We start from the raw sequence: 56,613 nt of genomic DNA, 5'->3' as shown, positions 1-56,613 counted from the left end.
TACAGATCGAACGGCGGCGGACATGCACAGTACAAGTACAGTGACACTCCCTGTATCGCCCAGGCCGCGAGCCCGCACCTCGTCCGCAGTGACGCAGCGGCTTCTTCCAGCTTGTTACGCGTCTCATTCCTTCGGGGCGGCGCTTTCAGTGGGTTCGGGGCTGCCGACTTCGTTCGACGGCTTTTTCTTCGCACGTCCGCTCCCCTCCTTCCCGCCCGTCGTCCTGGGAGCAGGAGGTGCCTCGCTCTTGCTGAACGTCACTTCGCCGCTTTCCTTGTCATAGCTGACTTCAACGCTGTCGCCCGACTTCAGGGCGTCACTGAGAATCTCCTTCGCGAGCTGCGTTTCCAGTTCCTGGCGAATCTGGCGCTTCAGCTCGCGTGCACCGAACTCCGGCCGATAGCCGGCCTCGGCAAGATGATCGATAACCGGTTCGCCTATCTTGAGCGTAATGTCCTGCGCGGCGGCGGTGCGCACCACCCGTTCGAGCTGGATCTGCACGATCGAGCGGATGTTGTCGCGCGAAAGCCCGTGGAAGACGATGATCTCGTCGATCCGGTTCAGGAATTCGGGGCGGAAGTGACCCTTGAGGACGCCCATCAATTCCTCGCGAATCGCTTTCTCGGCCAGACGATTCGCCTCGGGCTTTTCGAGGTTATCCATGATGATCGATGCGCCGAGGTTGCTCGTTGCAATGATGATCGTGTTGCTGAAGTCCACCACGCGGCCCTTGCCGTCGGTCAGCCGCCCGTCGTCGAACACCTGCAGCAGCACGTTGTTGACGTCGGGGTGGGCCTTCTCGATCTCGTCGAGCAGGATCACGCTATATGGCCGCCGCCGGACGCGCTCGGTGAGTTGCCCGCCCTCGTCGTAACCGACGTAACCCGGAGGAGCGCCGATCAGCCGCGCGACCGCGTGACGCTCCATGTATTCGGACATGTCGATACGGATGACCGCCTGCTCATCGCCGAACACCGTTTCTGCCAGCGCCTTCGCGAGTTCGGTCTTGCCGACGCCGGTGGGCCCGAGGAACAGGAACGTCGCGATCGGCCGGTTCGCCTGGCCGAGGCCCGCGCGTGACAGACGCACCGCATCGCTCACGGCAATCACCGCGTCGTCCTGGCCGATCACGCGTTCGCGCAGCTTCTTCTCCATATCCAGCAGCTTCTGGCGCTCTTCCTGCGTGAGCTCCGTGACCGGAATGCCGGTAAGACGCGACACCACCTCGGCGATCGACTGCACGGTCACTTCGAGCGTTTCCGAGCCGGTCTTGCGCTGCCATGCCTCGACCTGCTCGTCGAGTTTCTCCTGCTTCTCGCCAATACGTTGCTCGAACGCTTTCGCCTCGTCGAAGCGCTTGCGCGACGATGCATAGTCCTGCTCGCGCCTGAGCTGGGCGATTTCGGCTTCGAGTTCCTGGATGGCCGCCGGACGCGAGGTCGCGCCGATGCGCACGCGTGCCGCCGCCTGGTCAATCAGGTCGATGGCCTTGTCGGGCAAAAAGCGCGATGTAATGTAGCGATCCGAGAGTTCGGCGGCGGCAACGAACGCCTCGTCGGCAAACGTCACCTGGTGGTGCGCCTCGAGCTTGTCGCGCAGGCCGCGCAGGATGACGATGGTCTGCTCGACCGTCGGCTCCGGCACCAGCACTGGCTGAAAGCGCCGCTCGAGCGCCGCGTCCTTTTCGATGTACTTCTGATATTCGTTGAGGGTCGTCGCGCCGATCAGGCTGAGCTCGCCACGCGCGAGCGCAGGCTTGAGCACGTTCGCGATATCCAGGCCGCCTTCTCCCCCGCCTTGTCCCGCGCCCACGATCGTGTGCAGCTCGTCGATGAAGAGGATCAGTTCGTCCTGCTTCGCCGTGACCTCGTCGATCAGCTGCTTTGCGCGCTCCTCGAATTCGCCGCGATACTTCGCGCCCGCCACCATCGAGTTGATGTTGACTTCGACGAGCCGCTTGCCGCGCAGCACTTCAGGCACGTCGCCGTTGATGATGCGCTGCGCCAGCCCTTCGACGATCGCGGTCTTGCCGACACCTGGCTCGCCGATCAGCACGGGATTGTTCTTCTTGCGCCGCGCGAGCACCTCGATCGTGCTCTCGATCTCCTGCGCGCGACCGAGCACCGGGTCGAGCTTGCCCTGACGCGCCATGACCGTGAGATCGCGCCCAAACTTGTCGAGCGTGGGCGTGCCGGTCGGCGTATCGACGCGGCCGTCCTCCGCACCTTTACCCACGACTTTCACGACCTTCTGCCGCAACGCCTCCGGCGTCACGCCGTACTTCTTTAGCAGTGTGCCCGCGATACTGTCCGGCACGGCCGAAAGCCCGATGAGCAGATGCTCCGGGCCAACGTATGAATGCCCCAGATCGCGAGACGCCTGGAACGCGTATTGAAACGCCTTTTTCAGGCGCGGCGAGATGGTCATCTTCTCGATCGGCGCATCGGGATCGGCGGTTCCCGTTTGCGCATGCTGGTCGATATATCCCTTGATGTCTTGCGGCGAGAGCTTGAGTTCCTTCAGGAGCGCCGCGCACACGTCGGTGTCGGCGAGTACGTAAAGCAGATGCTCGGTGTCGAGTTCGTTGCGGCGAAGCTCGTGCGCCTTCTCCGCGGCACGCTGCAGCAGTTCAAGTGTCTGTTCGCTGAACGCGTCGGTTGCATCGACCGATTCACGCGGCAATTCGGCGGCGAAACCTGCTTGTTCGTCTTCATCCGCGGCTTCGCCCCCCATGCCGCCGAAGAAGCGCGACAGGCCGCCTCCCAGCAGGGAATCGAACGGATTGACCATGCTTTGGTGCCGCATCAACTGCCGATAGTCGTAGTCGCAGATCGATAAAGACTTCCGCTCGCCGTTCTGCACAACGGTCACACGAGCGACAGCGGGACGGGCGTTACAGATTTCGCAAAGGGCGGGCATCGTGGAGTCACCTTTATCGGTTAAAGCATCTGGCCTTCTTTCAAAGGTTACAGAATGCATTCGCGTGATTTGCGAATACTCCAGACCCGCCGCCCGTGACTGCTTATGCAGAAGCGGACCGGTGACGAAGCACACGCATCATCTTCGTCGCTACGCGTAGCGCCAGAGCATGATGGGCATCGCGAACCCTGCGTCAAGTGTCACGCACCCAACTCCTGGAATGCGTGGCCATTAGCCTCGAGCCCCTTCATGAGTTCTGGCGTCAGATCGCTTTGCCGCACCTGCCCCTCGAATTGCCAGTCGCTTTTGTCAACGAGATCGGGCAGGCCCGCCCCCTTGCGCACATAGAGCCCGAGTGTCGGTTTTTTCAGGTTGATGTAGAAATCGAATTCCTGCATTTCCAGCCCCTCATGCACATTGGGTGACATAACACCTTCCGCCTGGCGCTTCCCATGTGCATCCGCTCAGACGACGAATGTCGCTCTATCGAAGACGTCAAATCCTGCCTGAAAGTCTACGAACAAGTCATGGTTATGTGAACGGCGATTTCTCCGATGTTAGCTATCGGCAAAATACACCCGGCCGTTCGTCGTTTCGTCTGAATATCCTGCTGTCGGGGTGATGGAATTGCTGCATCATGGCTTCGTGGGAAACGCACGCGCACCGGATGCGGACCGCGTGTCGATCGTGAAGGCGTGAAAGGAGAAAACGATGCCAGCATGCACTGTTTCTTACGGCGAGTTTGAGATCGTCGTGCGACCTGAGCCTAACGAGTTCGGCGCCTGGATCGCAAGTGTGACTGTGAGCCGCGGCGCGGGTGCGGTCGTCCATACCTGTCCGATGACTATTCAACCGGAGTGGCTAACTGAAGAGGAGGCGACTAGAGACGGGATTGAATGGGGGCGTCGGTTCATCGATCGTGAGTTCAACACGCCGCGGTCTCACTCGTGGGTTGCCGGACGATCTCATGCAGAACACTGGTTCCGTGATGCCGAGGAATCGCGCAGATCCGGATCCAGTACCCAGGTCTCGCGGCGGCAATAAAATATCGTCTCCGAGCCGGGTTGTTGAGTATGGCACTGAAGATGAAGGCAACCGGTCAGTGTCGCCGCATGTGTGCCTCGAGTTCTTGAACATTGAGCGTCGACAGGTCCTCGCCAATTTGTTCGAATATCAATCGACGTGCCTCCTCGCTCAGATCCGCTTTGACCATGCCCAAAAATTCTGGCTCGACGACGAGTCTCGGTCGATCATAGAGTTGATGGAGTCGGCCTTGTTCCAGATAGTCGGAAACGCGCTTCGCAAATTTCTCGCGGTCTTTCTCCGTTAGCATCGTGCCGGTACAGGCATCGTTGACGAGGTACGAACGACTTCCATTGAAGATAGCAGTTCGGGCCAAATGCGCCATGGCCGATTTGCCGATTTATAGTATCGGCCTGAAGTTCGTCACGAAGCCGCTTTGGCATTTCATTATCATCGCCGCATTGCTCGCCTCGACCGCCATGTTGTCGCGCAAGACACGGGCGAACGCCCCCGTACTGTCCAGGAGCGACTCTGCCGCCCAGCCGCGGGGTGATAGCGCAGATGCGGCTCATATCGGACCTGCGACGCCACCCGCCAGATATCCCGTTCTGCCATGCCGGCTCCGTCGCGCCCCTGGGGCCGACGTTCGCTACGCCATCGTCGCAGCGGGTGGGCTTTTCCCATCCAGTCGCCTCCCCTACTTCATCACCAGAAGGGGGAGCGCCGAATGGTCAACGCGTCACCAGACGCGAGTCTCACATTCTTCACGCAGATGCCCGACGAATGCCTGTTGTATTGCCGTGCCTAACCAGTCGGTACGCACAGTAAATCCAACGGCTCTGCGTGCTTCGGGCATCTCCAGTTCCAGCGCGACCATCTCGCTACCCGGGTAAGCCTCGCGAATCTGCGAGCGCGATAACAGCGTAATGCAGTCGCTTTCGATCAGCATCGCCATCATCATCGCAAGCGAACTCGTTTCGACCACCAGCGGCGGCTTGACCGGCAAGCGGGCGAAGATCGAATCGATCACCGAGCGACGCGGCACATTGCGCTGTGGCACGACCCAGTCGTAATCGGCAAGGTCATGGGCCGCGATGGTTTTCTGTCTGGCCAGTCGATGTCCCTTGCGGACGGCCACCACATAAGGGTCGGCGAACAGCTCCATCTCCTGCACGGCCCCCGTGAGGCGGGGCTCGCGCAGCCCACCGATGATGATATCGATCGTACCGGAACGTAATTCGCGCAGGAGACGCGCATGGGAGCCTTCGTCGACGGTGATGCGCGCGGCGGGATAACGCTCGCGCAGGCGCTGAATGGCACGCGCGACGAGGCGTGGCGGCAGCAACGGCAAGACGCCGATCGCCACTTTTCCGATGAGTTGCCCGCGGGCGTACGCCAGATCTTCACTTGCCTGCGCGATCTCGTGAAGCGCCAGACTCAGGCAACGCGCGAATTCGATGCCTGCGGGGTTTGCCGACACACTATGCACACGCCGCCGGTAAAGCGACACACCGACATTTTGCTCGATCTGTCGCGCCGCCCGATGCACTGCGGGCTGTGAAATGCCCAGTAACTGGGCGGCCTCGGCCGCCGATCCCGTATTCGCTATCGCGATGTGGCAGCGCACCTGCGTGTCGGTCAGATGCAGACAGATTTTGCTTGCGTTCGCCGCTCCGGGGGTGGAATGCCCGACCACATTCGCTACGGCCCGCTCCATCTGGTCAAGCATGCGACGAACACGACGTTGCAGGATCACGCCCTCCGCCGTCAGTTCGCTTCCGCCGAAGCCACGCTCGAACAGCTGACCGCCGAAGCTCGCTTCCAGCTTGCTGATGGCAAGGCTCACCGCAGGCTGCGTACGCCCCGCGCGGACCGCTGCCTGGCCGATTCCGCCAGCCTCGCACACCGCGTCGAACAGGAACAGACGCCTTAATCGCGTCAGGTCATCACCCGATGACGTATGCCCGCCTACACCCATCGATCCTCCAGAACCGCCATGTGAAAACCCTTAGCTTAACTAGAATTTATGCCTCATGGTTCACTTCATATTGAGGACTTCGACTACATCGCACTTACAGTAACGCCCATTCCATCGAAAAGTTTCCAGTCAGGAGCAGCTTCATGTCCGTCGTCATCGACACGCACACTCACGCAATTTCCCCGGATAAACAACGCTATCCGCTCGCACCGGTCGGCGGCCATCAGTCGGAATGGTCGGCGAAGCGCCCTGTCAGCTTTGAAGGACTGCTTGCGTCGATGGACGAAGCCGGCATCGACCGCGCAGTGGTCGTGCAAGCCTCGACGGTGTACGGCAACGATAATAGTTATGTGGTCGAAGCGGTGCGCAGCCATTCTGATCGCTTCGCGGGCGTATTCTCGATCGACGTGCTGGCAGGCGACGCCATCACGCAGATGCAGCGCTGGCTGGACGCGGGCCTCTCCGGGCTGCGCCTTTTCACGACCGGCAGCACGATGCCTGGCCAGGCTGGCTGGCTCGACGACGAGCGCTCTTTCCCGGTGTGGGAATACGCGCAGCGCCACAACGTGTCGATCTGCCTGCAGATGACCTCGCAAGGCATTCCCGCGCTCCTGAACATGCTCGCGCGCTTTCCTGACATCCGGGTGCTGCTCGATCACCTCGCACGTCCCGAACTCGCTGGCGGCCCGCCGTACGAAGCAGCCGCACCGCTCTTCAGCCTCGCGTCGCATCAGGGCGTGTATCTGAAGCTCACGAACCGCACAATCGCCGAAGCCGCTCGCGGTGCCTCGACGCCCACCGCGTTCTTTCCGCGCGTACTCGACGCGTTCGGCGCACATCGCATTGCGTGGGGTTCGAATTTCCCGGCTGCTGAAGGCGCACTGCCGCAACTGCTCGCCGATGCCCGCGAAAGCCTGTCGATGCTGCCCGTCGATGCACGCGAAGCGATCTTCGGCGGTACTGCGCGCACGGTTTATCCAGCGCTCGCCGCTTGATACACCCACCTCGAACGAAACAGGAAAACCCGATTGTGAGCATCTCCACGCAACCGCTGCGCCTGAAGACCGCGCTGAAAACCTATCCGCACACACAGGCGCTGAAAACCGGTGAGCTGACCGACCCCGCCGTCGAACTCGTGTTCGAAGACATCGAGCCGATTCATCGCGCGTTCGCGCCGATGGCACGCCGTCAGGCGTACGACGTCAGCGAAATGGCAATCGTCACGTATCTGCAGGCGAAAGCCTACGGCAAACCGGTCGTGCTGTTGCCGACGGTCGTGGCCGCGCGCTTTCAGCAAGGCTGCATTATTTATAATGCCGCGCGCGGCAAACTCGACGTCGGCAGTCTCGCGGGCAGGAAAGTCGGCGTGCGCGCCTACTCGCAGACCACCGGCATGTGGGTGCGCGCCATTCTGGGGCAAACCTGCGGCGTGCCGCTCGAACAGATCGAATGGGTGACGATCGAAGGTGCGCATCTGGAAGAGTATGCCGATCCGTCTTTCGTGCATCGTGCCGAACCCGGCAAGCAACTGTTGCCGATGCTCCGCGCGGGCGATCTCGACGCCGTCATCCTCGGCAACGATTTGCCGGACGAGGTGGGACTCGAACCGCTGATCGACGATGCGGCCGCCGCCGACCGTGAATGGTACGCGCTTCATCGTTACGTGCCGATCAATCACGTCGTGGTGGTGACGAAAGCGCTGGCCGGCTCGAACCCACAAGCCGTGCGTGCGGTGTACGACCTGCTGTGCCGTGGCAAGGCAACGGTCGCCGCGGAGAACACCGGCAAACCGGACGGGCTGCTGTCCGGTTATGACGCACTGCGCGGGCCGCTTGAAGAAACCCTTGCGTTCTGCGAGCAGCAGCAACTGCTGCCGCGCAAGCTGACTGTCGACGAAATCTTCGCCGACAGCCTCGACATTCTCGGCGACGCTGCACGTTAATACCGCGTTCGTCCGTTTCACGATACTTAAGCGAACCCGAGTTCGCCGCCGCTTGACAAGGAGACATCATGAGCATGCCCGGCAAGTCCGCCGACATGAAACCCAGGGCACGTCAGCCGTTCTATCGCGACCTGTCCTTCCAGGTGCTGGCCGGCATGGCATTGGGCATCGTCACGGGCTACTTCTTCCCGAAGTTCGGCATCAATCTGCAGCCCGTCGGCGACGCCTTCATCCGCATCATCCAGATGCTGATTGGACCGATCATCTTCTGCACCGTATGCAGTGGTATCGCGGGCATCAGCGACTTCAGGAAGGTGGGGCGCGTGGCGATCAAGGCGCTCTTCTATTTTGAAGTGGTGACCTCGCTTGCGCTGGTGCTGGGCCTCGTGGTCATCAATCTGCTCAAGCCCGGTGTCGGTATGAACGTGGACATGCACAGCGTGCACTCCGCCACCGTTGAGGCATACGCTGCGAAAGCACATCACGTCGTCACCACGAGCGAATTCCTGCTGAATGTGATTCCGCACACGGCGGTCAGCGCGTTCGCCGGTGGCGACGTGCTGCAGGTGCTGTTCTTCTCGGTGCTGTTCGCATTCGGCCTCGCTGCCATCGGCGAGCGTGCACGGCCGGCGTTGAACCTGATCGACGCAATGTCGGGCTCGCTCTTCTGGATCATCGGTCTCGCGATGAAGATCGCGCCGCTCGCCGCGTTCGGCGCGATCGCCTTCACGGTCAGCAAGTTCGGCTTTGGCACGCTGCTCTCACTCGGCAAACTCGTGCTCGAGTTCTATCTGACCTGCGCGCTCTTCATCCTGCTGATTCTCTGGCCGATAGCGAAAATCAACGGCTTCAGCCTGCTGCGTCTGATGCGCTACATCGGCGCGGAGTTGCTGCTCGTGATCGGCACAAGTTCGTCGGAAACGGTTTTCCCGCAACTGATCGACAAGCTCGAACGGCTCGGCTGCGAAAAATCGGTGGTGGGTCTGGTTCTGCCGACAGCGTACACGTTCAATCACGACGGCACCTGCCTGTATTTCGCCGCAGCCGCCGTGTTTCTCGCCCAGGCCACCAACACGCCGATGAACTGGCACGACCAGCTGGTGCTGCTCGCCGTATTGCTGCTCACGTCGAAGGGCGCGGCAGGGGTGTCCGGTGCGGCGATTGCCGTGCTGGCAGCGACACTTACCGCATCAAACACGATTCCGGTCGAATCAATCGCCCTGATTCTCGGCATTCATAAGGCACTGTCCAGCGGATTCGTATTCGTCAACATTATTGGCAATAGCGTCGCCACCATCGTGGTAGCGAACTGGGAAAAGGCACTTGACCGCGTCGCGCTACGCCGCGAACTGCAAACCGGCTTCAAACCGGTCGACCCGCCGTCCGCACTCCTCAACCAGGCGAGCAACTAGCAACATATGCAACCAGGACCGGCGGCACGGATGAACGTACGCCGCCGGCCTGGCAGAAAGCCGGCAGCCAGATCCGGAAGCAGCAGTTTTATTAGTTATACGAATCGTACGACGAGGCTCTGCCATCGCCAGTCGTTCCACACATACGACATTAGATCGGAGACACACTATGAAAATAAGGATTTGGAGAACCATTGGGGTTGGACTGTCGGCCGCGGCCGGCACGCTGGGCGCAATGCCCGCGCACGCGCAATCGAGCGTCCAGCTATACGGCACGGTGGACGGCGGCGTCCGTTATCAGACGAATGCGGCAAAAGGCGGCGGCACGGTGGTGACGATGAATTCGAACGGCTACTACAGTTCGAACAAACTCGATTTCCGCGCAAAGGAAGACCTGGGCGATGGCTGGAACGCGCACTTCCTGCTGGAAAGCGGTTTCAACCTCGGTAACGGCCAGTTCGACAACACCACCGGAACGGAATTCAACCGGCAGGCCTTCGTCGGCGTCGGCAACACGAAATACGGTTCGCTGGATCTCGGTCGCCAGTACACGATCGCGCACGACATCATCAGCATTTACGATCCGTTCGGTTTCCACTTCACCCCGATCATTCCGTTGACGACCGCCTCGGACGGCACGCGCAACAACAATGACGCCAAATACAAAAACGTCGTCGGCCCGCTGCTTTTCGAAGCGGACAACTCGTTCGGCGGCGTCGCGGGAGATTTCAACAGCGGATCCACGCGCGCGGTCGGCGTGAGCTACGGTGAAGGTCCGGTCAGCCTCGGTGGCGTATATGGCCATCGCAACATCCTGACCGGCACGAACTATATCAGCGACAGTTATTACATGGTCGGCGCCGGCTACAGAATCGGCCCGGTACGTCTGTCAGGCGGCTTCATGTCCGAGGATCTGCAGAATCCGGCGGCGCCGCATCAGGTAACCAATAACGGCTTTGGCGGCCTCTCGTGGACCATCACTCCGGTCATGGTCTTCCGGGGTGCCTACTACCAGACCAACGTATCGAACGACAAGGCGAGCCGCCGGGGCCTGTCCGTGCTCTCGCTCGCCTATCTGCTGTCCAAACGCACCACGCTTTACAGCGAATTCGACTACACGTCCTACAAACACGCGGTGGCCAGCACGCTCAACCCGGCCGGCACGTCCAGCCAGACAGCGTTCACCATCGGTATCGATCATCTGTTCTAGCACGTCACGTCCACACGTTGGCGCGTGACCGATGCACGCGCCAGACTTTCCAGGAGTCACCGATGATCATCGACATCCACGGGCACTACACCACCGCACCCAGGACGCTTGAGACCTGGCGCAACCGCCAGATCGCCGCGATCGGCCAGCCGTCGGCCATGCCCGGGCCGTCCGAACTGAAGATCAGTGACGACGAACTGCGCGAATCGATCGAGACCAACCAGCTGCGTCTGATGCACGAACGCGGGCTCGATCTCACCGTGTTCAGTCCACGTGCGAGCTTCATGGCGCATCACATCGGCGACTTCGAGGTGTCGAGCACCTGGGCGGCGATCTGCAACGAGTTGTGCTATCGCGTGAGCCAGCTGTTTCCGCGGAATTTCATTCCCGCGGGGATGCTGCCGCAGAGTCCGGGGGTCGACACGGCAACATGCATTCCCGAACTGGTGAAATGCGTCGAACAGTACGGCAATGTCGCGATCAATCTGAATCCCGATCCGTCCGGCGGCCACTGGACAAGCCCGCCGCTATCCGATCGCTACTGGTACCCGATCTACGAAAAAATGGTCGAGTACGACGTACCCGCGATGATTCACGTGAGCACGAGTTGCAACGCGTGTTTCCACACGACCGGCGCGCACTATCTGAACGGCGACACGACTGCTTTCATGCAGTGCCTCACGTCGGATCTTTTCCATGATTTCCCCACGTTGCGTTTCGTCATTCCGCACGGCGGCGGCGCGGTGCCCTATCACTGGGGACGTTTTCGCGGCCTCGCGCAGGAAATGAAAAAGCCGCCACTGGAGGACCACCTGCTGAACAACGTGTTCTTCGATACATGCGTGTATCACCAGCCCGGCATCGATCTGCTTACCGAAGTCATTCCGGTCGACAACATCCTGTTCGCGAGCGAGATGATCGGTGCGGTGCGCGGTATCGATCCATACACGCAGCACTATTTCGACGACACGAAACGCTACATCGAAGCCGCCGACATGCACCCGGAGCAGCGTTTCAGGATTTACGAAGGTAACGCGCGCCGCGTCTATCCGCGGCTGCACGCCGCTCTCACTGCGCAAGGACGTTGATCATGTACGAACTCGGAGTCGTTTACCGCAGCATCACGCGCGCGGACAGTCGCGTCGCGGACGCACTCGGCACGCTCGGCAGCGCTACCGTGCATGAAGCAATGGGCCGCACCGGTCTGCTCAAGCCATATATGCGGCCGATCTATCCCGGTGCGAACGCATCGGGCACGGCCGTCACCGTGCTATTGCATCCCGGCGACAACTGGATGCTGCACGTGGCCGCCGAACAGATCCAACCCGGTGACCTGGTGGTCGCCGCGGTCACCGCCGATTGCACCGACGGCTATTTTGGCGACCTGCTCGCCACCAGCTTCAAGGCGCGCGGCGCGCGCGGACTGGTCATCGATGCGGGCGTACGCGACGTAAGCGTGCTCGCCGAAATGAACTTTCCGGTGTGGAGCAAGGCGATCTCGTCGAAGGGCACCATCAAGGCGACGTTAGGTTCGGTGAACGTGCCGGTGGTATGCGCGGGTGCTCTCGTCACGCCTGGCGATGTCATCGTCGCCGATCAGGATGGCGTGGTCGTCGTGCCCCAGGCGATGGCGGAGAAAACGCTCGAGAACGCGAACGCACGCGAGGCGAATGAAGCGCAAAAACGCGCGAGGCTCGCCTCGGGCGTACTGGGGCTCGACATGTATCAAATGCGTGAACCGCTGGAGAAACTGGGGCTGCGTTATATCGACTGACCGGCGTCGATGGCGGGTAATGGGTTGGCACAGCGTGTGTGGTGCCACACCGCGGTGTCGCCAGTCTTTTCAGACTATCGCTTTCCCATGTCATGACACTTGTCGAGGCGCTGCCGATGCAGATGCCGCGCACTGCGTGCATGAGCCGGCTTCGTGAACAGAAAAGGAAACAACGGCATGACTGGTCGACGTACGTTTTTAAAAGAGGCGCTTGTCACTGGCACGGCTGCTGTGCTCGTGAAGCCGAACGCCAGCGCGGCACAACCTGCTGCGACGGACAGCAAGCAGACGATCGGTATGCCATCTCCAGCGCTCGTCGCGGCCGAGACGCAAGCGCCTTCGCTGGATGAACCCCCCGCCGCCGACGCGGCACACATCGGCAACCCCGGCTCGGACTTCATGGTCGACCTGCTCCGGATCGCTGGCATCGACTATGTCGCCGCGATGCCGGGGTCGACCTTCCGCGGCATTCACGAATCGATTGTCAATTACGCTGGCGATAAGCGCCCGCAACTGATCGTTTGTACGCACGAGGAAGCATCGGCTGCCATTGCGCATGGCTACGCCAAGGTCGCGGGCAAGCCGATGGCATGTCTCGTTCATAGCACGGTCGGTTTGCAGCACGCCTCGATGGCGATATACAACGCGTGGTGCGACCGGGTGCCGATGATGGTGCTGGCAGGCAACATTGCCGATGCCGCGAAACGTCGTCCTGGCGTGGAGTGGTATCACACGGCTCAGGATCTTGGCGCGCTCGTGCGCGACTACACGAAGTGGGATGACTACCCCATGTCGCTCCAGCATTACGCCGAGTCGTTCATGCGGGCCTACACGATGTCGGTGACGCCACCCATGGAGCCCGTGCTGATTGTCGCGGATGCAGAGCTTCAGGAGCAGGCGGTTGCCGATCCGCGCGATATCCGTGTGCCGCCGTTACGCGAGGTCTCGCCGCCCGTGGGAAGCCCCGAGGCGCTTGCCACGGCAGCCTCGCTAATATGCAGTGCGCAGGCGCCGGTCATCGTGGCCGATCGGGCCGTCCGGACGCAGGCGGCGATGGACACACTCGTCAAGCTCGCGGAGTCGCTCAATGCACCCGTCATCGATCTGCTTGGGCGCATGAACTTCCCGACCAGTCACTACCTTAATCATTCTTCGCTGCAGGGGAGACTGCTCGGAGAAGCCGACGTCATCCTCGCGCTGGAAGTCGGCGATGTGTGGGGATTGACGACAAGCGTGCCCGACACCATTAGCCGACCATCAAAGCCGCGAGCGAAAAGGGATGTCAAGATCATCAGCATTTCGACGGCTTATCTGTACGGCAAGGCAAACATGCAGGACGCGGAACGTTATTTCGCCCCCACGCTGCCAGTCGCAGCCGATGCGGAGGCGTCGCTTCCCGGACTGCTGGATGCCGTGCTGACGACGATGACGCAGGCGCAACGCAAAGCCGTTGGCGCGAGGGCACAGCCAATGCGTGAAGCATTCGAAAAGATGCGCAACAACGCGCGCGAAGCCGCGACGCGGGCATGGGACGGCAGTCCTGTCAGCACCGCGCGTCTGTCTCAGGAAGTCTGGAATGCTATCCGGCATGAGGACTGGGCGCTGGTTTCTCCGCCGAATCCGATCAGCATGTGGCCGCAGCGGCTGTGGGATTTCACCAAAACGTATCAGTTCATCGGGTCAGGGGGCGGCTATGGCGTCGGCTACGGCGCGCCAGCCGCAGTCGGCGCCGCCCTGGCGCATCGCGACGCTGGACGCATCGCAGTCAGCATTCAGACAGATGGCGATCTGATGGTTCTGCCGGGCGTGCTTTGGACGGCTGTCCATCATGGCGTGCCATTACTCACGGTGATGCATAACAACCGGGCATGGCATCAGGAAACGATGCACATCCAGCGGATGGCCAGTCGTAGGGACCGGCACCCTGAAAGGGGCACCATTGGTACCGTGCTTCATGATCCGCCGATCGATTACGCAGCGATGGCGAAAAGCATGGGCATGTGGGCGGAGGGTCCGATATCGAATCCAGCTGACCTTGGTCCAGCGCTCGCGCGTGCGATGGAGCAGGTAAAAGCCGGCAAGCCTGCACTGGTGGATGTGCTGACCCAACCACGATAACGAACCCGTCAATGAAAGCTCATTCCGGTTTAACCGTCTGCATGGCAACGATTGCCGCGGCGGCTGTCGCCTGTGCATGGCCGATCGTGTCGCATGCCGATTCGAGTGTCGATATCGAAGCAGGCCGCGCCCTCTTCATGCAGAAAGGCTGCTACGAATGCCACGGCATATTCGGGCAGGGCAGTGTCGCGACGGGACCCGCACTGGCGCCCGACCCCATCCCGCTCCCGGCGATGCAAATTTATGTGCGCAATCCTGGAGGCCAGATGCCGATCTTTAGCGAGAAGATCCTGTCGAACGACGAGATTTCGCTGATTCATGCGTATCTGGCTTCACTACCGCCGAGTCAGCCGGCCGACAGCATTGCGCTGCTGAACAACGGCACACCGTCGGCCGGAGCATCCGGCAGCAGTTCATCCGTCTCCCGGGCTTCAAATCCGACTGCGCATGCCAAAGAAGCAAAAAACCCCAACGCGCCCTGAAACGCATCGGGGTTTTCCTCACTTCTCGCGAAAAACGTCGAACAGCGACCGCTAGCAGATCAGGCGATCCGTTCTTCGTTCGAAGGATCGAACAGAACAGCCTTCGAAACATCGAACAGCAAAGTCGTATTAGTCAGCGGCTGCGGGTTCGAAGCCGGATGCACACGGCTGACGATCCGCTTGCCGTTGACCTGCGCGAACACCAGGGTATCCGGTCCGGTAGGCTCGATCACATCGACCTTCACTTCGACCGGCTGCAGCTTGCCGCCTTCGACGTTATGCGCACTGCGGGCGTCGGTAATACGCTCAGGACGCAGGCCCAGAATCACTTCACGTCCAATGTGCGATTTGACCTTGCCCGAATCGAACGGCAGATTCAGCACGCCGCGCGAAACACCCGTATCCAGCTCGACGCCAACACCCGAACCCACTTCAACCAGCTTGCCCTGAATGAAGTTCATCGGCGGCGCGCCAATGAAGCCGGCAACGAACAGGTTCGAAGGCGAATCGTAAATGTCCTGCGGCGCGCCAAACTGCTGCACCACGCCGTCCTTCATCACCGCGATCCGGTCACCCAGCGTCATTGCCTCGATCTGGTCGTGCGTCACATACACGATCGTCGTGCCCAGACGTTGATGCAGCAGCTTGATTTCCGAGCGCATCTCGATACGCAGCTTCGCGTCGAGATTCGACAGCGGTTCGTCGAACAGGAACATCACCGGATCGCGCGCCAGCGCACGACCCATCGCCACACGTTGACGCTGGCCGCCAGACAGTTGACCCGGCTTGCGGTCCAGCAGATGCGTGATCTGCAGCGTGTTGGCGACACGCTCGACGATCTGCTTCTGCTCGGCCTTCGGCACCTTGCGGATGTTCAGGCCGAACGAAATGTTTTCGCGTACCGTCATCGACGGATACAGCGCGTACGACTGGAACACCATCGCGATGTCGCGATCTTTCGGCGACAGGTTGTTCACCGTCTTGCCGTCGATCTGGATCTCGCCCTTCGTCACGGTTTCGAGGCCGGCGATCATGTTGAGCAGCGTCGATTTCCCGCAGCCCGAGCCGCCCACCAGAATCAGGAACTGGCCGTCTTCGATGTCGATGTCGACACCCTTCAGAACCGGCACCCCGTTCGGGTAGGTCTTGTACACGTCACGGATGGAAAGGCTTGCCATGCTGTGAATCCTCTAGTCTCTGTACTGCGTCCTGTGCATCCCGCCGGCCGGTCACTATTTTCTGCACCGGCAGGACGCCTTGTTCGGGCCGCCCGCGCCGCGAAAACACGCGCCGGCAGCATGCATTGAGTCGGCTTGATCAGCCCTTGACCGCACCTGCCGTCAGACCACGCACAAAATAGCGGCCGGCGACGATGTAGATCAGCAACGTGGGCAGCGCGGCGATAATCGCGCCGGCCATGTCGACGTTGTATTCCTTCACGCCCGTCGACGTATTCACGAGGTTGTTCAGCGCCACCGTGATCGGCATCGAATCGACACCGGAGAACACGATACCGAACAGGAAGTCATTCCAGATCTGCGTGAATTGCCAGATCAGGCAGACCATGAAGATCGGCAGCGAAACCGGCATCAGGATCTTCGTGAAGATCGTGAAGAATCCCGCACCGTCAATGCGCGCCGCCTTCACGAGTTCAGCCGGAATGCTGACGTAGAAGTTGCGGAAGAACATCGTCGTGAACGCGATACCGTAGATCACGTGAACGACCACCAGACCGGTGGTCGTATTCGACAGGCCGAGCATGCCCTCGAAACGCGCCATCGGCAGCAGGATCGCCTGGAACGGAATGAAACAGCCGACCAGCAGCATCGTGAAGATCGGATCCGCGCCGCGGAAGCGCCAGTGCGTCAGCACATAACCGTTGAACGCGCCGATGATCGACGAGATCAGCACGGCCGGAATCACCATGCGCACGGAGTTCATGAAGAACGGTTGCATGCCGTCGCATCGCACGCCGGTACACGCGCCGCTCCATGCCTTGATCCACGGAGCGATCGTCCAGTGCGTGGGCGGCGTGAGCAGGTTGCCGCTGCGCAGCTGGTCGATGTCCTTGAACGACGTCGACAGCATCACGTACAGCGGGAACAGGAAATACAGGGCAAACATGATCAGGGCCGCGTAAATGACGGCACGGCTGATCGTCATCTTAGGCTGCATTGCGCGTGCTCCTCGATTCCAGATACATGAGCGGCACGAGCACGGCTACAACGGCCGCAAGCATCATGATCGACGATGCGGCGCCAACACCCAGTTGCCCGCGATTGAACGAAAACGTATACATGAAAATAGCCGGCAACGATGAAGACGTACCCGGACCACCCGCCGTCAACGCGACCACGAGGTCGAACGTCTTGATCGTGATGTGGCAGAGAATCAGCAGCACGGAGAAAAACACCGGGCGCATGCTCGGTATCACGATCTTGCGGTAGATGGTCGGCAGGCCCGCGCCGTCCATCTGCGCGGCCTTGAAGATTTCGCTATCCACACCGCGCAAACCGGCGAGGAACAGCGCCATCACGAAACCGGTGGATTGCCACACGGCCGCCACCACGATGCAGAAAATCGCCTTGTCGGGGTCGCCCAGCCAGCCAAACGAGAAGCTCGTCCAGCCCCAGTCGTGGAACACCTTTTCAAGGCCGATGCTCGGCGTCATGATCCATTGCCACGCGGTGCCGGTCACGATGAACGACAGCGCCATCGGGTACAGGAACACGGCGCGCAGCGCGCCTTCGTTGCGGATCTGCTGATCGAGCAGGATGGCGAGAAAGAGACCCAGGCCAATACAGACACCGATGAACGGAATGCCGAACCAGCCGAGGTTGGCCGCCGACGTCCAGAACACATCGTTCTGGAACAGTTCACGGTAGCGGTCGAGACCGACGAAATCGTAGTTTGGCATCAGTCGCGAATTGGACAGCGACAGATAACCGGTAATCAGGATGAAACCGTAGACGAACACAAGGCTGATCAGGACGCTGGGTGCAAGCACCAGCTTCGGGATATAGCGATCGGCCAGCGCCGCCATCGGCGACGTGCGGCGGGTGACGGAAGCCGTCTTCTTCCCGTTTCCGCTGATAGAAGCAGTCACTACTCGACTCCTGCTGAAACGATGCCGCCGGTTACGTCACGCATGAAACGCGCGATGCCGGACAGGCAAAGGTGTGACTCTCGGTGAAGCATTCAGGGCACTCGAACAACGTGCTGCGATGCTGCTGAAAGAACCTGCTGAAGCACCCGGCGCCTGCGTGGACAGGCGCCGGGCACGTCACTGCATTACTTCGTCTTCGCTGCCTTCGCGAGTGCTGCAACTGCCGTCTTCGAATCTTCCTGCGAGTTCATGAACTTCGTCACGACGTCCGAGATCGCGCCTGCTGCCGCGTCCGGTTGAGCCATGCCGTGTGCCAGCGAAGGCACATAGCCGCCCGACTTGATCGCAACCTGTTCATCCGCGTACGACTTCTTCGCGCAGTCGTCGAACTTGTCCATCGACACGCCCAGGCGAACCGGGATGGAACCCTTGTACAGGCTGAACTGCTCCTGGAAGTCCGGCGACATGATCGTCTTCGCGAGTGCCAGCTGACCCGGCGTGGCCGACTTCTGGCCCTTCTGCTGGAAGAACACAAACGAGTCGACGTTGAACGTGTACGACTTTTCCGTACCCGGCACAGCGGCGCAGACGTAATCGACACCCGACTTCTTGCCGGCGTTGGCGAATTCGCCCTTCGCCCAGTCGCCCATGAACTGCATGCCGGCCTTGCCGTTGATGACCATCGCCGTTGCCAGGTTCCAGTCACGGCCCGTGCGGCCCGCGTCGAAGTAACCCTGGATCTTGCGAACCGTGTCGAACACGTTAAGCATCTTGTCCGAGGTCAGCGTCTTCTGGTCGAGATCGACGAGTGCCTTCTTGTAGAAGTCCGAGCCTTGCGACAGCACGACGTCTTCCCACAGCGTCAGGTCCTGCCACGGCTGGCCACCCATTGCGATCGGCTGGATGCCGGCGGCCTTCATCTTGTCGGCGAGCGCGAAGAACTCCGGCCACGTGGTCGGCGCCTTGCCGCCTGCCTTGTCCAGTGCCGCCTTGTTGATGTACAGCCAGTTCACGCGGTGCACCGAGAACGGCGCGGCAACGTAGTGGCCGTCAGCGTGCATGATCTTGTCGATTTCCGGCGGCAGGTTCTTCTTCCAGTCGGCAGCCGACGCGTCGATCGGCACCAGCACGCCCTGAGCGGCCCACTCCTGAATCAGCGGGCCCTTGATCTGGGCTGCGCTCGGCGCGTTACCCGAGATCACCTGCGTCTTGAGTGCCGTCATGGCAGCCGCACCCGCGCCACCAGCAACCGCGAAGTCCTTCCACGTGTAACCTTCCTTCGTCATGTCGTCCTTGAGGACGCCGACGGCTTTCGATTCGCCGCCCGAAGTCCACCAGTGCAACACTTCGATCGACTCGGCCGCCTGAACCGCGGACACGCCACACATCAGACCTGCGGCGCACAGAGCGCCCATGATCGCGCGAAATTTCATTGCTTATCTCCTCCAGACACCTGAACAAAAAACGAATGCCCCTGCAAGAACAGGGTGCGGTGGTTTGGTCAAACAGGCAAAACAGGGCGGTCGAACGTCGGGCGGCCGATGTGCATGTACATCGCCGGCGCGCCGGTATCCGGCCGCTGGACGCTCACAAGATGAGTGGTTCGGAATGCAACTGAGTGTCTCCTCTTTTGATTTTTGCCTGCCCGCTGTGGCGCGCTGCAGACTCGAGGGCGGACCGCGCAAGATTTCGGACATCCGCTGCTGCAAGCCGCCCGGTCAACCCGGCCGGCCCATGCAGAAACGCAATGTCCGTTAGCATGCAAGGACGCTTCGCTCATTCGGGAAAACGCGCATCTCTCTCGACAGCGCACGCTTTTTTTATCGAATTAGCGTTACCTCTTGATTTGGATTGTAGTTAAACTACAATTCAGTGTCAAAAAAAATTTTATCGGACTACGGCCGCCCTTTTTTCTCACCGGCGGCCCCCAGGACATCGACGGAGACTCATGCAAACCGATTCAAGTTTCACCTTCGTTCTCTTCGGCGGAACCGGCGATCTGTCGATGCGCAAAATCCTGCCGGCTCTGTATGAAGCGCACCGTGCAGGCGGCATGCTGGCTGAAAGCGGCAGGATCGTGGCGGTCGCGCGTCACGCGGAAGACCGTGACGGTTACCTGCAGTGGGTCAACGAAAACGTTAAATCGCACGTCTCGAAGAACGGCCTCGATGAAGCCGCATGGGCGAGCTTCCTCAAGCGCATCGATTACGTGAAGCTCGATCTCGGCAAGCCCGAGGACTTCGCGCTGCTGCGCGATGCCGTGAGCGAACTGCCCGGCATCCGCGTGTTCTATCTCGCGACGGGCCCGTCGCTCTTCGTGCCGATCTGCCGCGCGCTCGCTTCGGTGGGCCTGAACGAAAACGCCCGCATCGTGCTCGAAAAGCCGCTTGGCTACGACCTGAAGTCGTCGAACGCGATCAACGATGCCGTCGGCGAAATCTTCGCGGAAGAACAGATCTACCGCATCGACCATTACCTCGGTAAGGAGCCGGTGCAGAACCTGCTGGCGCTGCGTTTCGGTAACGCGCTCTTCGAGCCGCTGTGGCGTCGCGAATGGGTCGAGAGCATCCAGATCACGATCGCGGAAGAGCTGGGCGTCGAAGCGCGCGGCGACTTCTACGACAACACCGGCGCGTTGCGCGACATGGTGCAGAACCATTTGCTGCAACTGCTTTCCATCGTCGCGATGGAGCCGCCGCATTCGATGGATTCCGACTCGGTCCGCGACGAGAAGCTGCGCGTGCTGCGCGCGCTCAAGCCGGTCGACGAGCGCGATATCGGCAAGGTTGCCGTGCGCGGCCAGTATCATGCGGGCGGGATTCGCGGAACGCCGGTGCCGGCGTACGCGACCGAACCCGGTGTGAAAAAGGACAGCACGACGGAAACGTTCGTCGCGCTCAAGGTGGAAATCGAGAACTGGCGCTGGGCCGGCGTGCCGTTTTTCCTGCGCACCGGCAAGCGGCTGGCGGATCGCGTCGCGGAAATCGTCGTGAATTTCAGGCCGGTGCCGCATTCGGCGCTGGGTTCCCCGGCGTTGCGTCCGGGCGCGAACCGTCTCGTGATCCGCCTGCAGCCGAACGAAACGATCCGTCTGTATTGCCTCGCGAAGCAGCCGGGCGAAGGCATGAACCTCGCCAGCGTCCATCTGGATCTCGCGTTCGACCAGTTCTTCCGCGAAGGCCAGATGGAGGCGTATCAACGTCTGCTGCTCGATGTGATCAACGGTCGCCTCGCGCTTTTCGTGCGCCGCGATGAACAGGAAGCCGCATGGCGTTGGGTCGAGCCTATCCTGAACGAGTGGAGCAGCGCGAACAGGCCGCCCAAGCCGTACGCGGCTGGCACGTGGGGACCGGCCGCGTCGAGCGCGATGCTCGCGCAGCACGGCACGTGCTGGCTGGAAGAAGAGAACTGACGTCGCATTAACGGTCAGGGGCACGCGCAGGTCCGCGTGCCCCTGACCGTTGCAACGCCGCACTGGAAGTATCGAGCCAGCCGACGTATCTGGCCTCTGCCTTGCGACGCAGCACATCGCGTATCGCGCACCGGCGGAAATATGGCGGGCTTACACTTTCGCAAACCTACAAGAAAGCAGCATGGAGGAGAAGTGATCGAGCTTCACGCTTTCGACGACCAGCAGGCCCAATCCGGCGCGCTGGCGAAAGCGGTGGGCGACGCGTTACATGCGTCCCTTGCCGCGCAGGCGAACGCGCCCCAGCCTGGCGCGCGCCGGGCGACGCTTGCAGTATCCGGCGGCGCCAGTCCGCGCCCGTTTCTGCAGACATTGTCGACCTGTCCTTTCGACTGGGCGCACATCGATGTGACGCTGGTCGACGACCGTTGGGTGCCCGAAACCGACGCCGCCAGCAATTCGCGGCTCGCGCATGAAACGCTGCTGAAGAACGCCGCGGCCGCCGCCGCGTTCTGGCCGCTCGTCGACACCGCACAGACACTCGACGCCCACATCGCCGCCCTGAACGCCGACGCCCTGCGCCGCGTGCCGGACGTCGCGATTCTCGGCATGGGCGAAGACGGCCACACGGCCTCGATCTTCGCCGACGCGCCCGAGTGGGACCACGCGATCACGACGCCCGAGCGTTTCGTCGCCGTGCATCCGGGCAGTGCGCCCCATGCGCGTGTGAGCTGGTCGCTTTCCGCGCTGCAACAGGTCAGGCATCTGTATCTGCTGATCGCCGGACCGCGCAAGCTGGAGGTGCTGCAACAGGCCGCCGCTGCGCCACAAAAAAATGCCATCTCGAAGTTGGCGAACGACAAGGGAGTGAGACTCGATGTCTACTGGTGTGCAAACTAAGGCTGTCCCGGGCGCGGGCCAGCACGCCGACGGACCGAGACTGCTCGCGGACATCGGCGGCACCAACGCGCGTTTCGCGCTTGAAACCGGTCCCGGTGAAATCACCCAGGTGCTGGTGTATCCGTGCGCGGAATACCCGGGCGTCGCCGAAGTCATCAGGAAGTATCTGAAGGACACCAAGATCGGCCGCGTGAATCACGCGGCGATCGCGATTGCGAACCCGGTCGATGGCGACCAGGTCAGCATGACCAATCATGACTGGACGTTTTCGATCGAAGCGACACGTCGTGCGCTCGGCTTCGATACGCTGCTGGTCGTCAACGACTTCACCGCGCTCGCGATGGCGCTGCCGGGCCTGACCGACGCGCAACGCGTGCAGGTCGGCGGCGGCGCGCGTCGTCCGAACAGCGTGATCGGCCTGCTCGGCCCGGGCACGGGCATGGGCGTATCGGGTCTGATTCCCGCCGACGACCGCTGGATCGCGCTCGGCAGCGAAGGCGGTCACGCGACGTTCGCGCCCGCGGACGAACGCGAGGACATCGTGCTGCAATACGCGCGCAAGAAGTGGTCGCACGTGTCGTTCGAGCGCGTGGCCGCGGGCCCGGGCCTCGAAGTGATCTATCGCGCGCTCGCCGGCCGCGACAAGAAACGCGTGGCGGCCAATGTGGATGTGGCGGAAATCGTCCGGCGCGCGCTCGAGGAAAACGAGCCGCTCGCACTGGAAACCGTCGACTGCTTCTGCGGCATTCTCGGCACGTTCGCCGGCAATATCGCGGTGACGCTCGGCGCGCTCGGCGGCATCTATATCGGCGGCGGCGTCGTGCCGCGACTCGGCGAATTCTTCGCGAAGTCGTCGTTCCGCAAGCGCTTCGAGGCGAAAGGCCGCTTCGAGGCGTACCTCGCGAATGTGCCGACGTATGTGATCACGGCGCAGTATCCGGCGTTCCTCGGTGTGTCGGCGATTCTCGCGGAACAGCTGTCGAACCGCGCGGGCGGCAGTTCGTCGGCGGTGTTCGAGCGTATCCGCCAGATGCGCGATGCGCTGACGCCGGCTGAACGCCGTGTCGCGGATCTCGCGCTGAATCATCCGCGTTCGATCATCAACGATCCGATCGTCGATATCGCGCGCAAGGCCGACGTGAGCCAGCCGACGGTGATCCGTTTCTGCCGCTCGCTCGGCTGCCAGGGTCTGTCCGATTTCAAGCTGAAGCTCGCCACGGGCCTGACCGGCACGATTCCGGTGAGCCACAGCCAGGTGCATCTCGGCGACACCGCGACCGACTTCGGCGCGAAAGTGCTCGATAACACCGTATCGGCGATCCTGCAGTTGCGCGAGCATCTGAACTTCGAACACGTCGAGCGCGCGATCGATCTGCTGAACGGCGCGCGACGCATCGAGTTCTACGGCCTCGGCAATTCGAACATCGTCGCGCAGGACGCGCACTACAAGTTCTTCCGCTTCGGCATTCCGACCATCGCGTACGGCGACCTGTACATGCAGGCCGCTTCGGCCGCGCTGCTCGGCAAGGGCGACGTGATCGTGGCCGTGTCGAAGTCGGGACGCGCGCCGGAACTGCTGCGCGTGCTCGACGTTGCAATGCAGGCCGGCGCGAAGGTGATCGCGATCACGTCGAGCAACACGCCGCTGGCGAAGCGCGCGACCGTCGCACTGGAAACCGATCACATCGAAATCCGCGAATCGCAGCTTTCGATGATCTCGCGCATCCTGCACCTGGTGATGATCGACATCCTGGCGGTGGGCGTGGCGATCCGTCGCGCGATGCCGAGCCCTGAGGTAAGCGAAGCCGTCACCCGCGTGCGCGAACGCGCCGACGACGATTCGACCGCCGTGCTCGACTGGTTGAGCCACGGCGCGGCGTCTTCGGCAAAAGACTGAGTTTTATCCTTACCTGAAATCCCCCGAAACTGAATGGTTTCGGGGGATTTGCTTTTGCTGGCTGGAGATGTCCGCGGAACACGGTGAGCCGTCTCGCCGCTGCGGCAGGGTCAGCAACTCGCGCTCGCATTCCCGGTTTGAATGCTCGTAAAATCGAGCATTATTAGCATAATGCTCGATTTTACGAGCATAACTCCGCAAACGAGAATTTGACACGCGACGCTTGATAGCCCAATATGCTCGATATATCGAGCATTAGGCTCATAATGAGCGTTTTAACGAACATGAAGGTCACCCAGGCTTCCAACCTCACGCCGCGCCTCCTCGAGCAGAGCAGGCGCCTTGGGGAACTGCTCGCACGCCTGCGCATCGCGCGCGGCGTCAAACAGACCGACGCGGCATTGCGCGCCGGTCTGTCGCGCAACACCGTGTATCGCATCGAACACGGGGATCCCGGTCTTGCCATCGGTCAGGTGCTGCGGTATCTGGACGCCATCGCACCCGGCACGTCACTTGAAATCCTGTATTCGGAAAAAGACCCGGCGCTGGCGGCGTTAGCGGCGCGCGAGCGCAAATCCCGGGTGCGCGAGATGAGCGCAGCCGAGCGCGACGAACTGAATTTCTAGTTATTCACGTCACTCTGCTGAGCCGAAAAAGGAACCCGATGCCAACTCGCGAATCAAGGCTGACAGCTTTTGCCAACATTGGCGCGCAATGGGCGCCATGCGGACAACTCGTCTTGACCGAGGAGGGCTCGAACCTTATCGCATCGAGCTTCGCGTATGGCCTGAACTACCTCAAACGCAATGACGCACTGGAGGTGGACCCGGTCAGCCTGAGCATTGCAGACAGGACTTCCATTTCAGGCAAGTACCTGCTGCCGGTCAACGCCCTTAATTTTTTTGGTGGTATCCGCGACGCGGCGCCAGATTCATGGGGACGGCGCGTTATCGAGGCCAAGCTCAAGGCGCCACCGAACAGCCTGGCTGAATCGGAGTATCTCCTGCACGCGGGAAGTGATCGCGTGGGAGCGCTCGACATCCGTCGCAGCCGGACGGATTTGCCGACGACGGGCGTGAGCAACTGGCACACCCTGAGCCATCTGATGGAAGCTGCGCAGCGCATCGAGGATGGTCTGCCCGTTCCGGCCCATCTGGAAGCCATTTACGTGGAGGGCACCGCTCTGGGTGGCGCGCGCCCGAAGGCCTCCGTTCGCGATGAGCAAGGCGTGCTATGGCTTGCCAAGTTCGCAAGTCGCCATGACCGGTTCGATATTCCGGGCATCGAGTACGCCGCGCTCAGAATGGCGGAGAAAGCAGGGTTGAGGGTGCCGCCCGTGAAAACGCTGTTCCTCGGCAAGCGCCGCATCATGCTCATCCGTCGGTTCGACCGCTACTGGATGGTGCCAGGCGGCTCACCGGCGCCGCACGCCGACCTCCTCGAGCTCGGGGCCGGCGATGGGCGAGCTGAACATCGCTCGGGGTTTGTCAGCGGCCTCACGCTTCTGGCGTGCGACGAGACCGAGTCGCGCGACAAGTCGTATGCCGATCTGGCCGACGCGATTCGGAGATACTGCCATCCAGGCGTGATTCGCGATGACAACGCTGAGCTCTTCAAGCGCATGGTCTACAACATCTTCGTCAGCAACGACGACGATCACCTGCGCAACCACGGCTTCATCTGGGATGCCGCGTTGCCCGGCTGGCGGCTAAGCCCCCTTTACGATGTGCTGCCTCGCGCGAGCAATGCCACCGAGCGCTATCTCCACCTGAGCATCGGCAACGATGGGAGACTGGCCACGCTCGACAATGCCCTCGGCAGCCACGACAAGTTCACGCTGTCGCGGCGCGCCGCCAGTCAGTTGATTGCGGATATCTGGCGCGTGGTGCGGGAGTGGCGAGTCTACTTCGAGGAGTTCGGTATCGACGCCGCGGAGATGGATAAAGCCGCACCGGCGTTTCGCCACATCGACGATATCTCGACGCCGGAGCTGCGCAAGTTGTTGCCCTGATATGTTTCACTGAATACCACTGCGCCACCCACGCCCGGCAGTTGCCACCATCCCCGGTTTTATCGTGCGATCTCGTACGAAGGAAGCGCACGGCGTCCTATCGCGCGGGTCGCCTGCGTCAGGCCGCGTGCGCGCCGGGCAACGGCCGGTCGTGCCAGCGCAGCACGAGCCAGCGGCCAAGCAGGCACAGCAACCCGGCTGCGCCGATCGTGACACCCATGCCCTTCGGCGTTCCATCCTGCCAGAGCCCGACCGCGAGACTCGCGAGCGCGCCGAGCGCGAGCTGCACGGCGCCAAACACAGCGGCGGCGGCGCCCGCGTTACGCGGATAGCGGTGCATCAGTTCGGTCGTGCAGTTGGCCGACAGCAGCCCGACCACGCCAACCACGAAAAACAGCCCGGCAACGATCGACCACAAGCCGCCCCATCCCGTCAGGCACACCAGCGCCACGAAGAACGACGCGCCGCAACTGATGCCCGCGGCCACCGAGATCATCGGCATCGGGCCGTGCCGGCCGACCATCCGCGTATTCATGAAGTTGCCGAACATGATGCCGATGATGTTCAGCCCGAACAGAAAGCCGTAGTGTTGCGCCGAGACGTGGAAGTATTCGATGTACACGAACGGCGTCGCGGTGATGTACGCGAACATCGAAGCGAACGCCATGCCGCCGCACAGCATGTGTCCCCACGCAACCGGATCGCGCAGCAGCTTGCCGTACGCCGCGAACGACTGCAGCACCGCCGACCCTGCGCGCTTCTCACGCGGCCAGGTTTCCGGCACGCGCATGAACGCCGTTACCGCGCAGACCGCGCCGAACGTCGTGAGCGCGACGAACACGACACGCCAGCCGCCCAGCAGCAGCAACTGCCCGCCGATCAGCGGCGCGAGCAGCGGCCCGATCGACGTGACGATGGCCAGCATCGACAGCACGCGGGCGGCTTCGGTGGGTTCGTGCGCATCGCGGGCGATCGCGCGCGCCAGCACGGATGCGGCGCCCGCGCCGAGCGCCTGGACGAAACGGAACATCATCAGTGAGCCGATCGAGAACGACAGCGCGCAGACGACGCTCGCGAGCGTGTACATCACGATGCCGCCGAGCAGCACCGGCCGGCGTCCGAACGAATCCGACAGCGGGCCGTATAGCAGCATGCCGATCGAGAAGCCGAACATGAAGCTCGTCAGGGTCGACTGCGCGGCGCCCGCGCTGACGGCAAACGCCTGCGCGATCGACGGCAGGCTCGGCAGGTACATGTCGATGGAGATGGGCCCGCATGCGGCAAGCGCACCGAGCAACAGAATCAGCCGGCGATCGGGCCGGCCTCTGGCAGCGAGAGACATGGAAATCCAGATGGGGCGGCCCGCCAGGGCAATCAGCGAGCGGCAGGAACGACGGGGTCAGTGTCTGCGCATTGTACGCGACGCCTAAAAGCGCCGTTCGCGATCCGTCCCTGCCCCGCGCCCGGCCCGAACGACGCGACTCCGGTACAATTTCGTCACCATCCAGCCGCCGCTGGCGCCAGCATCGGCGAGCGCACCGCCGCGCTTCCGTGCGCCAGCCGCGCGTGCTTCACGATCAGGCAGATCACTTTCAGCAGGTCCAACGTTCATGTCCAGCACCTCCAGCTCTTCCAGCATTTCCAGCACACCCCGCAGCGAGGCACTCTTCGAGCGCGCCCAGCGCACCATCCCGGGCGGCGTCAATTCACCCGTGCGCGCGTTCCGCTCGGTCGGCGGCACGCCGCGTTTCATCGAGCGCGCGCAAGGCGCGTACTTCTGGGACGCCGACGGCCAGCGCTATATCGACTACATCGGCTCCTGGGGGCCGATGATTCTCGGTCACGTGCATCCGGAAGTGCTCGAAGCCGTGCAACGTGTGCTGGCAAAGGGTTTCTCGTTCGGCGCGCCGACCGAATCCGAAGTCGAAATCGCCGAGGAAATCTGCAAGCTGGTGCCTTCGATCGAACAGGTCCGCATGGTATCGAGCGGCACCGAAGCGACGATGAGCGCGCTGCGTCTCGCGCGCGGCTTCACGAACCGCAGCCGCATCGTCAAGTTCGAGGGCTGCTATCACGGCCACGCCGACAGCCTGCTCGTGAAGGCGGGTTCCGGTCTGCTGACGTTCGGCAACCCGACCTCGGCGGGCGTGCCGGCCGATATCGCGAAGCACACCACCGTGCTCGAATACAACAACGTCGCCGAACTCGAAGAGGCGTTCAAGGCGTTCGGCAACGAAATCGCCTCGGTGATCGTCGAGCCGGTCGCGGGCAACATGAACCTCGTGCGCGCGACGCCCGGGTTCCTCGCTGCACTGCGCCGCCTGTGTACCGAATACGGCGCCGTGCTGATTTTCGACGAAGTGATGTGCGGGTTTCGCGTCGCGCCCGGCGGCGCGCAAGAGGTGTACGGCATCACGCCGGACCTCACATGCCTTGGCAAGGTGATCGGCGGCGGCATGCCGGCGGCCGCGTTCGGCGGACGCCGCGACATCATGGCTCACCTCGCGCCGCTCGGCGGCGTGTACCAGGCGGGCACGCTCTCGGGCAACCCGATCGCCGTCGCGGCCGGGTTGAAGACGCTGCAACTCATTCAGGCGCCCGGGTTCTACGAAACGCTTTCCGCGCAGACGTCGCGCCTCGCGAAGGGTCTCGCCGAAGCAGCCCGCGAAGCCGGCGTGCCGTTCGCGGCCGATTCGCTCGGCGGCATGTTTGGTCTCTACTTCACCGATTCGATTCCCGCGAGCTTCGCGCAGGTCACGAAGAGCGATGTGCCGCGCTTTAATGCGTTCTTCCACAAGATGCTCGAAGCGGGCGTGTACTTCGCGCCATCGGCGTATGAAGCGGGCTTCGTGTCGATCGCGCACGACAACGCCATCATCGACGAAACGATTGCCGCCGCGCGCCGCGCGTTTGCCGCGCTCGCGGCCTGAACCCCCTCTACCCAAGTCGTCGCCGATGTTCTCGCAAACCGATTTCGTCCATATGGAACACGCGCTCGCGCTGGCTAAGCGCGGGATGTACACAACCGACCCGAATCCGCGTGTCGGCTGCGTGCTGGTCAAGAACGACGAGGTAATCGGCGAAGGCTACACGCAGCCCGCCGGTCAGGACCACGCCGAGATTCGCGCGTTAAAGGATGCGCGCTCGCGCGGCCACGACCTGCGCGGCGCCACTGCCTATGTGACGCTGGAGCCGTGCAGTCACTTCGGCCGCACGCCGCCTTGTGCGAGTGCGCTGATCGATGCGCAGGTCGAACGCGTGATCGCCGCGATGGAAGATCCGAATCCGCAGGTGTCGGGCCGCGGTCTTTCCATGCTGCGCGACGCCGGTATCGAAGTGCGTTGCGGACTGCTCGAACACGAAGCGCGCGAGCTGAACATCGGTTTCGTGTCGCGCATGACGCGCGGCCGGCCGTGGGTCCGCATGAAAGTCGCGGCTTCGCTCGATGGACGCACCGGCCTGCCATCCGGCGAAAGCCAGTGGATCACCGGCGAGGCAGCGCGCGCCGACGGTCACGCGTGGCGCGCGCGTGCTTCGGCGATTCTCACGGGTATCGGCACGGTGAAGGAAGACAATCCGCGCATGACCGTGCGCGCCGTCGATACGCCGCGCCAGCCGCGGCGCGTCCTGATCGACAGCCAGCTCGACGTGCCGCCGGAAGCGCAGATCCTGGTCGGTGCGCCGACGCTGATCTTCTGCGGCAATCTCGACGAGCGTCACACGGAGCGCGCCGAAGCGCTGCGCGCGCGCGGCGCCGAGATCGTGCAGATGGCCAACGCGAACGGCAAGGTCGATCTGCCCGCGATGCTGAAGGCGCTGGGCGAACGCGGCGTGAATGAACTGCACGTCGAGGCGGGCTACAAGCTGAACGGCTCGCTGCTGCGCGAAGGCTGCGTCGACGAACTGCTGATCTATCTCGCGCCAAGCCTGCTCGGCATGGATTCGATGAGCATGTTCAACCTCGTCGCGCCCAGCTCGCTCGCTGGACGCACGCAACTTCGATTTCATGGCATCGATCGCGTCGGCGACGACCTGCGGATTCTCGCGCGCTTCGCGCCGCCCGCCGCGTCCGGGACGCCCGAAGCCACCGACGCTTCGCACTGAGCACACTGAATACACGTAAAGGAACCAGCACGATGTTTACCGGAATCGTCGCGGCCGTGGGCCGCATTGAATCAGTCAAGCCACTCGGCAACGATGGCGATGCGGGCGTGCGCCTGAACATCGAAGCCGGCGCGCTCGATCTCGACGACGTGCAACTCGGCGACAGCATCACCGTTCAGGGTGCGTGCATGACGGTCGTTGTAAAGACCACGCATTCGTTCGAAGTCGACGTGTCGCGCGAAAGCCTGAATTGCACCGCGGGCCTGGGTGAACCGGGCGAAGTGAATCTCGAGAAAGCGCTGCGTGCGCATGACCGCCTCGGCGGTCATATCGTTTCGGGGCACGTCGATGGCCTCGGCACGGTCACGCATTTCGCGCCGGTTGGCGAATCGCATGAACTGCGCGTGCTCGCACCGCGCGACATCGGCCGCTATCTGGCATTCAAGGGGTCGATTACCGTGAACGGCGTGAGCCTGACGGTGAACTCGGTCAAGGATCGCGACGACGGCTGCGAGTTTTCGATCAACCTGATTCCGCACACTGTGGAAGTGACGACGCTCAAGAACCTGCGCGCGGGTTCGAAGGTCAATCTGGAAATCGATCTGATTGCGCGGTACACCGAAAGAATACTGTCGTCGGCGTCACCCATAGCGCGCAGCTAACCGCTGCGGCTGCCCTCGCTGCGCAACCGCTTTGTCGCTGCGTGCAAGTCGTCCATTGGGCGACTTCGGAACCCCCGGCTTCGTTGAACCCGGCGTGGCAGATGTCAGACCGTCACGCCGAACCCGAGCTTGCGGACAAGGCTCCGAAATTTTTCCTCGTGCTCAAGCCTGACCACCAGCTGCCGCTCGCCGGCGCGTAGACACAGACCAGTTGCTTCCTTCGCATCCGCCACCATCGAAGCGATCTTTTCGTTCTCGCAATCAATCAGTAGCACGGTTCCCAGGACTTTGAGCGCTTTCCCCTGCTGCTCGGCAGCCTTTGAGAACGACTCCACTGTTTCAGGCAACGGTTGATCTTCTCGTGCCTCGAGAAACACCCGAAGCTCGCCAATATCGAGCCCTTTCTCGATGGCACCAACGGCCCTTTGAAGGTCCAGACGCCACCTATTTTCCGCCTGTTCCTCTGCCCACGTAGCCAGCGTCAGCATTTCGTCGATTGAGAGCCGTCCGTCGACGACATTCACTTGCAAACTCGGCAACACAGCAAGCTTGACGCTCGGCACAACAGGAGGAGGCGCGTACTCGTCGTTCAGTCCGAGGCAATATGCACCGAGCGAGCTAACGCGGAAATACATCAGGCCATCGTAGCGGCTCAGATATTCCAGGTCGTCGGTCCCCCACATCCAGCGATAGTCGTCACGCACGCCGGCGGGCTCAATATAGGCGACATCGACCACACCGAGGGCCGCTGCGTACTCGAACAGCACGCAAAGAAGATATCGAAACTGCAGAATTGACCAGTCGTGGTAACCGTCGTGGCCCAAGTTACCGTATTGCGGTTCGCAGATATAAAGGCTCCAGGGATCATTCGCCACTTCAAATTTACGCCCAGTCGCCTCCATGAACCGGGAAAGGTCGTCAACGCCGACCCAGGCTCCGATCGGGCAGTCCCTCAGCACTTCACTGATCACAGTACGACGCGGCGCTACCGCGGTCATCGCTCGCGCTTTGGACTTTTGCCCCTTGATGACATCGATGCGGCTAAATTCATCGAACAGATTGGTCTTCAGCCATTTGTTCCAGATCGCTCTCAAGACCATGGCTGGCGCGGACGTCAACGCTTTTCGACCAGCGACACTCAAAGCCAGTTTGCTGCCGTTTCGTTGCACCAGCCCTCCTGCCTGAAGCAGCAGCGGCCAAGAAAACGCCTTGAGCGGACCGGTGCGCGGGTCAGAGGTACCGCCGGCCGGCCGATAGAAATCCCCATTGGCAAGGTGCTCCGTCAGCAACCGCAACGTAGCGCTTCCGGGCAGCGACGTTTTCTCGCTCGTCTGAACCTTCCCCTGGTCCGCCAGTCGCAGCAAAACCGGAAGATCGACCAATGCATCGAGTTCCGTACGCCTCACAGTCAGCTGCTTTTCGCCGATCTTTTCGGGCAGCGCGCCGACCGGGCTCAGCCTAACGGGTGCAGGCTCATGTACGAAACCGCGCAGCCGTTCACCGAGTTCGAATGGCAAGCTGTAGCGACCGGCCTCGTAATACAGGAAAAGACCCAGCGCCGTCGGCTGCCCGCGGTAGGAATAGCGCCGGCCGCCCTCGTCGACGGTGAAATCCGGCAATCTCCCGTATTTCGCTCGAAACCGCTTCGCATCGAACACCCCTCGCTCAGCGTACGTAGCTTCGGCAACAGCCATGCGTTGCGTATCGTCCAGGCGATCCCAAAGCGCGCGCAGCCCATCGCCATCGAGACTCTTCAGGATCTGCCCGATCAGTTGGTCTTTCTTTCCAGTCAGCGTCGTATCAGGCAGCCAGCGCATAAGCGATTTCAGCTGGTCCACGGTGAGGCGCAAGAGCACGTCGTTCAACATATCGATGGTGGGTTTGGTCTGGCAGGTGCAAAGCAGGTGACTGGCATTATCGCCGACCGTCAGCTGGTCGGTGGTCGCCGCTACCGGGCTGCCCTCCGGTCCGATCGAACAGGAATACGCGCGCGATAGAGCGCAATCAAGCGACCGCGTCTCTATCGCCCGTCAGCTCTTTCAAAGCCCTGTCCGGAAAGACCGGCCCCTTGTAAAGCGGGCTACATGGCGTGTGCGCCAGCCTTAGCGACAGTGCAATGAGGTCGTTGTTCTTATCGCCGACACGGTACGCTTCGGCGAGATATGCAAACTGCGTCATGATCCCGACAATGCTGCGGTTTTGCGTCCTGGCGTACTTGATGGCCTGCATTTGGGATATTTCCGACTCGATGAATGAATCCGGTACGCCGTGAGCGGCCAGTATGTCTGCCAGAGCCCCAGGGAATCTCTTGGTCAGGTCCGCTGCCGGGGCCAATGGCATCAGCGCCGGCACGAGCGTTCGCTCGTTCACAAGCATTGCAATCTGCGGCTTCCATGGCAAAACAGTTGCGTACCAGTTGCCGAGCGTCGTGGTGCTTCTTCCGATCTCGACCACTTCGGGGTTCAGACGCTTGAGCAGCTTCTGCGTACAGTGAAGGTAGAACAAGAAAAAAGGCGATCCTACGTCAAAATACACGCGTACGTCTACTGTGCTAACATGACGTACATCTGAAGGAGGGAATTTCTCATGAGCACGACTACTCGTTCCGCCCGTCTGGGCTTGCGAGCCACGCCGCAGCAGGAAGCGGTGCTGCGCCGCGCAGCCGAGATCGCACACAAATCAATGACCGATTTCATTCTCGATAGTGCCTGCCAAGTTGCCGAACGAACCTTGCTTGACCAGCGTTTGTTCCTCATAACCAAAAGCCAGTCGCAAGCACTGCTTGACATGCTGGATCGGCCGGCGCAAGACAACGTGGGCTTGAAGGAGTTGTTCTCCCGAACGACGCCTTGGGAGAACTGATGCCGCCGTCCCCACCGCAAGCACTGAGTGCAAACCATGTATTGGAAGACTTCGATTGCGGCAAACCCGGCCTGAACGACTGGCTCCTGCGCCACGCGCGCCAGGCTCAAGCGAGCGGTTCAGCCAAGACCTTCGTCGTCACCGACCGTCACCGTCTCGCAGGGTATTACAGCCTGGCTGTAGGGCAGATCGACACCTTGGAGGCGCCCGACCGGGTACGCAAAGGAATGGGAGGTTACCCAATTCCTGTTGTCATCCTGGCTCGGCTGGCGGTAGCAATGCAGGACCATGGGCGTGGCATCGGGATTGGCATGCTACAAGACGCAATCCGCCGTACCGTCGCCATTTCGGAACAAGCCGGAGTTCGTGCGCTGCTAACACACCCGATCGATGTGGATGCAGAGCGCTTCTATCTGCGTTTCGGATTTGAAGCTTCGCCGGTGCAAGAAAAGTTACTGCTTCTGTTGCTCAAGGACGCTCGGCGGTTGCTCATGCCGGCAGCACCAGGCAAACAGAAGTAAGGATCGTCGCGTCATCATCTAGTAACGTCTCGCTGCAGCCCGCGTGACATGACGGTGTTTCTGACGGTATACGCGCACACTTCCCACGCCTCTGCCTTGCTGTGCAAGCGTCTCCGGGCAGACTCAACATAATTGCGCGGTATGTGGAGCGAATGCTTACTGCGTCTCAGGACGGCGATAAATCGTTGAAATAGTCCGGTTTTTCAAGGCGGCGCCAATACGTCTTCGCGCAATAGCTCGCCAGGGTGGGGGGATTCTTCATCATGGCAAATTCTTCAGCAATGGCGGCCACAACCGGGCGATATGGACCAATGCCAGCATCCACACGGTGCCGCCCTCGATCTGATACACAAGCCGGTAGTTTTCGTGCGGAATCAGTTCATGAGTGCCGGGGATCTTGCCGGGACGCCCCAACTCGGGAAAATCAGCCAACTGCGCGGCAGCGTCGCTGAACAATTCGTCCATCCGCGCAGCGGCAGACACGCTATCGGCCGCGATGTACTCCCACACGTCATCCCGATCCTGTTCGGCTTCCGGGGTCCAGACAACCCTCATGCTTTGCTTGCGACGCTTGCGCGCCGTTTCGCAAACCTGGCCTCGACCTCTTCATTCGAGCGACCGCGCCCGGCCCGCAGCGAAACGCGGGCGGCGTCTACCTTACCGTTCAGGAACCCGTCGTATTCGCGAACCGCACGTTGACGTTGCACGAATTCACGCATCAATTCGCGCAACACCTGCGAGGCCGGTCGGTGCATTGCTTCAGCTTCGGCCATGAACTCCTCGCGCAACTCAGCTTCGAGTTTCATCGTAAAAACGGCTTCTTTCGACATAGGCTATCCTCCCCCAGTTACGTCACATACTTACCAAGTATATACATTTTCATTACCTAAGTACGGCTCCAATCCTGTGCATCATCTCTTCTGCCGGCTTTGCGTGACGTTGAAATCCGGATCACTTGCGCGGATCCACCCCTTTTAGGGCACCCGTCCGATATACGATATCTCCCCCTTGATCTGGACCAGCACCATCGCCTGCTTCGTGGAGCCAGGGCACCGACCGTTGTGACCTTGAATGGCGCCCCGCTCGCTACACTTTCATGACATCAGGCTTGACCCCTGGCTGCTCGAGTTGACGGAAGATGAAATGCAGGTGCGCTGCGCATGTTGCTCGACGATCAGCGCAGATCGGCACGAAGATCGCGCACTCCTCTTTCAAGTCGTTGGCGCAGGAGGGTCCGCAACGTTGCTCCGTCGACGTACCCGACCTCGGCTGCGATGGCGTCGAGGTCAAGGCCGCTGCCATGGAGGAGAGACTGCGCATGCTCGACACGCAGGTCCTGAAAGTAGGCAAGCGGCGATTTGCCGAGCACCTCCTGGCACCGGCGTTGCAATGACCGTGCGCTCGTCGCCAGCGCGCTGGCGGCTTCCTGCAGCGAGAACCCTGCCTTGAGATGGTCTCGCGCCCACCGCTCGAAGCGCAGGATGAGCGGATCGGCCTGCGCCAGATGATTGGGGATAATGTACGGCGCCTGCGAGGAGCGTATGTCGGCAAGCAGGTAGCGAGAGTCGTCCCGATCCTAGCTGCAAATCGCGATAATCTGATTCAACTGCTCGCATGCAGCGGCGAACACTTCATCCGGCACACGCTTCCACGGATGCGCCTTCGCTCCCCGTGCTCGCCAGTCAAACGATTTGGGTTGGTGCCCAAGCACGTAGCTCGTGACGTTTTTCGGCCCCTGAAACTTGATGGCGAACGGATTCGTGTCATTGAACCCGGCAGTCGTCATTGGAAGCCCAATGACGATACCTGTTCGCTCGTTGAACTGCCTGGGTGAAAGGACCAGCATCGAGTGCAAATCCCTCATCTCGCGACCGACCTGCGGGTTGCAATCAATCCAGATAATGTCGCGGCGATCAGGCGCCCACAAAGCTGCCGCTATCAAAACACCTCCGCACCAACGCGACCCGTTGCCATCGCCTCACCGCCGTGCTTTGCCGGATCAAACTGTGCCAGCTTCTCCGCGAGCGTGAGCTTACGCGGACCAACAGGCTTCACCGTCACACCAACCTCCTCAGTCGTCACCTCAACCTCCTGACCGACCTCGAAATGCGCCGAGCGCGCGACAGCAGCCGGAATGCGGACAGCCAGGCTGTTCCCCCACTGCTGAATCGTGAGCGTTGCTGTTTTTGCCATGATGCCGCCCCCCATTAACGTATAAACAAGTATATACGTTTTGCGACGGGGTTTCAACATGTTTAAACGGCTGGAGAGTTCTGAGCGGCACGGTGTATCGACAATGCCGGAATCAGCAGGCGAGGCGCCTGAGTCTGTTCCGCGAAAACTCGTTGTAGTCAAAAGCCGCCCGCATAACCGAACCTTCGCGGCCCACTTCACCCCGCGCGAACAGCTTCGATCATTCGCTCGTGGAACCGGCCGGAATCCCGGCGTCGCGGCCCTCGGCGGGAGCGCGTCCGGGACGGCGAACGGCCAGCACCTTCCCGCTGCTCGCGCCTCCGCAGAAGAACTGGTCGCCGCCATTGGATTCGAGCCCCGACACGAACACGCCATGTGGCATATCGAGCGTTTCCAGGACCTCTCCGGTTCGAGGATCGACTCGCCTCAGGTCGCTCGTCTCGTCTTCCCAGGTGCCGTGCCAGAGCTCTCCTTCGACCCACGTGACGCCCGTGACGAAGCGCCCGGATTCGATCGTGCGAAGAATCGCCCCTGTTTCCGGATCGATCTGATGAATCTTGCGGTCCCGGTACTGCCCGACCCAGAGCGACCCTTCGGCCCAGGTGAGCCCGGAATCATTGCCGTCGCCAGGCGCTGGAATCGTAGCCAGCACACGGCCAGTCCGCGGATCGATTTTCTGGATGCGGCCTGCGGCAATCTGGAACAGATGCTGGCCGTCATACGCCGTTCCGGCGTCCGCGGCGACATCGATCGAGCGCAGCGTCTTTCCGTTCGCCGGATCGAGCGCGGTCAGCGTGCGGCCGGTAGCAATCCAGACCTGCTGGCCGTCGTATGACACACCATGCACGGCGTCGACGCCCGGAAAGGGTCCATATTCGTTGATGATTCTGGCGGCAGATCGGTTCATGCGCCCATCCTAGTCGTTCGGTAGTGGAACGGGGAGTAACAACGTCGTCGTGAATCCTGGCACGGGCGGCGTCATCCAGCGACGCGCCCGGCCGCGTCCAGACGATTGCACCTTGCCGGCCGCCGAAAGCGAATCGAGCGCCCGCTGCACCGTGCGCTGGCTCGTGCCCAGCACCAGCGCGAGCGCTGAACTCGACCACGATTCGCCGTCAGCGAGAAAAGCGAGCACCGTCGCGTGCGCCTCCTCGACGGGACGCGCCAGCACGACGACCTCGGGGGCGCGACGCGGCGTCAGCGCAAACCCGCGCTTCGTCGCGCTCACGTCGGCCACGTCACGCAGCGCCGTGCGCAGCCGCCCGACTTCGACCCGCAACCGCGCGCGATGCGATTCGTCAGCGGTCTTCGCGCGAAAGGCCCGCGCAACGAGCGTATCCCTCGGCACATCTTCCGGCCACGCTTCGGCCAGCACGCGGGCGAGCGTGAACAACACCGGACGCGTCGCAAGCGAGACCTTCGTATCGGTATCGCACACGACGTAACGGCACGCATCGACGACGAGCGCCCGCGATTGAAGCAACGCCTCGACCTCCGCGAGCACGAGGAGTCGCGCCTCGCCGTGCGCGATGAGACGTGCGGTGGGCGCGTCCAGCACCCGCGATGCGCTTTCGACTTCCGCCATCAGCGCGGGAATGCCTGCGTGGCGCGCGGCGCGACCCGCCCGTGTGAGCGCGGCGCGCGCCGGTTTCGTGTGGAGGCGTCGCATGGCTATACCCGCGACGACCAGTTCGTGCGCGGCCCTCGATGCAGGCGGAAAGAGTTCGGGGTCCAGCGCGGCGAGCCGGCGCTCGGCGTCGTCGAGACGCCCCATCAGAAGAAGGCGCCGGACTTCAAGGTAGCGGGCGTGCGCGGCATTCACGCGATCGCCATGCGCTTCGAGCGTCGCTCGCGCTGCGTCGAGCGTTTTCGCGGGCCAGCCGAGATCGCGCGAGGCCAGCGCGATTTCCGCCTCGGCGACGATACATCTCGCGCGAGCCACGGCCTCTTTCGGACCGAACGCGCGCGCGGCAAGTCGCACGAGCGCTTTCGCCCGAACGAGGTCGCCGAGCTGCGCCATCGCGATACCGCGAAGCGCGAGCGCATGCGCGTCGTCGCGCAACGCGACACGATTGAGCGCGCCGAGCGGATCGCCCGCGGCCAGAGCACGCGCCGCGGCTGCGATCAGCGAATCCATGGTCTGGACGAATCCCGCCACACTTGTCACTCCCACCGTTCGAGGCCCGGAAACTAATCTATCACGACCAACAACCCATACGTCGTATCGAAACCGAACGACACCGGAAACCCGATGGAGGGAAGCATGACGACGGAACACACAACTGGAACACGGGAAGCCTGGCTGGCAGCGCGGCTCGATCTGCTCAAGGCAGAGAAGGAATACACGCGGCGCGGCGACGAACTGGCGCAGCAGCGTCAGGATCTGCCGTGGGTGCGGGTCGACAGGACATACCGGTTCGAAACCGACGAAGGCAGCGCGACCCTCGCGGACCTTTTCAAGGGGCGCTCGCAGCTTCTCGTCTACCACTTCATGTTCGGGCCCGACTACAAGGCGGGATGCCCGTCCTGCTCAGCGATCGCGGACGGCTTCGACGGCCTCGTCGTCCATCTGGCGAATCACGACGTCACGCTGATGTCGGTGTCGCGCGCGCCGCTCGCGAAACTGCGTGCGTACAAGGATCGTATGGGGTGGACGTTTCCATGGGCGTCCGCGCCCGGCGGCGACTTCAACTTCGACTTCAATGTCTCGTTCACCGAGGAGCAGCAGCGCGAAGGAACCGTCGAATACAACTACCAGCGCGGCGGCCACGCAATGGACATGACGCCGGTGCCGCAACCGGTCGCCGAGTTCGCGGCGACGTGCGGCACCGACGCGCCAACGTACGCGCGCGAACGGCCTGGCATGAGCGCGTTCGTGCTCGAGGAGGGTGTCGTGTATCACACCTACTCCACCTATGCGCGCGGCGTGGATGGCGTCTGGGGCATGTACCAGTGGCTCGACCGCGCGCCCAAAGGGCGCAACGAGACAGGCGTGTGGTGGCGTCGCCATGACGAGTACGCGAAAAGCACCGCTCAAAGTCGTGGCTGAGATTGGCGCAACGTGCGGACGGGAGCGCTCATCACGCGCTGCCCGGCACGCGTTCCTCGGCGTCTCCGCGCTGCTCTTCGCCGCCAGCGCGGCGACGACGGTCGTGCGGTGCGAGTCGATGCCGGCGATGGGCGAAATGCCGATGCCCGGCGGCTGGACGATGTCGATGATGTGGATGCGGATGTGCGGACAGACGTGGCCCGGCGTCGCGGCGTCGTTCCTCGGCATGTGGGCCGTGATGACGGTCGCGATGATGCTGCCGTCTCTCGTGCCCATGCTCTGGCGCTACCGCGAGGCCGTCGTCAGGACGGGTGAGGCGCGCCTCGCGCAGCTGACCACGCTGGTGGGCGCGGGCTACTTCTCCGTGTGGATGGCATGCGGAATCGCCGCCTTTGCGCTGGGCGCCGCGCTGGCGCAACTGGAGATGCAACTGCCGGCGCTCTCGCGTGGGGTTCCGCTCGTGGCGGGCGCGATCGTCATAGCGGCCGGTGCGTTCCAGTTCACCGCGTGGAAGGCTCGCCACCTGGCCTGCTGTCGCGAGACACCGCCGCGCGGACGTACGTTGCCGGCGGACGCCGCCACCGCATGGCGACACGGCGTGCAGCTCGGCCTGCATTGCAGTTACTGCTGCGCAGGCCTGACCGCGGCCCTCTTCGTCATCGGGGTGATGGATCTGCGGGCTATGGCTGTCGTGACGGCGGCGATCACCGTCGAGCGTCTCGGCCGGTCCGGCGAGCGGGCGATGCGCGCCGTCGGGGTCGTTTTTGTCGCAGCCGGGTTGCTGCTGGTCATACGGGCAGCGCTCGCGGGATGACGAATCACGCATGCACGCGGCGCGTCGGTTTCCGGTGCGATGAATTCACGCTCTCGCCCAGTGGTCGCAATACGGGCTGCTGGCAATCACATCGATCGCGTCTTACTTCGACAGATGCAGCTTTTTCGAAAGCACGATGTCGTGCTGCGGGCTGACCAGCCAGATCGCGTGAATCGTCGCGTGCAACGTCGAGGTTCGCGTGGTGATATCGGTGGGTTCCTCGTTGGTCGGATCGCTGTGTTCGCTTTCTTCGGTCAGATAAGGCGGCATGATGTCGCACTTCAGCACGATCGCGAAGTCTCCAGCCATTTTGGCGAACAGTGCCTGCGAGAGGGTCACGTGTCCCTTGACACTGGTCTCGCGTTTTTCACCCACCTTCAGTTCGATCAGGTCGATGTGCTGGACGTACCCCATGGCCTTCGCCTCGGCCGCGACCACGAGATGTCGGCCACGTCGCCCGGTGATGGTCTTCTGCAGCTGGATCAGGCCCGGAACGTCGTCGCCGGAGAGGTCCACGTCGACCGTCAGCCGGTGCGTGCTCGACCGGTACAGTATTCCGTAGGATGCAGGTATGACGAAAGTCAGTTCGCGGTCGAGCCCGGCCTTCGCCAGATCGATATCATCCGGCGTCCTGCCGGCGGGGACGTGAACAAGGCTCCGCACGCGGTCGCCCAACGATGGCGATTCGGCCTTGATGCGCAGTTTCGCGAGGGCGTCTCTTATGGCAACCGGATCGTCACCGACGAAACGCTGCGTCGATGGCGCTCCGGCGGAAGCGGACAGCTCAGCGGGCGGCACATGGCTAATAGCGGCTGGCTCCGGCGCATTTTCAGCGTGCGTGAGCGACGACGCGCAGACGAGCACGCACGCCGCGGTTGAACGAACCAGCACGGACTTCAGATCAGCCACGGAACCCCTCCAGGATCCAGCCAGTCTAGCGCAACGCCGTGAACGATGGTCCGCTCACCGCCGGGCGAAAACATCAGCCACCGGTAGGTGTAGTCCCCGCGCAGTCATGGCCGCTGCTGTAACGCATGGCATAATCCGCACACAATTGTCACCAGATCGCCGGGCGCATTTTGACTCGCTTCTATCGGAAGATTGGCAGCTTGCTGGGATTGCTCGCGATCCTGATGGCGACACTTGCCCCGACGGTCTCGCACACGCTCGCAGCAAATCGCAACAGTGCCGCGATGTCGCAAGAGGATTGCGGCATGCCCTCGATGCAAGGCGCGGCGCCGGAAGGAAAGGTCGACAAGGCCGGCCAGCATCCATCGATGTCCGATGGGCAGGATTGCGGCTATTGCAGTCTGCTTGCGCACTTGCCTGTGGTGCCCAGCGTGACGACGCTGTTCGTCGTCACGGTCCACGCCATCCAGCATGGCGACGCCACGCGTTTCGAGAGCGTTCGTCGCGTTGAACCGCTCATCTCCGCCCAGCCCCGCGCCCCTCCCCTTCTGTCCTGATTCGAATATCGCCTGCGCGATGCACTGGCTGTATCGCGCCACTGGCGTACGTCTCATCAAAAAGACGCGCGCCGGAATCGCCACGACCCGGTAACAGGACAAGTCATGCACACCATGTCAACGCGCCGCGGAAACCCGCTGCTCGCAACGACGATCGTTTCGGCCCTCTACGGTGCCGTTCTATTCACGCCGTCCGTCGCCCGCGCTCATGCGATCGCGGGCGATCGCGTCTTTCCCTCGACGATGGCCGTCGACGATCCCGGCGTCGGGGATGAGGCGAATCTTCAGTTCGGGCACGTACGTGTTCCTGGGGACGACGGCGACCAGAGCGTCAATACCTTCGACTTCGAATACGACAAGCTGGTCACGTCACGCCTCGCCGTGTCGGTCGGCGGCACGTACGCGATGCAGAACAACCCGACGGCCCACGGCTTCGACAACTTCGACGTTGGCTTGAAGTACCTGCTGTATGTCAACGAGGCGCATGAATTCATGACGTCTGTCGGCGTCGATGCGGAACTCGGCGACACGGGCAGCCACGCGATCGCGGACAGCTTCTCGACGATTTCGCCGACGATTTTCGCCGGCAAGGGCTTCGGCGACCTGCCCGATTCGCTCGCGTATCTGCGTCCGGTCGCGATCACCGGCGAGGTCGGTCCTTCGCTGACGACGGGTGCTGGACAGCCCAACGCGTTCAACTACGGCGTCACCGTGCAGTACAGCCTCCCGTATCTGCAGCAGCATGTGCACGACATCGGGTTGCCGCAACCGTTCGCGAGCATCATCCCGCTTGTCGAGATTCCGCTTTCGAGAAGCCAGGGGCAGACGACGGGGACCGTCAATCCAGGCTTCATCTGGATCAACCGCTACGGGCAGTTCGGCGTCGAGGCGCAGATTCCGGTCAACCGGGCAAGCGGCTCGCACGTGGGCATTCTGGTCCAGGCTCACATCTTTTTCGACGACGTCGCACCGACGACGATCGGCAAACCTCTGTTCCAGTAAAGGAGTCGACGATGTATCAGCACCCAGCAATCCGGTGGCAGGCAAAGGCAAAGGCGGGCGCGCGCACAGCGCTTCTGATCGCGGGATTCGTTTTCGCGAGCGCTGCTTTCGCGCATGTGTTTCCGCAAAAGCAGGAGCCCGGCGCAGGCGCGACGGTCGTCTCGCCCGCAGCCGTCAGGATCACGTTCGACGGGCCGCTCGAACCGGCGTTCAGTTCGCTGACGGTCACCGATGCTGCCGGCAAGCAGATGAACACGGCGAAGGCAACGGTCGACACGCATCAGCCAGCGGTTATTACCGTTGCGTTGCCCACTCTGCCCGCCGGGCACTACACCGTGCATTGGGTTGCCGTGGCGGACGATGGGCACCGGACGCACGGCGACTACACGTTCGACGTGAAATAGCATGCACCCGCCTGTCGTCGCCCGGATCGTGCTGATGGTCGCGGCCACACCCGGCCACAGCATCCCCGCGGCGGCCGGCTAACCATGATTACCCGCGACCGGCGATTCCAGCCTCGGGAGGCTGGAATCAATGGAAGCGCGATGTTAGACTGCTGCGCGTCTTTTACGCTCACCATCATGACACTACGCCCGCGCAACCGGATGACCGCATGGCTTGGCCTGATCGCCATGTGGCTTATCGTGTTCGCGCCGGTTGTCAGTCAGATGGTGGCATCGAACCGCCTGAACGAGCCGACCGCGGCGCTGTGCTCGGCGCTTCATCCTCAAGGCGTGACGCAACTGGCTCAGGCCAGCCCGGCACCGGTTCACCTGAGCCATGCCGATGCCTTCGGCGCCTGCGGTTATTGCCATCTGCTCGAGCATCACGTGGCGCTACCTGGCGTCGCATCGTTCGCGCCCGTTGCTTCGTTCGAGATCGCCCGCGCCGCGCCGTCCACCCTCTCCACACGCTTCACGCCGCTCGGTGCGTTTCCGTCCGGGCGTCCAAGAGATCCCCCCGCTATTTCCTGATTGCTGCTGATTCCGGTCGCGATGCCAGATGCGCTGATTAACTGCGCGCGCGCGATCGTTCGTTCAACGCATCAAGGAAATGCTCATGTTCAACTTCGCATGGCGAAGGCTGTCCGTGGCCGCCTGCGCCAACGCGCGCCGCCGCGCGCATCACGTCACACTCGGCCTGTTGCCGCTCTCTTTCATTCCATCGATCACACATGCGGACGACGTCATCGCCGACACGACGCTGCCCACGGTCGCCGTCAGCGCCGCGGCGAGCGGTGGTGGCGGCGCGGCACAGCCCGCCGTCGATCCCAATCTGCCGGGCTCGGTTGAGACCGTCACCCGCGCGCAGTTCGAAAACTGGAACGTCGCCAACACGGAAGACGTGCTGAAGTACATGCCGAATCTTGCCGTGCGCAAACGCTTCATCGGCGACCTGAACTCAATCATCGCCGTGCGCGGCACCAGCAATACGCAAAGTGCGCGCGGGCTCGTCTATGCCGACGGTCTGCTGCTCAGCAACCTGCTTGGCAACAACTACTCGTTTCCACCGCGCTGGTCGATGGTGTTCCCCGACGAGATCCAGCAGGTCGACGTGATCTACGGTCCGTTTTCGGCGCTGTATCCGGGCAATTCGCTCGGCGCCACGGTGCTGATCAGCACGCGCATGCCGAAGAAATTCGAAGCCGACGCGGACGTCAAAGCGTTCACGCAGCATTTCAGTCTGTTCGGCGTGAACCAGAATTTCAACGGCAGTGAAGCGAGCGCGTCGATCGGCGACCGGATCGGTAAATTCTCGTATCTGCTTGGCGTGAATCACCTGGAAAACACGAGCCAGCCATTGCAGTTCGCGACGCTCGCGAAGTCCGGCACGCCCGCGAAGGCCGGCGATACGCCCGTCACCGGTGCATATTTCTACAACAACCAGACGAACGCGCCGACCGCCGTGCTCGGCGTGAATGGCGAGGGCATCGAGCATACGGTCCAGGACCAGTTCAAGCTGAAGATGCAGTACGACTTCACGCCGACGCTGCAAGCCGGTTTCACACTCGGCTACTGGCATCAGACGTACAGCAGCGCGACTTCGACGTTTTTACGCGACGCGAACGGCAATCCCGTCTATAGCGGCAAGGTCGACATCGGCGGCTACGAGTACACGATCCCCGCCGCCGCGCTTGCGCCGAGCCTCGGACAGAGCGAGAACTGGCTGTACGGCGTCTCGCTGAAAACGCGCAACGAGACGGGCTGGAACGGCGAGGCCATCGCGTCGTACTACGACATCAGCAACAGCGTCGCACGCACCGCGAATTCGGGGGCTCCCGGCAACGACGACGGCACCGTGATTTTCGGCGACGGCACCGGCTGGAAGACGCTCGACCTCAGAACCACCTACACGCCCGCCGCCCGCCAGGCGGGGCTCGCGAATCACTGGCTGAGCTTCGGCTATCACTACGACGACTACTTTCTCGACAACGAGAGCTACAACACGTTGAACTGGCGCGACGGACCGGCCACGACTTTTGCGAACGCGTTCAGGGGCAAGACGCAAACGCAGGCTGTGTACGCGCAGGACGCATGGCATTTCCTGCCGCGCTGGAAGTTCGTCTACGGCGTGCGCTATGAGGACTGGCAGGCGTATGACGGTTCGCAGGCATCCTCCGCCACGACGATCGCTTTAGCCGGTGTGAACCAGCATCACTTCTCGCCGAAGGCCTCGCTATCGTTCGATGTCACCGACGATCTGACCTTGCGCGCATCGGTCGGCCGCGCGTATCGCTTTCCCACCGTCAGCGAACTGTTTCAGGGGCAAATCAACGGCTCGTCGATCGTCAACAACAATCCGGACCTGAAGCCCGAAGACGATCTGTCAAAAGAACTGACGGCCGAATGGGCGCACTGGAACGGACTGTTCCGGTTCTCGCTGTTCCAGGACGACGTCAAAAACACGATTTTCAGTCAGACCGATACAACCGTGATCCCGAACGTGACGAACTTCCAGAACATCGGCAAGGTGCGCTCGCGCGGCGTCGAGACCAGCTATCAGGGGCAGGACGTGTTCGTGCGCGGACTCGATCTGCTAACGAGCGTCGCCTGGACCCAATCGAAGATCATCGAGAATGCGCAGAATCCGGCCAGCGTCGGCAAGTATTTTTATCGCATCCCGCTGTGGCGCGCGACCGTCGCCACGACGTATCACATCGACGAACGCTCGGCGATGACGCTCGCAGCGCGCTATTCAGGCCGTCAATACAACACGCTGACCAATACGGACACGAATCCGGACGTGTTCGGCGGCACGAGTTCGTACCTCGTCGCGGATGCGAAGTTCACCTTCAGGCCAACGAAGCTGAGCGAAATCGGCGTCGGCGTCGACAACCTGTTCGATGAGCGTTACTTCGTCTACCACCCGTATCCGGGCCGCACGTTCTACCTCGAAGCGAAGCTGCGCATGTGAACGCCTGCGCGGCTTCAGGTATCGGGTAGCCCCTTGCGCCGCGCTGCCCGAAATGAAAGATCAATGATTTGTACCCAGGAGGATTGAATGTCCACCACGACTGCTCAACACACTGCGTCATCCGCCGGCACGGCAGGCGCAGGCTACCGGACGCTATGGCGCTGGCACTTTTATGCGGGCCTTTTCGTGATGCCGTTTCTGGTGATCCTTGCGATCACCGGCACGCTGTATTGCTTCCAGCCGCAAATCGAGCCGCTGCTTTACCCTCACCGGCTGGTTGTCGAACCGCAGGCCACGCCGCGGCTTAGCCCTGACGCGTTGCTGACGAAGGCCCGCACGGCGATGCCGGCCGATGCGGTAGCCGTGACCGCCGCGATCGCGACGATGCCTGATCGCAGCGCCGAATTCGTCTTTCGCCTCCGTGATGGAGACAAGCAAAGCGTCTATGTGAACCCCTATAGCGGTGAAATTCTGGGCACGCTGAGTGTCGAGCATCGTTTCATGCAGGTGGACCGCATGCTGCATCGCAAGCTGCTGCTCGGCAAGCCCGGCGAGCTGCTGATGGAACTGGCCGCGTGCTGGACACTGGTGATGATCGGCACCGGCGTCGCGCTCTGGTGGCCACGCGAGAAGACAACCCTGCGCGCCGCGCTGCGGCCGCGTTTCACGCTGAAAGGGCGGCCGTTATGGAAGAACCTGCATGCGGTGATGGGCGCCTGGCTCGCGCTCGGCGCGGTGGCTTTCGTGCTGACCGGTCTGCCGTGGTCCGGCTCGTGGGGCAAACAGTTCAAGGCGCTTGCGACCAGCGCGAACCTGGGTGCACCTGCCGGCTCATGGGGCAGCTTGCCGTTGCGCTCCGCGCTGCCCGGCGCTCATGCGGAACACGCCGGGCACACACATGCAGCGCCCGACGCAGCGGAATCGAAGATGGGATCGATGCCCGGCATGGTGATGGACGACCTGCCGCTGCCGTCCACGCCGTGGGCTGTCGGCAACGTCAGGGTGCCGGAGTCCACCGGACGTAACAGGATGCAGGCGTTGTCGCTCGACCGAGTGATTACGCTGGTGGCATCGCTCGGCGTGACGGACGGCTACGACATCGCGCTGCCGACATCGCCCACCGGCGTCTATACGGTCTCGTACTTCCCCGCCGATCCGAAAGCCGAGCGCACCCTCTATATCGACCAGTACAGCGGAGCGGTGCTGAAAGACATCCGCTACGGCGACTACGGCGCGGTTTCGCAGACGGTGTCGTACGGCACATCGCTGCATATGGGGCGATATTTCGGTGTCGCCAACCAGATTCTGTGCGCGGCGATTTCGTTGGGGCTTGCCGGCATGGCGATAACCGGCTGCGTGATGTGGTGGATGCGTCGGCCGCAACGCTTGCCTGGTGCGCCGTCGCGTGAGCGCGCGCCGCCGCCGATGCGCGGCTGGAAAACCGGCCTCGTATTGCTCGGCATGGTGTTTCCGTTGATGGGCGCGACGCTGCTGGCGATCTGGCTCGCCGACCGGATGCTTTTCCGCGGCGAACAGGAATTCGCGTCCTGAGTCCGCGGATCCGGGCACGGCCTTTTTGGGCCGTCTTACGCGCCGTTCGCGGCCGCCCGCTCCTCGCGCGCGTACTGCGCAGGCGGCCGGCCGACGTGCCGCGTGAAGGCGACGCTGAAGGTGCTGGCGGAGCTGTAGCCGACGCGCTGTGCAATCTCGGCGACACGGCCTGCGTTGCGGCGCAGCAGGTCCTTCGCGAGTGCCATGCGCCAGGTGAGCAGATATTCGATCGGTGCGACGCCGACCGCGCGGCTGAAGCGCTCGAAGAACGTCGAACGCGAAAGCGCGGCCTCCTTCGCGAGCTCGGCGACCGTCCAAGCGTGCGTCGGACGATCGTGCAAAGCACGGATCGCGGCCGCGAGCCGACCGTCCGCGAGCCCGCGCACCAGACCCGGCGACGCGTTCGTTCCTGCCGCGGACCGCAGCGCCTCGATGAGCAGTACCTCCAGCAGCCGTGCGAGCACGACCTCGCGCGCGGGCCGCTGCTCGCGTGATTCCTCTCGCACAAGTTGCACGAGCGTGGCCAGCCGCTGTTCGCCGCGCACATGCACGAGTTGCGGCAGCAGCGAGACCAGCAGGGACGCATCCGGCGAACCGAAGCTGCAGTGGCCCGCCATCATGCGCGCGTCGATCGGGTTGTCCGGGGCGCCGATTCTGAATTCACCGTTGCCCAGCGCGATGGGCGCCGGCGTCTCGACGCCCGGCGGCGGCGGCTCGAGACTGGACATCGCGACGCCGTAAGCCGCTGGAATCAGGACGAAGTCACCCGACAGAAGCTCGATTGGCTGGTGTCCGTCGATCGCGATGCGGCACCCGCCCTCGAGGATCACGCAATAGAACGGCTCGCCGGCATCCGAGCGACTGATGCGCCAGGGGCTGGCGCCGAGGACGAGTTTGGAGAACCGGGCACCCGGCTGCAGCAGCGTCACCACTTCGGCTAATGGATCGATCATCGCCGGACTCCTGCAAATGAAATTCGGATTCTGGATTGTAGCAAGTACGGCCTCGGCGATCTATCGTGTGGGTACACATCCCCATAGGACTTCCCATGAAAACCGTACTGATCACAGGTTGCTCGTCTGGCTTCGGCCTCGAGATCGCGCGCTACTTCCTGGCCCGTGACTGGCACGTCGTCGCCACGATGCGCACGCCGCGCAACGACGTGCTGCCGCCCTCCGATCGCCTGCGCGTGCTGGCGCTCGACGTTACCGATGCGGAAAGCATCCGCCAGGCCGTGGAGGCTGCAGGTGCGATCGACGCGCTCGTCAACAACGCGGGCTTCGGTGCGGCGTCCCCGGCCGAGATCACCCCCATATCGACGGTGCGCGAGGTCTTCGAGACCAACACCTTCGGCACGATGGCCATGACGCAGGCGGTGCTGCCTCAATTCCGGCAGCGCAAGGACGGCGTCATCGTGAACGTCACGTCGAGCGTGACGCTAAAGGTGCTCCCCCTGATCAGCGCCTACCGGGCGAGCAAGGCGGCAGTGAACGCGTTCACCGAGTCCGTGGCGCTGGAACTCGAGCCGTTCGGCGTGCGCGTGCGCCTGGTGCTGCCGGGTCGCTCGCCTGAGACACGCTTCAGCGAGAATGCGCACGACCGCATGCATGGCCTCGACCACGCGGCCTATGCCGACTTCGTGCAAAAGGTCTTCGCGCGGTTGATGGACACATCGTTGCCGGTCACCCATGCGCGGGACGTCGCCGAAGCGGTGTGGCTCGCAGTGACCGACCCGTCGTCCCCCATGCGCATTCCGGCCGGCGCCGATGCCGAGGCGTGGGCGGCCGAGGCCCGTTGACTGGCGATGCTGCCGCTCCTGCGCAAGGCGACGGCAGCCCGCATCGTGAACGTGTCGAGTGGCGTTGGGTCGCTGACGACGAACTCGGACCCGGCTTTCCCCTATCGCGCGATCTTCGGGCCCGTCTACCCGGCGTCCAGGACGGCGTTCGGAGTAAGCGGGTCGATCAGGCGTCTAACCGGTGAACACTGACACTGACATTTGCTCAAGGCTGAACTGGCTAAACGCGAGGTGCGTTCACTGCCGTACCCGATGCGGATCGGCATGTCCGGCGCGGGTAAGGTAAAACGTGCGGCGCAATTCGAAGCCCAGACGTTCATACAATGCAATCGCAGAACGGTTGTTACCGAACACGTGCAGAAACGGCGTCGCCCCCCGGTGCTCAATTTCCCTGCGCAGGATTTTCACGAGCCGACGGGCAAGCCCTTTTCCACGCCAGTCGTCATCCACGCAAACGGCGCTTATCTCAACGAATTCATCGCGATCATCTGGATCAATCACCATCATCTGATGCGGTTCGTCGGTCCACCGACGCTGGCAATGATATGGCTCAACTTCGTTCACCTCTTCCTGGTCTCGCTGCTGCCCTTCGCGACAGCGTGGGTCGCGACGACCCGGTTTGAGTCGTCGTCCGTCATGTTTTACGCAGGCCTTTTTATATGCATCGACACGGCATACAACATTTTTGAGTACCAGGTATTGGCCCATGCGGACGCCGCCATGGTGTCCGCGCGTATGCGGCGTACGGCGAGGTACCGGTCGCTCATCGTCCTTGCGGGTTTCACGACCGCCATGCTGGTTGCAATCGTCGCCCCGCACCTTGGGTTCGGTCTGATATGCGCGGCTCTGATGCTCCACCTGCGGCCGGATATCTCCGGGATTGGGGCGTGACGATTACGTACCGGTAGCACCTGTGAAAGAGCCGCTCACCTCAAAAAAGGGCGACCAGGTTCGCGCTCACAAATCGACGACGACGTCCCCGACCGGCTGCGCGCAGCAAACAAGAACGTTCCCTTGCGCAGGCATGTCGAGCGGCTCAGGACCATAGCTGACGGTCCCCGAAACCAGTCCGCTTTCACAGTTATGACAGACCCCGGTTCGACACGACCAGCGAACCGGCACGTCACACGCTTCGGCCAGATCCAGAATGCCCGGATACACCGCCGCATTCCAGTGTGCCGCGACGCCGCTGCGCGCGAATGAAACGAGTGGCCCGGTGTCGGCATCTCCTTCCGGCGGGTGCGGCGCACGCGCCCGGGCGCCGACGATTCCAGGTGTCAGCGCCTCACCGCCGTTGAAGATTTCGGCGTGAATCCGCTCAGGCGCGACGCTCAGGGCGGCGAGCGCCATTCTCATGTCCGCCATGAAGCGTGTTGGGCCGCAGAGGTAAAAATCCGCCCCTCGCGGCACGCCTGCCTCGTCGAGCGCCGCGCGCGACAGGTGACCGGTCGCATCAAAATCCTCGCCGATGCGGTCGCGCGAATCCGGCCGGCTGTAGCAGACATAGCTGCGCCCGTGCGCCAGTGCGTGCACGAGACCGCGGGCTTCATCCGCGAATGCGTGGTACTGCCGGTCGCGAGCGCCGTGGAGCCACCACACCGGCCGCGTCGAGCCGGCTGCGGCCAGCGCGTGCAGCATGGCAAGAACAGGTGTCACGCCGATTCCCGCGCTGAGCAGCACCAGCGGACCGTTTCCGGGCTGCAGAACAAAGCCGCCGCGCGGCGCGCTGACGTCGAGTGCATCTCCGACGTGGACATGCTTATGCAGCCAGGTTCCCGCAGCCCCATTCGGCTCGATCTTGACGCTGATCCGATAGCGCTGCGTCGATGCGGCGCCCGAAAGCGAGTAGCTGCGAAAGAGCGGCGGGCCGCCGGTGGGCCGTGGCAGACGCAGCACCACGTACTGACCGGGTAGCGCCGTTTGCTGCGGTTGGCCGCTCGTGTCCTGCAACGTCAGTGAGCGCACATCGGCGGATACCTGTTCGATCGCCGTCACCGTGAGCGGCCGGAATCCGGGTGCGACCGGATGTGCGGCGGCTGCCGGCGCAAGTCCTGCGTTCCCGCTCGCCGTACCCGTCGTCTGGTCCCGCAGCAGCGCCTCGAATGACCCGCGCCACCCGGGCGACAGTGCATCGATGCGTAACGCCTGCTCCAGCCGGTCGCGCGGATGATGAGGCGAATACAGGAGCGCGTTGATCCCGGCGACGCTCATGCGCTCGTCTGCCTCGCCGACTTTCACGATGTCGTCGCCAGCGCCGACGGCGCCCTCCTGCAGGACGCGGAAATAGAACCCGGGCCGTCCGCTGGATGTCAGCAAGGCAGGCATCCGGGGCTCGTTCGTCCGGATACCGACGCGGTAGCAGGTCACCCGAGGTTGCGTCACCTCGAACACGGCGGTGCCGATCCGGTAGCGGTCACCGATGCACACCGCGGAGTCCGGCATGCCTTCGATCGTGAAGTTCTCGCCGAACTGTCCGTAGACGAAGTCGGTCCGCTTCAGTTGCGCCTGCCAATGGCGATACGATTCGATCTGGTAGACGAACACGGCCCGCTGCTCACCCCCGTGCCCAGCCAGATCGCCCTGACCGTCTCCGGCCAGATTCAACCGTCCGGCCCAGCAGCGCCCATGCACCGGCTCCTTCCAGATTCCGGTGTGGACCGTGCGACCTTTCCAGTCGATGTCGCGCGGCAGTCCGACATTCACCGATAGCAGTCGAGCCATGTTTGTCTCCCTGAATCGCGAGAGCGCGGCCGTGATGGCCGCAGTATCTGCATTCGAACTGACAGGCGACGCAAATGCGTTGCTACCCCTGCTGGCGGCCGCCGCGGTCGCCTATGTCAGTGGGGGCGGCCATTGCCGGATTGCGACCTGAGACAGTAAGCGAGGGGCATAACTGAAGTGCCCGCGTTTGCTGGCGCACATACCTGCCATGTGAATGATGCGGTACTGCGCCCATTCTATCCTCGACACTTCGTCTCGCAGGAGTGCCCAGACATGTCACGGAAAGCATCGATCGCAGGCGTGTTGCTCTTCACGTTGCTGGCGCCGTGTTCAGCGACCCGTGCCGACTCCGGGAAGATCGTGGACATCGCATTCTCAAACGGGATGCGAACCAACTTGCAGGGAGCCGTCGATCATCTGGTACGTCTTGTCGCCGACGTCCGCGATGGCGGCAGGCGCCCCAATGCCGGGCGCAATGTCATTCTTCTCTATCATGTTGGCGCGACGGGGAAGAATCTGCAGGAAGTGGCGCTTCAAAAAGTTCTGGAAACCAGGGATCCGGAAGCGGTTGCCGCCATTACCCGTGCGCATTTTGAACTGCTTCTGGAGAAGCCGGATTTTTTGAGCCCCTACGTGAAGGAACTGGCGACGGCGGCTGCCGATCCGGTGGAGGATCTCCGGATTCGCACGATTAATCTGCTCGACCCGCCGAAAACCGTGCTGATGGAAACGCTTGATGATGCGAAGAAGCTTCACGACGCCCTCCAGACTGGCGCGGACCTTCTGCTGGTTTCGCATTCACAAGGCAATCTTTACTCCAACATGGCGGTTTCGGCGCTCCAGAAAAACCTTGGCGACACGCAACGCGCGCGCTTGCATGTGGTTGGAGTCGCAGTTCCCGCAGCCTGGATCGTCATGCCGAACGGATCGAAAGCGCAAACCAACTACATGACAAGCTGGTTTGACGGAATCATCGGCGGACTACGGGGCTACATCAAGGCGAACAATCCCGCCATGGATGTCAGGAATTTCGACCCGCCGCTCAAGCCGAACATGGTGGCCGCGTTCGACTTCCTGGGTGGGCACGACTTCGAATCCATCTATCTGTCCTCCGGCAGCGAGAGCAACAAGATCTTCCTCTCGCTCGTCGACTGCGTGCTCAGGACGGCAAACGGCACCTGCAATCTGGACAATCCGGTGACTTCTTCACCCCCTCCTCCGAAGCAGGTCGCGAGCCAGTATTTTCGCAAGCGTCCGGAGAATCCGCCAAACGATGCACCGCCGCCGCCCGTCTCCATGGCTCAAGAGTCGTATCCTGCGAGCGTTATCGAGAAGATTCTCGTCAAATATCCCGAGGGCATGAGACCCGAAGTGCGGCAATTCGCGGAGCGCCTGTGGGCGTTCTGGGTGACGGCAGCGAAGGCAGGTAACTTCGATCAAATCCGGTCCGAAGAGTACGAGATGGCTGCAAGCGAGATCCAGCTGCTGGCCGACATGCAAATTCGATTTCCGGCATTATCCCGCGATGAACTGCTTCGGGACATCCAGGCCGCGTTGTGCCAGGACGCACAGGTTTTTAGCAGCTATGTCCGTGCGGACAGACTGGTAAGCGGCCACCCACTCGAAATCCGGATCGAAAAGTACGTGCGCGATTTCATGAAGCTGTAGCAGGGAAATCCCCTGACGTCATCAACACGCAAAATCGATCGCTGACAGCGCGGCATGGATTCGGGCACCTGCCACGTCTACAGCGTCCGCCTGGTTGTTACACTGTGAATGAAAGGCCACTGGCACTGATGCAGTGCGGCTCATTGAAACGCCAGCGACGTAACTTCGCAAAACACAGGACGAGCACTTAAATGACACTCTTGAAGAGAAAATTTGGTCGTACCGGCTGGAATGTGTCGGAAATCGGTTTTGGAGCATGGGCGATTGGCGGCTCGTGGGGCGGCGTCGCCGAAGACGACGCCAAGGCCGCGCTAAACGCCGCGCTCGATAACGGCGTTACGTTCATTGATACGGCAGACGTCTACGGTGACGGTCGTTCGGAACGGATTATCCGGGACGTGTTGCGGCAACGAGGCGGCGAGCGTCCCATCGTGGCGACCAAGCTTGGGCGTCGACTCGACCCGCATGTAACCAGTGGCTATACGAACAGGCGTGAGCTCGCGGGTTTCATCGACCGGAGCCTTTCGAACCTGGGCGTCGATACGCTCGACCTGGTGCAATTGCATTGCCCGCCGACGGAGGTTTATTACCATCCCGAAGTGTTCGACGCGATGGACAGCTTTGTCGCTGCCGGCAAGATCCGCTTCTACGGCGTGTCGGTCGAAAAGGTCGAGGAAGCGCTGAAGGCGATCGAGTATCCCAATGTGGTGTCGGTGCAGATTATCTACAACATGTTCCGTCAACGCCCTGCCGATTTGTTCTTCAGGCAGGCGCAAAAGAAGAACGTTGCAGTCATTGCGCGAGTGCCTCTGGCGAGCGGGATGCTGACGGGCAAGATGTCCGCGAATTCGGTTTTCCCGTCTGATGACCATCGTGCTTTCAACCGCCATGGCGAAGCGTTCGACGTCGGCGAAACGTTCTCCGGGGTGCCTTATGACATCGCGTTGAAAGCGGTCGACGAGCTGCGCGGCCTCGTATCGGTAGACGCCTCCATGGCGCAACTGGCGCTTCGCTGGATTCTCATGGAGGATGCCGTCTCCGTCATCATCCCGGGCAGTAAAAACGCGGTCCAGGCGGCGTCGAACGTCTCGGCTGCGAGTCTCGCGCCGCTGTCCGATGAGGCCATGCAGCGCGTCCGCGAAGTCTATGAGCGCCATATAGCGCCTCAGGTCCACCAGCGCTGGTAAAAAATTTCCAGCCAGTGGAGGGGCGCCGCGTCGCTGTCATTCGACGGGCCCCCTCGGTCGGCGCTGCTCCGTCCCGTCATTTGCCGGACGCTCATGGGTTTGCCGGCCGCTTATCGCAGGTGTACGCTTTCCGTGTACCTGGAATCAATAGCCTCTGACCGCCTGGCTGCGATGTGCGGGGTGCGCCGGTAGCGCTCTGCAAGCACTGAGTTTCGGCCCGGCCTGCTATGAGTGAAGGCTACAGGTTGTGTTAGTGAATCGTTTGCAGAACTTCCATGTGCGTTGACCAACACCCAGCGCCAGACGTTCGTCAACAGGACGTGCCGATTCCATGAACGCAAAATTTAACCGCATCAGCCTGCACACTTTCCTGGCAGGCTCATTCTTTATGTTCGCTGCAACAGTTCAAGCAGTCGACATCAAGGTCATGAGCGATAGCCCACTCGAGCCTGCGCTAACCAGGGTCGTCGATCTTTATCGCCAGCAGACACATAATCAGGTCAGCCTGGTTTTCGACCCATCGCCTGTTGTGAAGAAAAGGATTGAAGACGGCGAAGCGGCCGACGTTGTTATCGTTCAGCCGGACTTTGCTGAGGACCTTACGAAATCGGGCAAAGCAAGTGCTGGAGACAGACCGGTAATCGCACACGTTGGCGTCGGCCTCGGTAACCGCAAGGACGGCCCGGCGTACGATATTTCAACTGTTGAAAAGCTCAGGAGCACGTTGCTCGGTGCAGACCTCCTTGTCTTTAACAGTGTTAAATCGGGGCAGGCCTTTGCAAGCACCCTTGAGCGGCTGGGAATCGCAGAAACACTCAAGCCGAAGATTGTCCGCACGACGCCCAACGGGATTTTTGAACCTGTGCTAAAAGGCAACGGCAATGATATGGTGGCCGGTACGATACCGCTCATCGCGACGACACCCGGCATAAAGCTTCTTGGCCCGCTTCCGGGTGATCTCCAGAGCACTCTCACGTATACCGCCGTGCTCATGGCGAACACCTCACAACGCGATACAGCTGAAGCTTTCATCAAGTTCCTGGCATCGCCAGAGGCAAAGGAGACTTTCGCCGCGAACGGTGCCAGGTGAATTAACAGACCGCCGAAAAACTCAGCGACCGGGGTTGGCTCGATCTTGTCGCGGCGAGAGGTGGAGAGCGTTTGGGCACACCCTCGCTTGCGAATGGTTCCGGATCATGAGTCCGGGCGGGACGCCATGCAGTATTTCTCTTGAGGAAGACGCGCGACTGCGGCGACAGCAGGAGCTGGGCGCAGGCCGGTAACCGTGCTCGACGTTCCACGAAGATAGCCCTGAAGTGAAGGTCGTCGAGAAATGTCGCTGTCCGGCCATGAGCCGTCCGTCGCGTATGGCCGCTTTGGGCGGACGTAGCTTCTATGTGCCGATTGCAACACCGAAGCT

53 protein-coding genes and 2 pseudogenes are annotated in these 56,613 nt (G+C 62.1%); 33 read left to right on the top strand and 22 right to left on the bottom strand.

The genetic code is table 11. The features are described from left to right. Positions 1-123: 123 nt before the first annotated feature. Entirely contained in the window at positions 124-2,919 is a 2,796-nt protein-coding gene (locus tag LPA37_RS15930) for an ATP-dependent Clp protease ATP-binding subunit (RefSeq protein ID WP_229013058.1), read from the bottom strand. Between the two features lie 200 nt (positions 2,920-3,119). After that, positions 3,120-3,317, bottom strand: a complete 198-nt coding sequence (locus LPA37_RS15925) for a hypothetical protein (RefSeq protein WP_229013098.1) — start codon at positions 3,315-3,317, stop codon at positions 3,120-3,122. A 313-nt stretch (positions 3,318-3,630) separates the two neighbouring features. Here LPA37_RS15925 and LPA37_RS27835 point away from each other — a divergent pair, with 313 nt between their 5' ends. Continuing rightward, positions 3,631-3,963: a DUF6566 family protein gene (locus LPA37_RS27835; protein ID WP_324251887.1), complete on the top strand. Its 333-nt coding sequence runs from the start codon at positions 3,631-3,633 to the stop codon at positions 3,961-3,963. A gap of 55 nt (positions 3,964-4,018) precedes the next feature. Here LPA37_RS27835 and LPA37_RS15920 read toward each other — a convergent pair whose 3' ends face one another. Further along, positions 4,019-4,327, bottom strand: a complete 309-nt coding sequence (locus LPA37_RS15920) for a host attachment protein (protein ID WP_229013057.1) — start codon at positions 4,325-4,327, stop codon at positions 4,019-4,021. 354 nt (positions 4,328-4,681) lie between these two features. Next, positions 4,682-5,920 (bottom strand): LysR family transcriptional regulator, encoded by a 1,239-nt coding sequence (locus LPA37_RS15915; protein WP_229013056.1) that lies wholly within the window; start codon positions 5,918-5,920, stop codon positions 4,682-4,684. Positions 5,921-6,063: 143 nt separating this feature from the next. Here LPA37_RS15915 and LPA37_RS15910 point away from each other — a divergent pair, with 143 nt between their 5' ends. The 8 genes from LPA37_RS15910 (at position 6,064) to LPA37_RS15875 (ending at position 14,858) form a co-directional block, all read left to right on the top strand. Continuing rightward, positions 6,064-6,915, top strand: coding sequence for an amidohydrolase family protein (locus LPA37_RS15910; protein WP_229013055.1), 852 nt, complete (start codon positions 6,064-6,066; stop codon positions 6,913-6,915). A gap of 35 nt (positions 6,916-6,950) precedes the next feature. Continuing rightward, the gene (locus LPA37_RS15905) at positions 6,951-7,862 is read left to right on the top strand and encodes a substrate-binding domain-containing protein (protein WP_229013054.1); all 912 of its coding nucleotides are present in this window, start codon (positions 6,951-6,953) and stop codon (positions 7,860-7,862) included. A 68-nt stretch (positions 7,863-7,930) separates the two neighbouring features. Beyond that, positions 7,931-9,274, top strand: coding sequence for a C4-dicarboxylate transporter DctA (dctA, locus tag LPA37_RS15900; RefSeq protein ID WP_228983812.1), 1,344 nt, complete (start codon positions 7,931-7,933; stop codon positions 9,272-9,274). Between the two features lie 169 nt (positions 9,275-9,443). Further along, the gene (locus LPA37_RS15895) at positions 9,444-10,484 is read left to right on the top strand and encodes a porin (protein ID WP_229013053.1); all 1,041 of its coding nucleotides are present in this window, start codon (positions 9,444-9,446) and stop codon (positions 10,482-10,484) included. A gap of 62 nt (positions 10,485-10,546) precedes the next feature. Further along, positions 10,547-11,572, top strand: a complete 1,026-nt coding sequence (locus LPA37_RS15890; protein ID WP_229013052.1) for an amidohydrolase family protein — start codon at positions 10,547-10,549, stop codon at positions 11,570-11,572. A gap of 2 nt (positions 11,573-11,574) precedes the next feature. Continuing rightward, positions 11,575-12,258, top strand: coding sequence for a 4-carboxy-4-hydroxy-2-oxoadipate aldolase/oxaloacetate decarboxylase (gene ligK / locus LPA37_RS15885; RefSeq protein ID WP_229013051.1), 684 nt, complete (start codon positions 11,575-11,577; stop codon positions 12,256-12,258). 177 nt (positions 12,259-12,435) lie between these two features. Continuing rightward, a complete protein-coding gene (locus tag LPA37_RS15880; RefSeq protein ID WP_229013050.1) occupies positions 12,436-14,376 on the top strand; it encodes a thiamine pyrophosphate-binding protein in 1,941 nt (646 codons plus the stop codon). Positions 14,377-14,387: 11 nt separating this feature from the next. Then, positions 14,388-14,858, top strand: a complete 471-nt coding sequence (locus LPA37_RS15875; protein ID WP_228983806.1) for a c-type cytochrome — start codon at positions 14,388-14,390, stop codon at positions 14,856-14,858. Between the two features lie 59 nt (positions 14,859-14,917). Here the strand turns inward: LPA37_RS15875 and LPA37_RS15870 are convergent, their stop codons facing one another. The 4 genes from LPA37_RS15870 to LPA37_RS15855 form a co-directional block, all read right to left on the bottom strand. Further along, the gene (locus LPA37_RS15870) at positions 14,918-16,036 is read right to left on the bottom strand and encodes an ABC transporter ATP-binding protein (RefSeq protein ID WP_228983804.1); all 1,119 of its coding nucleotides are present in this window, start codon (positions 16,034-16,036) and stop codon (positions 14,918-14,920) included. Positions 16,037-16,175: 139 nt separating this feature from the next. Next, a complete protein-coding gene (locus LPA37_RS15865) occupies positions 16,176-17,033 on the bottom strand; it encodes a carbohydrate ABC transporter permease (RefSeq protein WP_229013049.1) in 858 nt (285 codons plus the stop codon). Beyond that, positions 17,023-17,964 (bottom strand): carbohydrate ABC transporter permease, encoded by a 942-nt coding sequence (locus LPA37_RS15860; protein WP_407672537.1) that lies wholly within the window; start codon positions 17,962-17,964, stop codon positions 17,023-17,025. Before LPA37_RS15860 ends, LPA37_RS15865 begins: the two co-directional genes overlap by 11 nt. Before the next feature lie 185 nt (positions 17,965-18,149). Continuing rightward, entirely contained in the window at positions 18,150-19,397 is a 1,248-nt protein-coding gene (locus LPA37_RS15855; RefSeq protein ID WP_229013048.1) for an ABC transporter substrate-binding protein, read from the bottom strand. A 515-nt stretch (positions 19,398-19,912) separates the two neighbouring features. On the opposite strand from LPA37_RS15855, the gene zwf reads away from it, so the two are divergent. The 5 genes from zwf (at position 19,913) to LPA37_RS15830 (ending at position 26,181) form a co-directional block, all read left to right on the top strand. Further along, positions 19,913-21,376 carry a glucose-6-phosphate dehydrogenase gene (zwf, locus tag LPA37_RS15850; RefSeq protein WP_229013047.1) on the top strand — a complete coding sequence of 488 codons (1,464 nt, stop codon included), beginning with the start codon at positions 19,913-19,915 and terminating at the stop codon, positions 21,374-21,376. Between the two features lie 192 nt (positions 21,377-21,568). After that, complete coding sequence (gene pgl, locus LPA37_RS15845; RefSeq protein WP_229013046.1) at positions 21,569-22,273, top strand: 6-phosphogluconolactonase; 705 nt, start codon at positions 21,569-21,571, stop codon at positions 22,271-22,273. Continuing rightward, entirely contained in the window at positions 22,251-24,170 is a 1,920-nt protein-coding gene (locus LPA37_RS15840; protein ID WP_228977146.1) for a bifunctional transcriptional regulator/glucokinase, read from the top strand. Before pgl ends, LPA37_RS15840 begins: the two co-directional genes overlap by 23 nt. Positions 24,171-24,454: 284 nt before the next feature. Next, positions 24,455-24,796, top strand: a complete 342-nt coding sequence (locus tag LPA37_RS15835; protein WP_228977144.1) for a helix-turn-helix domain-containing protein — start codon at positions 24,455-24,457, stop codon at positions 24,794-24,796. Positions 24,797-24,834: 38 nt separating this feature from the next. Beyond that, complete coding sequence (locus tag LPA37_RS15830; RefSeq protein WP_229013045.1) at positions 24,835-26,181, top strand: type II toxin-antitoxin system HipA family toxin; 1,347 nt, start codon at positions 24,835-24,837, stop codon at positions 26,179-26,181. A gap of 118 nt (positions 26,182-26,299) precedes the next feature. On the opposite strand, the gene LPA37_RS15825 is transcribed toward LPA37_RS15830, so the two are convergent. Further along, positions 26,300-27,523, bottom strand: a complete 1,224-nt coding sequence (locus tag LPA37_RS15825) for a Bcr/CflA family multidrug efflux MFS transporter (RefSeq protein ID WP_228977140.1) — start codon at positions 27,521-27,523, stop codon at positions 26,300-26,302. 268 nt (positions 27,524-27,791) lie between these two features. On the opposite strand from LPA37_RS15825, the gene hemL reads away from it, so the two are divergent. Genes hemL through LPA37_RS15810 form a run of 3 tightly spaced genes read left to right on the top strand, consistent with a single transcriptional unit; the run spans position 27,792 to position 30,947 of the window. Then, entirely contained in the window at positions 27,792-29,111 is a 1,320-nt protein-coding gene (gene hemL, locus LPA37_RS15820; protein WP_229013044.1) for a glutamate-1-semialdehyde 2,1-aminomutase, read from the top strand. 25 nt (positions 29,112-29,136) lie between these two features. Beyond that, positions 29,137-30,285, top strand: coding sequence for a bifunctional diaminohydroxyphosphoribosylaminopyrimidine deaminase/5-amino-6-(5-phosphoribosylamino)uracil reductase RibD (gene ribD / locus LPA37_RS15815; RefSeq protein WP_228977135.1), 1,149 nt, complete (start codon positions 29,137-29,139; stop codon positions 30,283-30,285). A gap of 32 nt (positions 30,286-30,317) precedes the next feature. Then, positions 30,318-30,947, top strand: coding sequence for a riboflavin synthase (locus tag LPA37_RS15810; RefSeq protein WP_228977133.1), 630 nt, complete (start codon positions 30,318-30,320; stop codon positions 30,945-30,947). Positions 30,948-31,051: 104 nt separating this feature from the next. Here the strand turns inward: LPA37_RS15810 and LPA37_RS15805 are convergent, their stop codons facing one another. Together LPA37_RS15805 and LPA37_RS15800 are read right to left on the bottom strand one after the other, a co-directional pair. Next, the gene (locus LPA37_RS15805; protein WP_229013043.1) at positions 31,052-32,815 is read right to left on the bottom strand and encodes a hypothetical protein; all 1,764 of its coding nucleotides are present in this window, start codon (positions 32,813-32,815) and stop codon (positions 31,052-31,054) included. Between the two features lie 136 nt (positions 32,816-32,951). After that, the gene (locus tag LPA37_RS15800) at positions 32,952-33,452 is read right to left on the bottom strand and encodes a DUF6933 domain-containing protein (protein ID WP_229013042.1); all 501 of its coding nucleotides are present in this window, start codon (positions 33,450-33,452) and stop codon (positions 32,952-32,954) included. 81 nt (positions 33,453-33,533) lie between these two features. Here LPA37_RS15800 and LPA37_RS15795 point away from each other — a divergent pair, with 81 nt between their 5' ends. Together LPA37_RS15795 and LPA37_RS15790 are read left to right on the top strand one after the other, a co-directional pair. Next, entirely contained in the window at positions 33,534-33,809 is a 276-nt protein-coding gene (locus LPA37_RS15795) for a type II toxin-antitoxin system TacA family antitoxin (protein ID WP_228977127.1), read from the top strand. Further along, positions 33,797-34,330, top strand: a complete 534-nt coding sequence (locus LPA37_RS15790; RefSeq protein ID WP_228977125.1) for a GNAT family N-acetyltransferase — start codon at positions 33,797-33,799, stop codon at positions 34,328-34,330. Before LPA37_RS15795 ends, LPA37_RS15790 begins: the two co-directional genes overlap by 13 nt. Positions 34,331-34,591: 261 nt before the next feature. On the opposite strand, the gene LPA37_RS15785 is transcribed toward LPA37_RS15790, so the two are convergent. From LPA37_RS15785 to LPA37_RS15755, 7 genes and pseudogenes are all read right to left on the bottom strand, one after another. Next, positions 34,592-34,885, bottom strand: coding sequence for a type II toxin-antitoxin system RelE/ParE family toxin (locus tag LPA37_RS15785; RefSeq protein ID WP_228977123.1), 294 nt, complete (start codon positions 34,883-34,885; stop codon positions 34,592-34,594). After that, positions 34,882-35,160 (bottom strand): antitoxin of toxin-antitoxin stability system, encoded by a 279-nt coding sequence (locus LPA37_RS15780; protein ID WP_229013041.1) that lies wholly within the window; start codon positions 35,158-35,160, stop codon positions 34,882-34,884. Before LPA37_RS15780 ends, LPA37_RS15785 begins: the two co-directional genes overlap by 4 nt. Positions 35,161-35,504: 344 nt before the next feature. After that, a pseudogene (locus LPA37_RS15775) lies at positions 35,505-35,894 on the bottom strand (helix-turn-helix domain-containing protein); the annotation flags it as partial. A gap of 12 nt (positions 35,895-35,906) precedes the next feature. Further along, the gene (locus LPA37_RS15770; protein ID WP_324251888.1) at positions 35,907-36,194 is read right to left on the bottom strand and encodes a type II toxin-antitoxin system PemK/MazF family toxin; all 288 of its coding nucleotides are present in this window, start codon (positions 36,192-36,194) and stop codon (positions 35,907-35,909) included. A gap of 74 nt (positions 36,195-36,268) precedes the next feature. After that, complete coding sequence (locus tag LPA37_RS15765) at positions 36,269-36,583, bottom strand: AbrB/MazE/SpoVT family DNA-binding domain-containing protein (protein ID WP_407672536.1); 315 nt, start codon at positions 36,581-36,583, stop codon at positions 36,269-36,271. A 160-nt stretch (positions 36,584-36,743) separates the two neighbouring features. After that, a complete protein-coding gene (locus tag LPA37_RS15760; RefSeq protein ID WP_229013040.1) occupies positions 36,744-37,430 on the bottom strand; it encodes a Vgb family protein in 687 nt (228 codons plus the stop codon). A gap of 9 nt (positions 37,431-37,439) precedes the next feature. Beyond that, positions 37,440-38,660 carry a helix-turn-helix domain-containing protein gene (locus tag LPA37_RS15755; protein WP_228977111.1) on the bottom strand — a complete coding sequence of 407 codons (1,221 nt, stop codon included), beginning with the start codon at positions 38,658-38,660 and terminating at the stop codon, positions 37,440-37,442. 126 nt (positions 38,661-38,786) lie between these two features. Here LPA37_RS15755 and LPA37_RS15750 point away from each other — a divergent pair, with 126 nt between their 5' ends. Further along, positions 38,787-39,572, top strand: a complete 786-nt coding sequence (locus LPA37_RS15750; RefSeq protein WP_228977110.1) for a DUF899 domain-containing protein — start codon at positions 38,787-38,789, stop codon at positions 39,570-39,572. Beyond that, positions 39,532-40,386, top strand: a complete 855-nt coding sequence (locus LPA37_RS15745; RefSeq protein ID WP_229013039.1) for a DUF2182 domain-containing protein — start codon at positions 39,532-39,534, stop codon at positions 40,384-40,386. The genes LPA37_RS15750 and LPA37_RS15745 overlap by 41 nt, the downstream gene beginning before the upstream one ends. Before the next feature lie 102 nt (positions 40,387-40,488). On the opposite strand, the gene LPA37_RS15740 is transcribed toward LPA37_RS15745, so the two are convergent. Beyond that, positions 40,489-41,295 carry a hypothetical protein gene (locus tag LPA37_RS15740; RefSeq protein ID WP_229013038.1) on the bottom strand — a complete coding sequence of 269 codons (807 nt, stop codon included), beginning with the start codon at positions 41,293-41,295 and terminating at the stop codon, positions 40,489-40,491. Positions 41,296-41,462: 167 nt separating this feature from the next. Here LPA37_RS15740 and LPA37_RS15735 point away from each other — a divergent pair, with 167 nt between their 5' ends. From LPA37_RS15735 to LPA37_RS15710, 6 genes are all read left to right on the top strand, one after another. Further along, positions 41,463-41,852 carry a DUF2946 domain-containing protein gene (locus LPA37_RS15735; protein ID WP_229013095.1) on the top strand — a complete coding sequence of 130 codons (390 nt, stop codon included), beginning with the start codon at positions 41,463-41,465 and terminating at the stop codon, positions 41,850-41,852. A gap of 105 nt (positions 41,853-41,957) precedes the next feature. Then, positions 41,958-42,854 carry a hypothetical protein gene (locus LPA37_RS15730; protein ID WP_229013037.1) on the top strand — a complete coding sequence of 299 codons (897 nt, stop codon included), beginning with the start codon at positions 41,958-41,960 and terminating at the stop codon, positions 42,852-42,854. Between the two features lie 11 nt (positions 42,855-42,865). After that, positions 42,866-43,258: a copper resistance CopC family protein gene (locus LPA37_RS15725; protein WP_228977101.1), complete on the top strand. Its 393-nt coding sequence runs from the start codon at positions 42,866-42,868 to the stop codon at positions 43,256-43,258. A gap of 177 nt (positions 43,259-43,435) precedes the next feature. Next, positions 43,436-43,828: a DUF2946 domain-containing protein gene (locus LPA37_RS15720; protein WP_229013036.1), complete on the top strand. Its 393-nt coding sequence runs from the start codon at positions 43,436-43,438 to the stop codon at positions 43,826-43,828. 85 nt (positions 43,829-43,913) lie between these two features. Next, positions 43,914-46,268: a TonB-dependent receptor gene (locus LPA37_RS15715; RefSeq protein ID WP_229013035.1), complete on the top strand. Its 2,355-nt coding sequence runs from the start codon at positions 43,914-43,916 to the stop codon at positions 46,266-46,268. A gap of 87 nt (positions 46,269-46,355) precedes the next feature. Further along, a complete protein-coding gene (locus tag LPA37_RS15710) occupies positions 46,356-47,819 on the top strand; it encodes a PepSY-associated TM helix domain-containing protein (RefSeq protein WP_229013034.1) in 1,464 nt (487 codons plus the stop codon). Positions 47,820-47,854: 35 nt separating this feature from the next. On the opposite strand, the gene LPA37_RS15705 is transcribed toward LPA37_RS15710, so the two are convergent. Further along, positions 47,855-48,772 (bottom strand): AraC family transcriptional regulator, encoded by a 918-nt coding sequence (locus LPA37_RS15705; RefSeq protein WP_228977094.1) that lies wholly within the window; start codon positions 48,770-48,772, stop codon positions 47,855-47,857. Between the two features lie 95 nt (positions 48,773-48,867). Here LPA37_RS15705 and LPA37_RS15700 point away from each other — a divergent pair, with 95 nt between their 5' ends. Beyond that, entirely contained in the window at positions 48,868-49,617 is a 750-nt protein-coding gene (locus LPA37_RS15700) for an SDR family oxidoreductase (RefSeq protein WP_229013033.1), read from the top strand. 237 nt (positions 49,618-49,854) lie between these two features. Here LPA37_RS15700 and LPA37_RS15695 read toward each other — a convergent pair. Then, positions 49,855-50,097: pseudogene (locus LPA37_RS15695) on the bottom strand (GNAT family N-acetyltransferase); the annotation flags it as partial. 30 nt (positions 50,098-50,127) lie between these two features. Here LPA37_RS15695 and LPA37_RS15690 point away from each other — a divergent pair. Then, entirely contained in the window at positions 50,128-50,508 is a 381-nt protein-coding gene (locus tag LPA37_RS15690; protein WP_229013032.1) for a TMEM175 family protein, read from the top strand. Between the two features lie 66 nt (positions 50,509-50,574). Here LPA37_RS15690 and LPA37_RS15685 read toward each other — a convergent pair whose 3' ends face one another. Next, positions 50,575-52,338, bottom strand: coding sequence for an MOSC and FAD-binding oxidoreductase domain-containing protein (locus LPA37_RS15685; RefSeq protein WP_229013031.1), 1,764 nt, complete (start codon positions 52,336-52,338; stop codon positions 50,575-50,577). On the opposite strand from LPA37_RS15685, the gene LPA37_RS15680 reads away from it, so the two are divergent. From LPA37_RS15680 to LPA37_RS15665, 4 genes are all read left to right on the top strand, one after another. Then, positions 52,337-52,489 carry a hypothetical protein gene (locus LPA37_RS15680; protein WP_228977085.1) on the top strand — a complete coding sequence of 51 codons (153 nt, stop codon included), beginning with the start codon at positions 52,337-52,339 and terminating at the stop codon, positions 52,487-52,489. The genes LPA37_RS15685 and LPA37_RS15680 overlap by 2 nt on opposite strands. 122 nt (positions 52,490-52,611) lie before the next feature. After that, complete coding sequence (locus LPA37_RS15675) at positions 52,612-54,006, top strand: hypothetical protein (protein WP_229013030.1); 1,395 nt, start codon at positions 52,612-52,614, stop codon at positions 54,004-54,006. A 191-nt stretch (positions 54,007-54,197) separates the two neighbouring features. Next, the gene (locus LPA37_RS15670; RefSeq protein ID WP_228977081.1) at positions 54,198-55,193 is read left to right on the top strand and encodes an aldo/keto reductase; all 996 of its coding nucleotides are present in this window, start codon (positions 54,198-54,200) and stop codon (positions 55,191-55,193) included. Between the two features lie 331 nt (positions 55,194-55,524). Further along, the gene (locus tag LPA37_RS15665) at positions 55,525-56,283 is read left to right on the top strand and encodes a molybdate ABC transporter substrate-binding protein (RefSeq protein WP_228977079.1); all 759 of its coding nucleotides are present in this window, start codon (positions 55,525-55,527) and stop codon (positions 56,281-56,283) included. Positions 56,284-56,613: the final 330 nt, after the last annotated feature.

The sequence above is a fragment of the Paraburkholderia gardini genome (assembly GCF_907164545.1).
GTDB classification, from domain to species: domain Bacteria; phylum Pseudomonadota; class Gammaproteobacteria; order Burkholderiales; family Burkholderiaceae; genus Paraburkholderia; species Paraburkholderia gardini.
This window is presented reverse-complemented; position numbering and strand designations above follow the sequence as displayed.

Coding starts and splice junctions, on each gene's coding strand:
- LPA37_RS15930 (WP_229013058.1), bottom strand. CDS start 2,919: ATGCCCGCCCTTTGCGAAATCTGTAACGCCCGTCCCGCTGTCGCTCGT.
- LPA37_RS15925 (WP_229013098.1), bottom strand. CDS start 3,317: ATGCAGGAATTCGATTTCTACATCAACCTGAAAAAACCGACACTCGGG.
- LPA37_RS27835 (WP_324251887.1), top strand. CDS start 3,631: ATGCCAGCATGCACTGTTTCTTACGGCGAGTTTGAGATCGTCGTGCGA.
- LPA37_RS15920 (WP_229013057.1), bottom strand. CDS start 4,327: ATGGCGCATTTGGCCCGAACTGCTATCTTCAATGGAAGTCGTTCGTAC.
- LPA37_RS15915 (WP_229013056.1), bottom strand. CDS start 5,920: ATGGGTGTAGGCGGGCATACGTCATCGGGTGATGACCTGACGCGATTA.
- LPA37_RS15910 (WP_229013055.1), top strand. CDS start 6,064: ATGTCCGTCGTCATCGACACGCACACTCACGCAATTTCCCCGGATAAA.
- dctA (WP_228983812.1), top strand. CDS start 7,931: ATGAGCATGCCCGGCAAGTCCGCCGACATGAAACCCAGGGCACGTCAG.
- LPA37_RS15895 (WP_229013053.1), top strand. CDS start 9,444: ATGAAAATAAGGATTTGGAGAACCATTGGGGTTGGACTGTCGGCCGCG.
- LPA37_RS15890 (WP_229013052.1), top strand. CDS start 10,547: ATGATCATCGACATCCACGGGCACTACACCACCGCACCCAGGACGCTT.
- ligK (WP_229013051.1), top strand. CDS start 11,575: ATGTACGAACTCGGAGTCGTTTACCGCAGCATCACGCGCGCGGACAGT.
- LPA37_RS15880 (WP_229013050.1), top strand. CDS start 12,436: ATGACTGGTCGACGTACGTTTTTAAAAGAGGCGCTTGTCACTGGCACG.
- LPA37_RS15875 (WP_228983806.1), top strand. CDS start 14,388: ATGAAAGCTCATTCCGGTTTAACCGTCTGCATGGCAACGATTGCCGCG.
- LPA37_RS15870 (WP_228983804.1), bottom strand. CDS start 16,036: ATGGCAAGCCTTTCCATCCGTGACGTGTACAAGACCTACCCGAACGGG.
- LPA37_RS15865 (WP_229013049.1), bottom strand. CDS start 17,033: ATGCAGCCTAAGATGACGATCAGCCGTGCCGTCATTTACGCGGCCCTG.
- LPA37_RS15855 (WP_229013048.1), bottom strand. CDS start 19,397: ATGAAATTTCGCGCGATCATGGGCGCTCTGTGCGCCGCAGGTCTGATG.
- zwf (WP_229013047.1), top strand. CDS start 19,913: ATGCAAACCGATTCAAGTTTCACCTTCGTTCTCTTCGGCGGAACCGGC.
- LPA37_RS15840 (WP_228977146.1), top strand. CDS start 22,251: ATGTCTACTGGTGTGCAAACTAAGGCTGTCCCGGGCGCGGGCCAGCAC.
- LPA37_RS15835 (WP_228977144.1), top strand. CDS start 24,455: ATGAAGGTCACCCAGGCTTCCAACCTCACGCCGCGCCTCCTCGAGCAG.
- LPA37_RS15830 (WP_229013045.1), top strand. CDS start 24,835: ATGCCAACTCGCGAATCAAGGCTGACAGCTTTTGCCAACATTGGCGCG.
- LPA37_RS15825 (WP_228977140.1), bottom strand. CDS start 27,523: ATGTCTCTCGCTGCCAGAGGCCGGCCCGATCGCCGGCTGATTCTGTTG.
- hemL (WP_229013044.1), top strand. CDS start 27,792: ATGTCCAGCACCTCCAGCTCTTCCAGCATTTCCAGCACACCCCGCAGC.
- ribD (WP_228977135.1), top strand. CDS start 29,137: ATGTTCTCGCAAACCGATTTCGTCCATATGGAACACGCGCTCGCGCTG.
- LPA37_RS15810 (WP_228977133.1), top strand. CDS start 30,318: ATGTTTACCGGAATCGTCGCGGCCGTGGGCCGCATTGAATCAGTCAAG.
- LPA37_RS15805 (WP_229013043.1), bottom strand. CDS start 32,815: ATGTTGAACGACGTGCTCTTGCGCCTCACCGTGGACCAGCTGAAATCG.
- LPA37_RS15795 (WP_228977127.1), top strand. CDS start 33,534: ATGAGCACGACTACTCGTTCCGCCCGTCTGGGCTTGCGAGCCACGCCG.
- LPA37_RS15785 (WP_228977123.1), bottom strand. CDS start 34,885: ATGAGGGTTGTCTGGACCCCGGAAGCCGAACAGGATCGGGATGACGTG.
- LPA37_RS15780 (WP_229013041.1), bottom strand. CDS start 35,160: ATGTCGAAAGAAGCCGTTTTTACGATGAAACTCGAAGCTGAGTTGCGC.
- LPA37_RS15770 (WP_324251888.1), bottom strand. CDS start 36,194: ATGAGGGATTTGCACTCGATGCTGGTCCTTTCACCCAGGCAGTTCAAC.
- LPA37_RS15765 (WP_407672536.1), bottom strand. CDS start 36,583: ATGTTGAAACCCCGTCGCAAAACGTATATACTTGTTTATACGTTAATG.
- LPA37_RS15760 (WP_229013040.1), bottom strand. CDS start 37,430: ATGAACCGATCTGCCGCCAGAATCATCAACGAATATGGACCCTTTCCG.
- LPA37_RS15755 (WP_228977111.1), bottom strand. CDS start 38,660: ATGGATTCGCTGATCGCAGCCGCGGCGCGTGCTCTGGCCGCGGGCGAT.
- LPA37_RS15750 (WP_228977110.1), top strand. CDS start 38,787: ATGACGACGGAACACACAACTGGAACACGGGAAGCCTGGCTGGCAGCG.
- LPA37_RS15745 (WP_229013039.1), top strand. CDS start 39,532: ATGACGAGTACGCGAAAAGCACCGCTCAAAGTCGTGGCTGAGATTGGC.
- LPA37_RS15730 (WP_229013037.1), top strand. CDS start 41,958: ATGCACACCATGTCAACGCGCCGCGGAAACCCGCTGCTCGCAACGACG.
- LPA37_RS15725 (WP_228977101.1), top strand. CDS start 42,866: ATGTATCAGCACCCAGCAATCCGGTGGCAGGCAAAGGCAAAGGCGGGC.
- LPA37_RS15720 (WP_229013036.1), top strand. CDS start 43,436: ATGACACTACGCCCGCGCAACCGGATGACCGCATGGCTTGGCCTGATC.
- LPA37_RS15715 (WP_229013035.1), top strand. CDS start 43,914: ATGTTCAACTTCGCATGGCGAAGGCTGTCCGTGGCCGCCTGCGCCAAC.
- LPA37_RS15710 (WP_229013034.1), top strand. CDS start 46,356: ATGTCCACCACGACTGCTCAACACACTGCGTCATCCGCCGGCACGGCA.
- LPA37_RS15705 (WP_228977094.1), bottom strand. CDS start 48,772: ATGATCGATCCATTAGCCGAAGTGGTGACGCTGCTGCAGCCGGGTGCC.
- LPA37_RS15700 (WP_229013033.1), top strand. CDS start 48,868: ATGAAAACCGTACTGATCACAGGTTGCTCGTCTGGCTTCGGCCTCGAG.
- LPA37_RS15690 (WP_229013032.1), top strand. CDS start 50,128: ATGCGGTTCGTCGGTCCACCGACGCTGGCAATGATATGGCTCAACTTC.
- LPA37_RS15680 (WP_228977085.1), top strand. CDS start 52,337: ATGTTTGTCTCCCTGAATCGCGAGAGCGCGGCCGTGATGGCCGCAGTA.
- LPA37_RS15685 (WP_229013031.1), bottom strand. CDS start 52,338: ATGGCTCGACTGCTATCGGTGAATGTCGGACTGCCGCGCGACATCGAC.
- LPA37_RS15675 (WP_229013030.1), top strand. CDS start 52,612: ATGTCACGGAAAGCATCGATCGCAGGCGTGTTGCTCTTCACGTTGCTG.
- LPA37_RS15670 (WP_228977081.1), top strand. CDS start 54,198: ATGACACTCTTGAAGAGAAAATTTGGTCGTACCGGCTGGAATGTGTCG.
- LPA37_RS15665 (WP_228977079.1), top strand. CDS start 55,525: ATGAACGCAAAATTTAACCGCATCAGCCTGCACACTTTCCTGGCAGGC.